51 protein-coding genes and 1 tRNA gene (1 of these 52 running past the window's edge) are annotated in these 57,671 nt (G+C 46.4%); 32 read left to right on the top strand and 20 right to left on the bottom strand.

All coding sequences use genetic code 11. The features are described 5' to 3' along the window. Together lpdA and K6T99_10165 are read left to right on the top strand one after the other, a co-directional pair. Window positions 1–523, top strand: the 3' end of a protein-coding gene (gene lpdA / locus K6T99_10170; GenBank protein MCL6520186.1) for a dihydrolipoyl dehydrogenase. The gene continues 1,043 nt to the left of window position 1, outside the view; only the last 523 of its 1,566 coding nucleotides appear in the window; its start codon lies off the left edge, out of view; the stop codon is at window positions 521–523. Between the two features lie 63 nt (window positions 524–586). Continuing rightward, window positions 587–1,660, top strand: coding sequence for a BMP family ABC transporter substrate-binding protein (locus tag K6T99_10165; GenBank protein ID MCL6520185.1), 1,074 nt, complete (start codon window positions 587–589; stop codon window positions 1,658–1,660). Here the strand turns inward: K6T99_10165 and selB are convergent. After that, window positions 1,614–3,518 carry a selenocysteine-specific translation elongation factor gene (selB, locus tag K6T99_10160; GenBank protein MCL6520184.1) on the bottom strand — a complete coding sequence of 635 codons (1,905 nt, stop codon included), beginning with the start codon at window positions 3,516–3,518 and terminating at the stop codon, window positions 1,614–1,616. The genes K6T99_10165 and selB overlap by 47 nt on opposite strands. A 138-nt stretch (window positions 3,519–3,656) precedes the next feature. Here selB and folK point away from each other — a divergent pair, with 138 nt between their 5' ends. The 6 genes from folK to panC all read left to right on the top strand — a co-directional run bounded on the left by folK (window position 3,657) and on the right by panC (window position 9,592). Beyond that, window positions 3,657–4,145 (top strand): 2-amino-4-hydroxy-6-hydroxymethyldihydropteridine diphosphokinase, encoded by a 489-nt coding sequence (gene folK, locus K6T99_10155; GenBank protein ID MCL6520183.1) that lies wholly within the window; start codon window positions 3,657–3,659, stop codon window positions 4,143–4,145. Then, the gene (locus K6T99_10150; GenBank protein MCL6520182.1) at window positions 4,145–5,371 is read left to right on the top strand and encodes a type II secretion system F family protein; all 1,227 of its coding nucleotides are present in this window, start codon (window positions 4,145–4,147) and stop codon (window positions 5,369–5,371) included. The genes folK and K6T99_10150 overlap by 1 nt, the downstream gene beginning before the upstream one ends. A 12-nt stretch (window positions 5,372–5,383) precedes the next feature. Continuing rightward, complete coding sequence (locus K6T99_10145; GenBank protein ID MCL6520181.1) at window positions 5,384–6,565, top strand: type II secretion system F family protein; 1,182 nt, start codon at window positions 5,384–5,386, stop codon at window positions 6,563–6,565. A 9-nt stretch (window positions 6,566–6,574) separates the two neighbouring features. Then, a complete protein-coding gene (locus K6T99_10140; protein ID MCL6520180.1) occupies window positions 6,575–7,696 on the top strand; it encodes a DnaJ domain-containing protein in 1,122 nt (373 codons plus the stop codon). Between the two features lie 111 nt (window positions 7,697–7,807). After that, window positions 7,808–8,659 carry a 3-methyl-2-oxobutanoate hydroxymethyltransferase gene (gene panB, locus K6T99_10135; protein MCL6520179.1) on the top strand — a complete coding sequence of 284 codons (852 nt, stop codon included), beginning with the start codon at window positions 7,808–7,810 and terminating at the stop codon, window positions 8,657–8,659. 84 nt (window positions 8,660–8,743) lie between these two features. Further along, complete coding sequence (panC, locus tag K6T99_10130) at window positions 8,744–9,592, top strand: pantoate--beta-alanine ligase (protein MCL6520178.1); 849 nt, start codon at window positions 8,744–8,746, stop codon at window positions 9,590–9,592. 84 nt (window positions 9,593–9,676) lie between these two features. On the opposite strand, the gene K6T99_10125 is transcribed toward panC, so the two are convergent. Continuing rightward, window positions 9,677–10,684: a Gfo/Idh/MocA family oxidoreductase gene (locus tag K6T99_10125; protein MCL6520177.1), complete on the bottom strand. Its 1,008-nt coding sequence runs from the start codon at window positions 10,682–10,684 to the stop codon at window positions 9,677–9,679. A gap of 720 nt (window positions 10,685–11,404) precedes the next feature. Here K6T99_10125 and K6T99_10120 point away from each other — a divergent pair. The 18 genes from K6T99_10120 to K6T99_10035 all read left to right on the top strand — a co-directional run bounded on the left by K6T99_10120 (window position 11,405) and on the right by K6T99_10035 (window position 31,205). Next, window positions 11,405–12,061 (top strand): hypothetical protein, encoded by a 657-nt coding sequence (locus tag K6T99_10120; protein MCL6520176.1) that lies wholly within the window; start codon window positions 11,405–11,407, stop codon window positions 12,059–12,061. Window positions 12,062–12,281: 220 nt separating this feature from the next. Further along, the gene (locus K6T99_10115; GenBank protein MCL6520175.1) at window positions 12,282–12,446 is read left to right on the top strand and encodes a hypothetical protein; all 165 of its coding nucleotides are present in this window, start codon (window positions 12,282–12,284) and stop codon (window positions 12,444–12,446) included. A 53-nt stretch (window positions 12,447–12,499) separates the two neighbouring features. Beyond that, window positions 12,500–15,325 carry an excinuclease ABC subunit UvrA gene (uvrA, locus tag K6T99_10110; protein MCL6520174.1) on the top strand — a complete coding sequence of 942 codons (2,826 nt, stop codon included), beginning with the start codon at window positions 12,500–12,502 and terminating at the stop codon, window positions 15,323–15,325. A 78-nt stretch (window positions 15,326–15,403) separates the two neighbouring features. Continuing rightward, a complete protein-coding gene (uvrC, locus tag K6T99_10105; protein ID MCL6520173.1) occupies window positions 15,404–17,221 on the top strand; it encodes an excinuclease ABC subunit UvrC in 1,818 nt (605 codons plus the stop codon). 3 nt (window positions 17,222–17,224) lie between these two features. Further along, the gene (locus K6T99_10100) at window positions 17,225–17,737 is read left to right on the top strand and encodes a methylated-DNA--[protein]-cysteine S-methyltransferase (GenBank protein ID MCL6520172.1); all 513 of its coding nucleotides are present in this window, start codon (window positions 17,225–17,227) and stop codon (window positions 17,735–17,737) included. A 45-nt stretch (window positions 17,738–17,782) separates the two neighbouring features. Continuing rightward, window positions 17,783–18,142, top strand: a complete 360-nt coding sequence (locus K6T99_10095) for a phage holin family protein (GenBank protein ID MCL6520171.1) — start codon at window positions 17,783–17,785, stop codon at window positions 18,140–18,142. A 6-nt stretch (window positions 18,143–18,148) separates the two neighbouring features. Beyond that, the gene (rapZ, locus tag K6T99_10090) at window positions 18,149–19,009 is read left to right on the top strand and encodes an RNase adapter RapZ (protein ID MCL6520170.1); all 861 of its coding nucleotides are present in this window, start codon (window positions 18,149–18,151) and stop codon (window positions 19,007–19,009) included. Between the two features lie 7 nt (window positions 19,010–19,016). Then, window positions 19,017–20,360: a YvcK family protein gene (locus tag K6T99_10085; protein MCL6520169.1), complete on the top strand. Its 1,344-nt coding sequence runs from the start codon at window positions 19,017–19,019 to the stop codon at window positions 20,358–20,360. Window positions 20,361–20,502: 142 nt separating this feature from the next. Continuing rightward, window positions 20,503–21,516 carry a type I glyceraldehyde-3-phosphate dehydrogenase gene (gene gap, locus K6T99_10080; GenBank protein ID MCL6520168.1) on the top strand — a complete coding sequence of 338 codons (1,014 nt, stop codon included), beginning with the start codon at window positions 20,503–20,505 and terminating at the stop codon, window positions 21,514–21,516. A 137-nt stretch (window positions 21,517–21,653) separates the two neighbouring features. Next, window positions 21,654–22,862, top strand: coding sequence for a phosphoglycerate kinase (locus K6T99_10075; GenBank protein MCL6520167.1), 1,209 nt, complete (start codon window positions 21,654–21,656; stop codon window positions 22,860–22,862). Between the two features lie 112 nt (window positions 22,863–22,974). Beyond that, on the top strand, window positions 22,975–23,772 hold the full coding sequence (gene tpiA / locus K6T99_10070) for a triose-phosphate isomerase (GenBank protein ID MCL6520166.1): 798 nt from the start codon (window positions 22,975–22,977) through the stop codon (window positions 23,770–23,772). 83 nt (window positions 23,773–23,855) lie between these two features. Further along, complete coding sequence (locus K6T99_10065) at window positions 23,856–24,650, top strand: DUF72 domain-containing protein (protein ID MCL6520165.1); 795 nt, start codon at window positions 23,856–23,858, stop codon at window positions 24,648–24,650. A 101-nt stretch (window positions 24,651–24,751) separates the two neighbouring features. Then, window positions 24,752–25,036 (top strand): co-chaperone GroES, encoded by a 285-nt coding sequence (groES, locus tag K6T99_10060; protein ID MCL6520164.1) that lies wholly within the window; start codon window positions 24,752–24,754, stop codon window positions 25,034–25,036. An 18-nt stretch (window positions 25,037–25,054) separates the two neighbouring features. Then, window positions 25,055–26,674, top strand: coding sequence for a chaperonin GroEL (groL, locus tag K6T99_10055; GenBank protein ID MCL6520163.1), 1,620 nt, complete (start codon window positions 25,055–25,057; stop codon window positions 26,672–26,674). Between the two features lie 266 nt (window positions 26,675–26,940). After that, on the top strand, window positions 26,941–28,485 hold the full coding sequence (gene guaA / locus K6T99_10050; protein ID MCL6520162.1) for a glutamine-hydrolyzing GMP synthase: 1,545 nt from the start codon (window positions 26,941–26,943) through the stop codon (window positions 28,483–28,485). Between the two features lie 7 nt (window positions 28,486–28,492). Then, on the top strand, window positions 28,493–29,047 hold the full coding sequence (gene hpt, locus K6T99_10045; GenBank protein ID MCL6520161.1) for a hypoxanthine phosphoribosyltransferase: 555 nt from the start codon (window positions 28,493–28,495) through the stop codon (window positions 29,045–29,047). Window positions 29,048–29,297: 250 nt separating this feature from the next. Continuing rightward, on the top strand, window positions 29,298–30,572 hold the full coding sequence (rho, locus tag K6T99_10040; protein MCL6520160.1) for a transcription termination factor Rho: 1,275 nt from the start codon (window positions 29,298–29,300) through the stop codon (window positions 30,570–30,572). Window positions 30,573–30,650: 78 nt separating this feature from the next. After that, window positions 30,651–31,205 carry a bifunctional nuclease family protein gene (locus K6T99_10035; GenBank protein MCL6520159.1) on the top strand — a complete coding sequence of 185 codons (555 nt, stop codon included), beginning with the start codon at window positions 30,651–30,653 and terminating at the stop codon, window positions 31,203–31,205. Window positions 31,206–31,318: 113 nt separating this feature from the next. On the opposite strand, the gene K6T99_10030 is transcribed toward K6T99_10035, so the two are convergent. The 8 genes from K6T99_10030 to K6T99_09995 all read right to left on the bottom strand — a co-directional run bounded on the left by K6T99_10030 (window position 31,319) and on the right by K6T99_09995 (window position 36,880). Further along, complete coding sequence (locus K6T99_10030; GenBank protein ID MCL6520158.1) at window positions 31,319–31,540, bottom strand: hypothetical protein; 222 nt, start codon at window positions 31,538–31,540, stop codon at window positions 31,319–31,321. A gap of 38 nt (window positions 31,541–31,578) precedes the next feature. Beyond that, window positions 31,579–31,989: a response regulator gene (locus K6T99_10025; protein ID MCL6520157.1), complete on the bottom strand. Its 411-nt coding sequence runs from the start codon at window positions 31,987–31,989 to the stop codon at window positions 31,579–31,581. Window positions 31,990–32,229: 240 nt separating this feature from the next. Then, window positions 32,230–32,616 (bottom strand): glycine cleavage system protein GcvH, encoded by a 387-nt coding sequence (gcvH, locus tag K6T99_10020; protein ID MCL6520156.1) that lies wholly within the window; start codon window positions 32,614–32,616, stop codon window positions 32,230–32,232. A 113-nt stretch (window positions 32,617–32,729) separates the two neighbouring features. Continuing rightward, window positions 32,730–33,602 (bottom strand): homocysteine S-methyltransferase family protein, encoded by an 873-nt coding sequence (locus tag K6T99_10015; protein ID MCL6520155.1) that lies wholly within the window; start codon window positions 33,600–33,602, stop codon window positions 32,730–32,732. A 9-nt stretch (window positions 33,603–33,611) separates the two neighbouring features. Continuing rightward, window positions 33,612–34,055 carry a CBS domain-containing protein gene (locus tag K6T99_10010; GenBank protein MCL6520154.1) on the bottom strand — a complete coding sequence of 148 codons (444 nt, stop codon included), beginning with the start codon at window positions 34,053–34,055 and terminating at the stop codon, window positions 33,612–33,614. After that, entirely contained in the window at window positions 33,958–35,136 is a 1,179-nt protein-coding gene (locus K6T99_10005; protein MCL6520153.1) for a glycosyltransferase, read from the bottom strand. The genes K6T99_10010 and K6T99_10005 overlap by 98 nt, the downstream gene beginning before the upstream one ends. Before the next feature lie 20 nt (window positions 35,137–35,156). Further along, window positions 35,157–36,461 (bottom strand): glycosyltransferase family 4 protein, encoded by a 1,305-nt coding sequence (locus K6T99_10000; protein ID MCL6520152.1) that lies wholly within the window; start codon window positions 36,459–36,461, stop codon window positions 35,157–35,159. A 68-nt stretch (window positions 36,462–36,529) separates the two neighbouring features. Next, entirely contained in the window at window positions 36,530–36,880 is a 351-nt protein-coding gene (locus tag K6T99_09995) for an STAS domain-containing protein (protein MCL6520151.1), read from the bottom strand. A 621-nt stretch (window positions 36,881–37,501) separates the two neighbouring features. Here K6T99_09995 and K6T99_09990 point away from each other — a divergent pair. Continuing rightward, window positions 37,502–38,272: an MTAP family purine nucleoside phosphorylase gene (locus K6T99_09990; protein ID MCL6520150.1), complete on the top strand. Its 771-nt coding sequence runs from the start codon at window positions 37,502–37,504 to the stop codon at window positions 38,270–38,272. 47 nt (window positions 38,273–38,319) lie between these two features. Here K6T99_09990 and K6T99_09985 read toward each other — a convergent pair whose 3' ends face one another. The 5 genes from K6T99_09985 to K6T99_09965 all read right to left on the bottom strand — a co-directional run bounded on the left by K6T99_09985 (window position 38,320) and on the right by K6T99_09965 (window position 42,548). Then, entirely contained in the window at window positions 38,320–39,378 is a 1,059-nt protein-coding gene (locus tag K6T99_09985) for a type IV pilus twitching motility protein PilT (protein MCL6520149.1), read from the bottom strand. A gap of 19 nt (window positions 39,379–39,397) precedes the next feature. Continuing rightward, window positions 39,398–40,087 (bottom strand): hypothetical protein, encoded by a 690-nt coding sequence (locus tag K6T99_09980; GenBank protein ID MCL6520148.1) that lies wholly within the window; start codon window positions 40,085–40,087, stop codon window positions 39,398–39,400. A gap of 137 nt (window positions 40,088–40,224) precedes the next feature. After that, a tRNA-Ala gene (locus tag K6T99_09975) sits at window positions 40,225–40,299 on the bottom strand. 78 nt (window positions 40,300–40,377) lie between these two features. After that, window positions 40,378–41,502 (bottom strand): glycosyltransferase family 9 protein, encoded by a 1,125-nt coding sequence (locus K6T99_09970; protein MCL6520147.1) that lies wholly within the window; start codon window positions 41,500–41,502, stop codon window positions 40,378–40,380. A gap of 236 nt (window positions 41,503–41,738) precedes the next feature. Beyond that, window positions 41,739–42,548, bottom strand: coding sequence for a PEP-CTERM sorting domain-containing protein (locus K6T99_09965; GenBank protein ID MCL6520146.1), 810 nt, complete (start codon window positions 42,546–42,548; stop codon window positions 41,739–41,741). Window positions 42,549–42,946: 398 nt separating this feature from the next. Between K6T99_09965 and K6T99_09960 the strand changes: the two genes are divergently transcribed. Beyond that, window positions 42,947–44,083, top strand: coding sequence for a Gfo/Idh/MocA family oxidoreductase (locus tag K6T99_09960; GenBank protein ID MCL6520145.1), 1,137 nt, complete (start codon window positions 42,947–42,949; stop codon window positions 44,081–44,083). A 142-nt stretch (window positions 44,084–44,225) separates the two neighbouring features. Here K6T99_09960 and K6T99_09955 read toward each other — a convergent pair whose 3' ends face one another. Both K6T99_09955 and K6T99_09950 read right to left on the bottom strand, forming a co-directional pair. Then, a complete protein-coding gene (locus tag K6T99_09955) occupies window positions 44,226–45,623 on the bottom strand; it encodes a hypothetical protein (GenBank protein MCL6520144.1) in 1,398 nt (465 codons plus the stop codon). 92 nt (window positions 45,624–45,715) lie between these two features. Beyond that, window positions 45,716–47,272, bottom strand: a complete 1,557-nt coding sequence (locus K6T99_09950) for an arylsulfatase (GenBank protein MCL6520143.1) — start codon at window positions 47,270–47,272, stop codon at window positions 45,716–45,718. A gap of 113 nt (window positions 47,273–47,385) precedes the next feature. On the opposite strand from K6T99_09950, the gene K6T99_09945 reads away from it, so the two are divergent. The 4 genes from K6T99_09945 to K6T99_09930 all read left to right on the top strand — a co-directional run bounded on the left by K6T99_09945 (window position 47,386) and on the right by K6T99_09930 (window position 53,885). Further along, window positions 47,386–48,324, top strand: a complete 939-nt coding sequence (locus tag K6T99_09945) for a sugar ABC transporter substrate-binding protein (GenBank protein ID MCL6520142.1) — start codon at window positions 47,386–47,388, stop codon at window positions 48,322–48,324. 42 nt (window positions 48,325–48,366) lie between these two features. After that, the gene (locus tag K6T99_09940) at window positions 48,367–49,326 is read left to right on the top strand and encodes an ABC transporter permease (GenBank protein MCL6520141.1); all 960 of its coding nucleotides are present in this window, start codon (window positions 48,367–48,369) and stop codon (window positions 49,324–49,326) included. Between the two features lie 203 nt (window positions 49,327–49,529). Beyond that, the gene (locus K6T99_09935; GenBank protein MCL6520140.1) at window positions 49,530–52,007 is read left to right on the top strand and encodes an extracellular solute-binding protein; all 2,478 of its coding nucleotides are present in this window, start codon (window positions 49,530–49,532) and stop codon (window positions 52,005–52,007) included. Then, window positions 52,008–53,885: a beta-galactosidase gene (locus K6T99_09930; GenBank protein ID MCL6520139.1), complete on the top strand. Its 1,878-nt coding sequence runs from the start codon at window positions 52,008–52,010 to the stop codon at window positions 53,883–53,885. A 7-nt stretch (window positions 53,886–53,892) separates the two neighbouring features. On the opposite strand, the gene K6T99_09925 is transcribed toward K6T99_09930, so the two are convergent. From K6T99_09925 to K6T99_09915, 3 genes are all read right to left on the bottom strand, one after another. Continuing rightward, complete coding sequence (locus K6T99_09925; GenBank protein ID MCL6520138.1) at window positions 53,893–55,269, bottom strand: GAF domain-containing protein; 1,377 nt, start codon at window positions 55,267–55,269, stop codon at window positions 53,893–53,895. 316 nt (window positions 55,270–55,585) lie between these two features. Continuing rightward, window positions 55,586–56,215 (bottom strand): hypothetical protein, encoded by a 630-nt coding sequence (locus K6T99_09920; GenBank protein MCL6520137.1) that lies wholly within the window; start codon window positions 56,213–56,215, stop codon window positions 55,586–55,588. A gap of 159 nt (window positions 56,216–56,374) precedes the next feature. Then, complete coding sequence (locus tag K6T99_09915; GenBank protein MCL6520136.1) at window positions 56,375–57,541, bottom strand: iron-containing alcohol dehydrogenase; 1,167 nt, start codon at window positions 57,539–57,541, stop codon at window positions 56,375–56,377. Window positions 57,542–57,671: the final 130 nt, after the last annotated feature.

Genomic DNA, 57,671 nt, shown 5'->3' with positions numbered 1-57,671 from the left:
GATTAAAGTGGATGAGCGCATGCAGACCAACATCCCGCGAATTTATGCGATTGGCGATGCAGTTGGTGGAATGATGCTTGCACATAAGGCGTCGGAAGAGGGCATCGTTGCCGCTGAGAACATAATGGGCAGGTCAAGCAAGATGAAATACAACACGGTGCCCTCCGCAGTCTACACCAATCCTGAAGTCGCAGGGGTAGGAATGACTGAAGACCAAGCCAAGCGCGCAGAGATTAACTACCGCGTTGGCAAGTTTTACTTCCGAGCGAACGGAAAAGCTTTGGGGCTAGGTGAAACAACTGGATTCGTCAAGTTTATCACGGATGCTAAATATGGTGAGGTTCTTGGTTGCCACATGATTGGCCCTCATGCAACCGATTTAATCCACGAAGTAGTAATCGGAATGGAAGCAGAGGCAACGATTGACGTAATCGGGCGCGCGGTTCATGCTCATCCAACCCTCTCGGAAGTTGTTAAAGAAGCCGCTTTAGATGCAGATGGCGAATCACTGCACAAAGGATAGTGAAGGTTTGCCCTCGATGCGAGTCGAATATTCTATTTGGATATTCGGCTTGCGGGGTGATATATGAGTCGTTGGACTATTTTCACTATACCTCTTCTAATTTTGCTCTTCTTCTTATTTTGTGTTTCCGGTTGTTCAAAACCCAAACAAGCTCCCTCGGAAGGCAAACTAAAGGCCGCAGTGGTTACTGATGTTGGCGGCATTGGCGATATGTCATTCAATGCAATGGCTTGGGAAGGTCTTCAAAGAGCTGGAAAAGATTTTGGAATAGAAATAAAGTTTCTGGAATCAAAGGAACAAGCTGATTATGCACCAAACCTTCGGAAGTTCGCAGAACAAGGGTATGACATAATCTTTGCAGTTGGATTCCTAATGGAGGATGCTCTTGCCCAAGTTGCGCCAAAATTCCCTAAAACTAAGTTCGCAATCATCGATGGAAATGCACCTAATACCTCAAATGCAGTAGCGCTCAAGTTTCGCGAAGAGGAAGGCTGTTTTCTGGCTGGGGCATTGGCAGGAATGGTTACGAAGACGGGAAAAATTGGGTTCGTGGGTGGAATGGAAGTACCGCTAATAAAGCGCTTTGAGTGTGGCTACAAAGCTGGCGCAATGGCTACGCACCCGGGCATAAAGGTCTTTACAGCTTACACGGGAAGGTGGGATGATCCCGCACGCGGCAAGGAGCTTGCACTTTCGCAGTTCGGTAGGGGTGCAGATATTGTTTTTCATGCTTCTGGGTCTTGTGGCCTTGGTGTAATTGAGGCAGCAAAGCTAAAGGGGCAGGGCTTTTTTGCAATTGGTGTAGATGCAGACCAGGATTATATTGCGCCAGGAAGAGTACTCACGAGCATGATGAAGCGCGTGGATAATGCTGTTTACTCAACTTGCAAGTCAGTTGTCATGCATACTTTTAAGCCAGGCGATCGTATCCTGGGGTTAAAAGAGGGTGGAGTCGGCCTGAGCCCAATGAAGTATACAAAACAAGTTCTTCCGCCTGGCACGATGGATATGATTGAGGAGCTCAAACAGGCGATTATTGAAGGCAAAATCAAGCCGCCAAAGACCGAGAAAGAATTGAAAGAATTCGAATCTACGCTTCCTTTAAAAGTATCCTCTCGTCGCCAAGGCGGCGCGTAATGCGCTTTTTGTCAAAGTATTCCATTAACGGAATAATATACTTCCGCGATGAGCCAAGGATATCACGCGCTTGGGCAACAGTCAGCTTGCCATTCTTCTCAAGGTATTCGCGAATAAGCTTTTCTGCTTGGCTAACAACCGACGGATGAAGGTAAAGCCCATCGGTAATCTTTATGACCTCACCCCGGTGTACGAGCAGTTCCATTATCTCCTTTGCTTCCACAATCGGCAGTCCAGTTCCTTGAAGAAGTTCATCGTCTGAGGGAGCGTTCAAACCTGTGCGCCGTAGTTCTGAAATAATGAATTCACAAGCCGCCTGCTGTTTGGAGTTGAGCTTTGGCGAATAGTCGGGCAGCGAGATTAGTGCCTCCGACATATTTATTTTCCCTTCGTTCATGAGTTTGGTGAGAAGAGCCGTAAATGTTTTGTTGTCAAGAAGTTTACATGCGGTTCTTCGGAGCTCTTCCTTTTGCATTCCTAGTTTAAGCGCGTGGCGAGAATGGTAATCAACAAGCGATTTGTAAATCTTATCGGCATATGAGGCAATGACCGAGGCATGAAATAGGCGTCCGCTTTCAAGCTCAATGACATGACCAGCGGCTTTCAGTTTTTCTAGCAGTTCCTGAATGTCTAGAGATGTAAGTTCAGAACTCTTAATTATTTCTGCAGGGGTTATTCCAGCGTCGGCACGCTTGAGAATTTGCTCAATCGTCGCAAATGGTGTACCGGAGCTGGTTTCTTCAAGCAGTGCAATAACTGACTCGTCAAAGCGTTTGTGCCTTCGTGCTGACGATTCAATGATAATTCCTCCGCCGATTGTAAGCATTGGTGAATAAGTGCGGATTACAAAGCGGTCATTTTTCATTGCTACTACAGGAGTCTCCGCTCTAAACTGGGCGAATGCTTCTTCGCCTGCCCCGACCTCATCGCGGTCAAGAAGAACAATCCTCCCAATTACTTCCGCCGTTCCAATATGAAACCTCACGCGCGCTCTATTTGCAAGCGGCTTTGGGATGTTCTTTAGGAGAGTCAGCTTTAGGTCAAGCAACTTGGAAGCCTTTAAAATCCCAGGGGTCGCGCAAACGTCGCCGCGCTCGATGTCCGGAAGTTCAACCCCAGCGAGATTCAGCGCAACCCTGCTTCCTGCTTCTGCCGCCTCCACTTTTTGTCCGTGAACCTGGATGCCGCGAATCCTTGTGTTAATTCCCTTTGGGAGAATTTCAGCGGCATCGCCTGTCCTAACCGTGCCCGATACAAGCGTCCCCGTGACGACCGTGCCGAACCCTGTTACTGTGAAAACGCGGTCAATAGGCACGCGAAACGGACCAAGGGAATCCCGTTGCGGCACACGACTGCAAACGTCCTCCAGCGCTGAAAGAAGTTCGGGGATTCCAACATTGGTCATCACAGAGACAGGTATAATCTGAGCGTCTTCGAGAAAAGTGTTCGCCAGCCGACTGCAGATGTCTTCCTTTACAATTTCGAGGAACTCAGGCTCGACAAGGTCAACCTTTGTGAGCGCAATTACGCCGTGCTTCACATCAAGAAGGCGGAGAATATCGAGGTGTTCCATGGTCTGCGGCATAACGGATTCATTTGCGGCGATTACCATGAGCGCAACGTCAACTCCGCCAGCGCCCGCAAGCATGTTCTTGATGAACCGCTCGTGCCCAGGAACGTCAACGATGCCAACTCGCAAGCCATTTGGGAGATTGAGCATCGCGAATCCAAGGTCAATCGTCATCCCGCGCTCTTTCTCTTCTTTGAGGCGGTCAGTGTCTATGCCCGTTAGCGCCTTGATGAGCGTGGTTTTTCCGTGGTCTACGTGTCCAGCTGTGCCGATGATTATCCTTTTCATTAATTATTTCGCAGATTCCGCCTGCTCTTTCTTTTTCGTGGACATCTAGACTTGCTGTTCGCTATAATACTTTTATCTGCCGCGAAAGTAGATATACTATATCATCTTGCTGTTGATTAGTCGAGAGGAGCGGAAATCTTGGCGACCGTTTTCCTTGGACTCGGGTCGAACCTTGGCGATAGAGAGGCCAACATCCGTATGGCTCTCAACAAACTCGAATCACAGCCTGAGGTGAAAGTTCGCGCCGTCTCCTCCTTTTACCTAACTGCACCCGTCGGCTTTCGAGACCAGCCAGACTTCGTGAATGCTGTCGCCGCCATTGAAACAGACCTGTCGCCAAAGGAACTGCTCGACGTCGTATTGAAAATTGAGCGGGAGATGGGGAGAGTACGCAATTTCAAATGGGGACCAAGAATAATAGACATCGATATTCTTTTATATAATAATGTCAGAGTGAACACGGACGAGCTTGTTATACCACACCCGCGCATGACTGAGCGGGCGTTCGTAATGGCGCCGCTTGCGGAAATTGCACCCGACCTTGCGTTGCCCGACGGACGCACTCCAAACGACGTCCTCAAGGAGTTGAAGAATCAAAGCGTGCGCAAGCTTTCGGAGGTCCGTTGATGCCGCTGTTTAGATATGAGGTTGCAGATAAGTCGGGGAAGATTCTAAGAGGTGTAATGAATGCCTCTTCCGAAGCAGAGGTCCGGCATCGTCTGAGCACTCAGGGCTTTCAAGTTAGGCTGATAGTCCAACCGCCAGGCCAGCAGGCGCAACCGCCTCAGCAGGTTCAAAGAGCTAGTTTGGCTTCTTTTCCTAGGCGGCGGACAACGGCGCCACCATCTGAGATGGCGGTTTTTTTTAGAGGTCTAGCTTCTTTTCTAGTTGCTGGCGTTAGCGTTCACGAAGCTCTTATTAGAATCGCTAATCAAACCCCGAAGAAAAGCGTTCGTTTCATTGCTCAGCGAATGGCGAGCCGCGTCCAATCCGGCGAAAAGCTTAGCCAAGCAATGGAAGGGTTTCCCAAGGCGTTCCCACCACATGTCATCGGCGTAGTAGCAGCCGGCGAACTTGGCGGCTTCCTGCCAATCGTAGTAGGCGACATTGCTAATGATTATGAGATTGCTAACAAAGCGGTAAACTTTTATTTCAAAATAGGTTGCTGGCTTGGCTGGTTAAATGCTTTTGGGTTGATTCTTTTTGCCCTGCTTCCCCCAATGATATTCTCCCCAGGGGTGACAAACGTATTCGAGGGAATCGCTAAGTGGTGGCATTTCACGTGGATGCGCATGCTCCCAATAATGCTGGTCATCATTCTCGGCTATTATGGTATATTGTTTATTCTCCGCCGCCCTGGCCTGAGACGTGTTAGACACTCCCTGCTTTTAATGGTGCCAATCGCCGGCCACGCAAGTAAGCTCCGCTCAATCGCTGGATTCACGCGGATACTTTGGCGTCTCCTGAAGGCAGGCATTCTCCCCATTACCGCATGGGAAGCGGCATCCGCGGCCGCCGAGAATGAAGTCATCGCATCTGATTTGCGCAAGCAGGTCAGCGTTCTTCGGTCTGGCATGAAGCTAAGCGAAGCCCTCGCCGCAACTGGTTACTTAACTGACAAACATCAGCGCATCTTGATAATGGGTGAACAAACTGGGCAAATTGTAGATATGCTCGAGAAAGTCGTTGTCCACTATGAGGAAGCGGCGGTGGCGGCCGCGAACGCGGTGAAATGGGCTGGCTTGCACGTTTGCATTCTTTTCAATCTAATTGTATTTGGGATCGTCTCGGCATGCGTTGTCAGCCAAACATATAGCAATATGTTTGACTGGGTGGATTGGCTGTTCAAATAATGAGGAAGAGCCATGACATTATTTAAGTACAAAGTCAAAGATAAAGCTGGCAAAACGATTGACGGCTTTATGGATGCGAACGACGAACGCGAAGCCTCGACTCGCCTGCGTGAAATGGGCTACTTTATACTCAATATCCAGAAAGAAAGCGAACCTAGGGCGGCAGGCTTGAGTCCCCTTGCGCTCTTTGTTCGATTGTTTGTTAATCCAATTTTCGCCAGTGCGTCTCCTATTCAGCTTGCTGTGTTTTATCGCCAATTCGCCGCAATGGTGAACTCTGGCATGACGATTGTCCAGGCGATTAGCATGCTTCAGAAACAAGGCGGGAGCTGGGTGTTAAGAAAAATTGCGCGCGAGGTCCTCCCGCTCATCCAATCTGGCGGCAAGCTTAGCGATTCTTTCTCACGCTATCCGTGGGTTTTTCCTGAGCTTCATATAAGCCTCCTGCGCGCCGCTGAAGAAAGCGGAAACCTCGACAAAATCCTCGAAAGAATCGCCGAATATATGGAGCGCGAGGTGAACGTTCGTCGAAAGCTCAGCATCGCTACTTTCTACCCGAAGATTCTTGTTGTTGCGCTTATCTTCATTCCCAACATTCTTATCCTCATTCTTGGAAGCCTTAGGGAATATATTAAATCGTGCCTGAACTTGCTTGTCCCGATTATCATCGTCTTGCTAGCCCTTTGGGTGGCTTCTAGAATCCTCACCCAAATTGTGTCCTTTAGGTACATGATTGATGTGCTTAAGCTCACCATTCCTAGGGTGGGGTCCGTTGTGAGAATGTTGGCTCTCGCAAGATTTTACCGCGCCCTCGCCGCGCTTTATGCCGCGGGCGTACCAGCGGCGCAAGCCGTCGAACATGCTTCGAAAGCCGCCGGAAATTATTATCTGACTTCCAAACTTAATAAGGCGGTTCCCAATCTAAGACAGGGCAGGACGCTCTTCGAATCGCTTGAGCGCACGTACGTTATACCTCCCACCGCGCTGGAAATGCTCAGGACCGGCGAGCAAAGCGGGAGGGTGGACTCGATGCTCGAGAAGGTGGCAGAATATGTGGAAAGCGACGCACAAGTTGCCGTCGTCCAGTTGACCGTTGTCGGCAGTGTGCTCTTGTTTCTAGGAGTTGCCGCTTATATTGGAAAAATTGTGGTCAATTTCTACTCAAGCTACTATTCAAATATACTCAAACACTAGCGATTTCTTATGCATGGCAAGCGAAATTACTACGAAATCCTAGGAGTGCCAAGGTCGGCGACGCCCGAACAAATCAAGCGCCGCTACCGTTACCTCGTCCGCCAGTACCATCCCGACGTTGCGAAAGACAAAGCGGCGGCGAAGGCCGCTTTCATCGAAATCACCGAAGCTTATCAAACGCTCAGCAATCCGGATAGGCGCATTATCTACGACGCACAGCTCGATGCCGAAATGATGCGCGTGCCTCCCCGCAGAGAGCCGCCGCCCCCTCACGGGGCTCAACAGCACGGCAAAACTTATGCCGAATCCTCGGATATTACTCGGCTCTTCATGGAAGCAGAACGTGCATTCGCTACCGCCCAGTTTCGCACCGCCGCCAACATTTGCAGGCAAATTATCTCAATTGACAGGCGGCACATCCGAGCTCACCTCATGTTGGCAAACATTTACCGCATGCAGGGACGCATTGATGAGGCTATCGCAATGTATACCATGGTCCTCCAACTCGATCCCCGAAATGCGGAAGCCGAGGCGCTCTTGAGGAAACTTGCCCGCACTAGGAAGCCCGGCGTTAGCGGCGTTAAGTCAATCGAACAGCAAGTCGCCTTCAGAATAGGGCTGAATCTAATCGGCGTTTCGATTGCTGGCATCTTATTCATCCTGCTGTCTATCTCCGCCGAACCCCCACTGCAAGTGCTGGCGCAGTATCTGCCTTTTATTGGCAAGTGGAACACCATGCTTATCGCGGTCTTGCTGATTAATGGAGTGATATTTGGCTTTCTTCTCGCCCTAAATGACTGGGTTGGCCGCATTGACGACGAATTGGTATTCCAATCCATCTACGTTGGCGGAAGCCGCCCGATGAATTATCCGATTGGGCTCCTTTTGGTTCTTATTAACTTCTTCAATTTCTACCTTGCGGCATTTATTTATATTTTGTTTGGCTCCTTTCAAGAAAGCATTTCGAAGAGTGTTGCGCGGGCTTTCGCCGCCACTTTTATTTTGGTGGCGATTGCGGCTATAATGTATTCAGTTGGCAGAAGCCAGGTCTTGATGTTTGGAGGCAACCTGGCGTTTCCTGCCATCTTGATTGGCTGGGGAATTGGGGACACATTCCGTCCCGGCTGGTAGGAGCCGCCAGGTGAGCATGCGGAATGCCTTAAGCCGCTAGCGAAGCCGATTGAAGAATAGGCGCAAGCCTTCGGAAAGCGCACGATGAAACTGCGATAACAAGGAGTAAAAATGAACGGGTCCACGGTAACTACGCAAACCTTAATAAAAATGAAGCGCGCGGGGGAGAAAATTACATGCCTCACCGCGTACGATTTCTCCATGGCAAAGCTAATGGATGCCGCAGGGGTGGATGTAATTCTCGTCGGGGATTCCTTGGGTCAAGTCGTGTTGGGCTACGAGACAACGCTCCCTGTAACTATGGATGACATGCTCCACCACGTCAAAGCAGTCGTCCGAGGAGTTAGACGTGCGATGGTTGTCGCTGATATGCCGTTTATGAGCTTCCAACTGGGCCCGGACGAAGCTCTTCGGAATGCGGCCCGATTTGCAAAAGAGGCGGGCGCCATCACACCGCCCTTGGAGGCTGGCAGACCCGCTACCGAGGCTCTTACTCTTGCCGTGAAGCTCGAAGGCGGTGGGCAGAACGTGATTGATGCCGTTAAGAAAATTGTTGACGCGGGGATTCCCGTGATGGGACACCTTGGCATGCTTCCGATGTCGGCCGCTGTATTCGGCGGTCCGCGGGTGCACGGCCGTACAGAAGAGGAGGCAGAGAAGATTATGAGGGACGCCATTGCTCTACAAGACGCCGGCGTTTTTGCAATTGTCTTGGAAAAGGTGCCCCGCGAGCTGGCAAAGCAAATAACAGAGGCGCTTTCGGTTCCCACTATTGGCATCGGCGCGGGTCCGCACTGCGACGGCCAAGTGCTGGTCTCCTACGATATGCTCGGCTTGTACGGCGTCAAGTTTAAGCATGTCAAGGAATATGTCCACCTTTTCGAAACCGTTATGAATGCATTCAAAACGTACATCGAGGAAGTGAAGTCGGGTAAATTCCCAGGCCCTGAGCACAGCTCGTAGGCAGAAAGAATGCACCCGCCTGCGGAGTGGCTGGGGCGCTTGCCGAATCATCAGCGCCGCAGGTCGGAAAAGTTTAAAGATAAAATGTTGATTCTGCACACAATCAACGAAGCAAGAGAATACATTTCGAACGCCCGTCGTGAAGGGAAGAAAATAGGCCTAGTGCCCACCATGGGCTACTTCCACGAGGGCCATCTTTCCCTCATGCGGCGCGCAAGGGTGGAAAACGATGTCGTAGTTGTTAGCCTCTTTGTCAACCCCGCCCAGTTCGGCCCGAACGAGGATTTCGCACGATACCCCCGCGATGTCGACCGCGACGCCCGCCTGGCTGAAGAGGTGGGGGTTGATGTAATCTTCAACCCATCTGTTGAGGAGATGTACCCCGAAGGTTATGCCACTTTTGTAAACGTGGAAGGCATTACCGAAACTTTGGAGGGCGAGTTCCGCCCAGGCCACTTTAGAGGAGTCGCAACCGTCGTGCTCAAGCTCTTTAACATCCTACCTGCCGACCGTGCTTACTTCGGGCTGAAAGACTATCAACAGCTTCTTGTCGTTAAGAAAATGGTGAACGACCTCAATCTACCCATTGAGATTGTTCCCATGCCAATCATCCGCGAAGAAGACGGCCTTGCGATGTCTTCTAGGAACACGTACCTAAATAATGAGGAGCGCCGCGCCGCCGTTGTCCTCTACAAGGCTCTCCAATACGCAAATGAGCTTGTCAAATACGGGCTCACAGACGGAAAGCGGCTTGAGCACGAGGTTGAAGAATACATCCGCAAAGAACCTCTTGCGCGCATAGACTATGTTGCCGTCCGCGACCCCGACAACCTCGCGCCCGTGGTGGAAATCTCAAAGCCTGTTGTCCTCCTCCTCGCAGTCCGCATCGGAAGTACAAGGCTCATCGACAACGCAGTGCTCCCCATGGATTAGCTTGTTTGGTTTGCCCAGAAGTTCAGAGTGCTTTTCTAATTGCTTCGGCAAGCTTCGCTCATCGTTTGGCGGTCTGCGAACTGCCTACTCATACGGTACAGGCTCAGCCTTCCCGCTTTTTGCCGATTTCTCCGCAGTTTCAATGACGGCGATAACGCGGCGAGAAGATTCGGGCGTTACCTCCAGCGGCGCGCCGTCGAGAAGATGAGCGGCAAGATTCGGGTAATACTCGTGCCAAGTGCTTTCTTTGTACTTCACCTCTGTGTCAATCGGGATGCCCTCAATCTCCGTCGAAAGCCTAAGCGTTCCTTTCCATTCGTCAATAATTGCACCTTTTGTGCCGAGAATGCGAAACTTTGGCTTCGGAAGCCGCGCGATGTTGGAGACCTGCAAATCCGCCATCGCCCCGTTCCTAAACCTGATAATCGCCTGCGTCTGGTCTTCGTTAGTTACATCATGCCAAACGCGCTTGTGGAAAAAGCCAGTAACATTCTCTATTTTTTCGGGGATGAGGTTGAGTATCCAGTCCACAAAGTGCGCACCCCAGTCGTACAGGCATCCACCCGAAATCTCCTTGTCGCTTCTCCACCAAGACCCGGGTTTACTGTAGCCGCCAATAAAAGCCTCGATGTGGAAGACTTCTCCAATTAAGCCCTTTTCGATGATTTCCTTAATCATCATGAAGTCGCCGTCGTGCCTCCTGTTGTGAAACGTTGTGAGCGTTACACCAGCTTTTTTAGCGGCTTCTATCATTTTGGTTGCCTCTTCTACAGTGAGGCACATGGGCTTTTCCAAAACGACGTGCTTTCCTGCCTCGATTGCCTTTAGCCCTAGAACGGCATGGGTGTTGTGCGGGGTAACGATGACGACAAGCTCGGCGTCGCTCTTCTTGAGCATATCGTCGATGTCGGTGTAAGTTTGGATGTTGGGAAAGTCTCTCTTTGCCGCTTCCATCCTTTCAGGGTTGATGTCGCAGGCGGCAACGGTTATCATCCGCCCCGTATCGTTCATCCACTGTGCATGAGCTTTTCCCATGTTGAATGCGCCGCCGTATCCCACGACTGCACACTTAATCTTGCGTTCGCCTACCATGTGGTTCTCCTTTGCTTCAAGCATTGTGAATTAGGCATGTTCGAACAGCCTTTGGATAACTTATTGCGCAGGTCATCTTAATCCTTCATTCAGTTTGCGAAAATTGTACGCCAGATTGCTATTTAGTCCCTTTGTCTTGCAAACTTCTTGGCAAGCTGGGCAATCTGACAATTCAGAAAAGATAAGAGGTTTATTAATAAAATATTATTTGTTTACTAAAGATTCAGCAGTTTTTAACTGATAATTCGATTAAATCATCAGCTGTCGTACTTTTAGATGGGGACAGCGGTTGAACAGAGAAAGCGCTAGAAGTTGCTCCTGCTTTTTGGGGAAAGAATTGGGACTCTCTCCAGCGTCATCCAACTGCAGTACAAGCCTGATGTACCATCGTGCAAGATTGTAAAAGACTTGTGCAAAAGAATTGTACGGCAGTACAAAAGTGTTGTACCGAAGTACAAAAATGTTGTACCGCGGTACAAAAGTGTTGTACCGAAGTACAAAAGTGTTGTACCGAAGTACAAAAATGTTGTACAAAAGTACAAAAAGATTGCACAAAAGTACAAAAGATTTGTACTAAGGTGGGAAGAGGTTGGAGGGAGGTAGAATTACGCAAGAAATGCTGGCAAGCAATTTCAACCCGCATTGAAATATATCTGCGAAGCCGCCAAACTTTCTGGAGGGGGCACTTGATGATTAAACAAATCTGAGGAGGAAAATAGAATGGCAGATTATGTACCGAGAAATGACTCGCAGTACGTTGCATGGCTTGCGAACTTCCTGGCGGTGCTTCAGGAGCATTTGGCAGACTTCGGGTTGCAAATGAGCGACTTCACGCCGCTTGATGAAGCGAAGATAATATTTGACGGTGCTCTCTCGACGCACGTAACACGGCAGGCGGCCGCTAGGCAAGCCACAGAGGCGAAGAAAGCGGTAAGGAAGAATAGTATTGAAATACTGCGCCCTCTTGTAAGAAGAATAAACAACCATCCGGCGATGACGAACGAAATAAGGGCGGCGCTTGGGCTTCCTGTTAAGGATGATGCGCGAACGAATGCAATGCCGGGCGAGGAAGTTCCAGATATTTACCTCGAAGCGGTTCCGGGGAAGATTATGGTTCACTTTGGCACTGCCCCGGCAAATGAGAAGTACAACGGCAAGCCATCGTGGGCTAGGGGATGCAATATCTATAGGAAAAAGAATGGTGAGGAAGAGTACACACTCATCGCCTTTGAGACCGCTTCGCCCTACATTGACATAATCAATGGGCCCGCGGCTGATTATACTTACGTCGTGCAGTACCGCGGCACAAGGGCGTCGGACGTTGGTAATGTGTCCACGCCGGCGACAATCGCGGCTGGCGGCCTTTTGGTTGCGTAGTCTTTGGCGGTTGTCAGGCTGTCAAACAAGGGTAGAGCGAAGGGCGGGGACGTTCCCCCGCCTTTTGCTTTGCTGTGCCAATTAACGAACCTTTTTCGCCTGCTTGACCTGCGGGTTGGGGGATGCGAACATCGGGCGGGAGGACTGCACCGCTTTGGTGGCGGCAGGATTGGGCGAGTAGGCAGGCGGGCGAACTTCGAAAGGCGGGCCGGCGTTTTAAGTGTCAGAGAATGTAAAGCAAATCGCAAGAAACCTAGACACTTTCGCAGGTTCACAAGAGGTTTTGGCAAGCGGCAGGGGTGCGCGGTGTAAGCCGCCAATTCTCTGCGAAGATGGAATCGAAAGGGTCGCCAGCGGGCGGAAAAGGCACGTCGCATTGACCTGAGCCTGCATTTTTGGTAGAATGAATGTTCGCACAAAACTACGGGAAAGCGAGAAATGGCGACCGACAGCATAATCATCCGCGGCGCAAGAGAACACAATCTGAAAAATATTGATGTTGAGATTCCGCGGGATAGGTTTGTCGTTATCACGGGCGTATCCGGGTCGGGCAAGTCTTCCCTTGCCTTCGACACGATTTACGCTGAGGGCCAAAGGCGTTACGTCGAGTCGTTGAGCGCTTACGCTCGGCAGTTCCTCGGTCAAGCGGATAAGCCCGACGTTGATTACATTGAGGGACTTTCTCCAGCGGTCTCCATCGACCAAAAATCGACGACGAAAAATCCTCGTTCGACTGTTGGGACGGTTACAGAGATATACGACTACCTTAGGCTTCTTTTTGCAAGGATTGGGAAGCCGCACTGTCCGAAATGCGGCAGGGAGATCGCCCAACAAACGGTTGAGCAAATGGCGGACGCGATTATGGCTCTTCCTGAAGGCGCTAGGATACAAGTTCTAGCGCCCGTGGTTCGCGGCCGCAAGGGCGAGTACAGACATGTATTCGAGGACATCCGAAAGGAAGGCTATGTGCGCGTTCGTGTGGACGGGAAGACCTACGAAGTAACCGATGACATCGAACTTGACAGGTATAAGCAACATTGGATAGACGTCGTCGTCGACCGTCTCATTGTTAAGCCGGGGATTGAAAAGCGGTTGGCAGATTCTGTTGAGGCCGCGCTTAAGATGGGGCAGGGCACGGTTGGCATTGACGTCATTGACGGCGAGGAGATGCTTTTCTCCGAACATTTTGCCTGCACCGAGTGCGGGATTAGCCTTGGGGAGATTGCCCCAAGGAACTTCTCGTTCAACAGTCCCTACGGCGCTTGCCCCGACTGCCACGGGTTGGGAACGCATACGGAGCTTGACCCAAACCTTATCATACCGGACAAAAATCTTTCTATCGAGGAGGGCGCTATTGCACCGCTCCGCAGGGCAGTTAGCGAGTATTACCCGGCTTTGCTCTCTGGGTTGGCTGAGGCTCTAGGCTTCTCCACGCGGACTCCCATAAGGGAGCTCACCGATGAACAAGTCAACGCAATTCTTTACGGCACTGAGCACCCCGTTTGTGTGACGTTCAGAAACCGTTATGGGCGGATAAGGCGCTTTGAAACGACGTACGAAGGGATTGTAAACATCCTGGACCGACGTTACAAAGAGACGACGTCGCAGATTGTGCGCGAGGAGACCGAGAGATACATGTCTACGCGGAAGTGTCCTTCGTGCAACGGACTGCGTCTTAAGCCGGAAAGCCTTGCGGTAACAATCAACGGAATGAACATATCGGAGGTGAGCGCACTTACTGTTGAGGAAGCCTATCGCTATTTCGACGAGATAAAACTTAGCGAGCGGGAATACGTAATCGCGCGGCAGGTCATAAAGGAGATTAAGACTAGGCTGGGTTTTCTCATTAACGTCGGGCTCAACTACCTCACGCTCGACCGTCCCGCCGCCACGTTGGCGGGTGGAGAGGCGCAGAGGATTCGTCTAGCGACGCAGATTGGCTCTGGACTGATGGGCGTCATTTATATACTCGATGAGCCGAGCATTGGACTGCATCAGCGCGACAATAGAAAGCTGATAGACACGCTTATCAAGCTGAGGGACCTCGGCAACACAATCATCGTGGTTGAACACGACGAGGAGACCATCCGCAGTGCGGACCACATAATTGACATAGGGCCTGGCGCAGGCGAGCGAGGCGGGTGGATTGTCGTTTCTGGCACGCCGGAAGACGTTATCAAGCATAAGGACTCAATTACAGGGCAGTACCTCAGCGGCGTCAAGAGGATTCCCGTTCCTAGAAAGCGGAGGAAGCCGAGCGGTGAGTTCATTGAAATCAAAGGTGCACGGCAGCACAATCTTAAGAATATTAACGTAAGATTTCCCCTGGGGACTTTCATTTGCGTCACTGGCGTGTCCGGGTCTGGTAAGAGCACGCTCCTTCAAGAAACGCTCTACCCGCGGCTTATGTATCAGTTGCACGGCTCTCACGGCTCTTGGGGCGAGCATGATGAGATTACGGGAATTGAACACATTGACAAGATAATTGATATAGACCAGTCTCCTATTGGTAGAACGCCGCGCTCAAACCCTGCAACTTACACCGGAGCGTTTGATTTAATCCGCGACCTTTTTGCAAGCACTCCGGACGCGCGTGTTAGGGGCTACAAACCGGGCCGCTTTAGCTTCAACGTAAAAGGCGGGAGGTGTGAGGCGTGTCGGGGCGATGGCATCATCAAAATAGAGATGCACTTTCTTCCTGATGTGTATGTGCCGTGCGAAGTATGCAAGGGGAAGCGGTATAATAGGGAGACGCTGGAGGTAAGATACAAGGGGAAGAACATTGCCGACGTTTTGGACATGACTGTCAGCACTGCGCTCGAGTTCTTCAAGAACATCCCCTCGATTACACGGCGGTTGCAGACAATCCACGACGTTGGGTTGGACTATATAAAGCTTGGGCAACCAGCGACAACGCTTTCTGGCGGAGAGGCACAGCGGGTGAAACTTGCCGCAGAGCTCTCTAAAAGAAGCACAGGGCGGACGCTCTACATACTAGACGAGCCGACGACTGGCCTTCACTTTGCGGACATCCAAAAACTACTTGATGTATTGAATCGCTTGGTAGATGCTGGGAATACTGTAATCGTAATCGAGCACAACCTCGATGTAATCAAGAGTGCGGACTACATCATTGACCTTGGACCTGAGGGCGGCGAGAACGGCGGGCAGGTGATTGCATGCGGAACACCGGAGGAAGTTTCGAGAGTCGAGGCTTCATACACCGGACAGTTCTTGAAACGTGTGCTGAACGTCTCGCAGTAGGGAAGAAGAAAGCCATTCGTTTTTGTTAACTTTGCTAAAAGACTCCCTAAGTTCCCTTTTGAAGGCAGTTAGAGTAAGATGAACGCAGACCTAGAGAAGAAATTAGCCCACGTGCCGGCGAAGCCCGGGGCTTATATGATGAAAGACGAGCGTGGAGAGGTCATCTACGTTGGAAAAGCCGCTTCGCTTCGTGCGCGCGTCCGCTCATATTTTCAAAAAGGGCAGATGCATCCTGCGAAGGTGTCAGCAATGATTGCGAAGGTTGCCGACGTTGATTGGCTGGTTACCGACAGCGAAGTTGAGGCGCTGATGCTCGAATGCAACCTAATCAAACAGCATCGGCCGCGCTACAACGTGCGCCTGCGGGATGACAAGCATTATCCATACCTGTGCGTAACTTTGAGCGAACCTTTTCCCCGCGTAGTCATAACTCGCCGGTCGAAGCAGGACGGAAACAAGTATTTTGGGCCTTACACGAACTCGGAAGCAGTGCGGGACACCCAGCGCCTAATACGGAAGGTCTTCAAGATACGAAGCTGCAACAAAAAGCTTAGTGGTTCTGAGCAAGACAGGCCGTGTTTGAACTACCATCTTGAGCAGTGCCTTTCTCCTTGTTCGGGGAAGATTGGCGCTGAGGAATATGCCATCCTGGTACGGGACACCTGCCTATTTCTCGAGGGGCGGCACGAATCGCTGGTGAAGCGGATGGTCGCGGAAATGGAGCTGGCGGCTGAGAATCTTGAGTTTGAGAGAGCGGCTCGTCTGCGGGACCAAATCGAAGCTATTAACAAGGTAGTTGAAAGGCAGAAGATAATCAGCACTGCGCATGCGGAGCAAGACGTTATCTCTCTGGCGACCAAGAATGGAACTGCATGCGTCCAAGTTTTCTTTATTAGGTCTGGGCGTCTCATTGGGCAGGAAACGTTTTTCATGGAGGGGATAACCGATGAGACGGCTGAGCATGCGCTGGAGGAGTTCGTCAAGCAGTACTACGGCAGGGGCGCAAGCGTTCCACCGGAGATACTCATTTCGCACGAGCTTCCGGACAGAGAAGTAATTGAGGAGTGGCTGAAGATTAAGCGGGGCGGGGCGGTTCGTCTGACTTACCCGCGGCGTGGTGAGAAGAAGAAAATTGTGGAGATGGCGGCGGTCAATGCGGCGCTTGCCGCGGAACGGGAAGCAGAGCTCTCGGCCGAGGATGAATCGCGCAAGATGGAAATGGTGGGGGCGTTGATGGAAGTATTGGAGCTACCCAAGCTTCCGCGTCGCATTGAGGCATACGATATATCAAATATCCAAGGGATGCAAGCAGTTGGGTCAATGGTTGTCTTCGAGGACGGAATGCCTGCGAAGTCGGACTACCGCCGTTTCAAGATTAGAACAATCGACCAACCGGATGACTACGGGATGATGCGCGAAGTTCTCCGGCGAAGATTTGCGAAGAAAGAGGAAGAAAGATTCGCCAATTTGCCGGACCTTCTGTTGATTGATGGTGGTAGAGGCCAGCTGAACACCGCTCTAGAGGTGCTTTCGGAGGCGGGGCTGACGATTCCAGTTGTTGGGCTGGCGAAGCAGTTTGAGGAAATCTACGTCCCCGAAAGACCTGAGCCGATGCTTCTTCCACCCGATTCGAAGGCACTGCATCTTTTGCAGCAAATCCGCGATGAGGCTCACAGGTTTGCGCTCGCATATCACCAAAAGCTTCGCGAGAAGAAGGCAAAGAAATCACTGCTTGACGACATTCCAGGGATTGGGCCGAAGCGTCGGAGGGCGCTCATAAAACAGTTTGGTTCGGTTGTGGCTATAAAGCAAGCTAGCATCGAGGACCTTCTCAAGGTGCCTGGCATAACCAAACCGATTGCAGAGGAAATACACGAACGGTTAAAGAATAGTTAAGAAATGACCAAAAAGATATACAGATTGATACACACCTGTTTTGGCTGGGTTGGATTACTTGGAGATGCCGACGGTCGCATTTGCAGGCTTTCGCTCCCGGTAGTTACTAGGGATGAGGCTTATTGCAGGCTAATTAAAGGAACGAGTGAGCTTGCTATCGAATCAGATAGTGATTTAGATTCAATTGCTGAGCAAATCATTCGTTATTTTAAGGGGGAGACTGTTAACTTCAATTGTGAGGTAGATTTAAGCGGGCAGAATGAATTTGACCGCCTTGTTTGGGATGCCACGTCGGAGATTGGGTATGGAGATGTTCGATCTTACGCTTGGGTTGCTGAAAGGATTGGAAGAGTGGGGGCGTATCGCGCGGTCGGTCAATCGCTTGCCAAAAACCCAATCCCGCTTATAATCCCATGTCACCGCGTGATAAAATCAAATGGCGAGCTGGGCGGATTTAGTGGTGGCATTGACATGAAGGCAAGACTGCTTGAATTAGAACGTGCGGCAGTTGTGTAGAGTTTTGGCAATTTTTTGTTTTGAATAGGGTAGGGGTACGGCTAGATGAAAGGCTTAGCGATTAGGTGGCTAATTAGCGTGTTGGCTTTGTATGCAACTGCGTTTTTGGCTCAAAAGGTTGGATTGGAAATTCGACTTACTGGCGCATTTTCAGCTTTGCTTGCGGTGGTAATTCTTGGGATTATAAATGCACTAATCAGGCCCATTGTAGTAATCCTCACGCTTCCGTTGAATTGCCTAACGCTTGGGATATTTACATTTCTTATCAACGGCTTGATGTTTTGGCTTGCCGGCCAGCTTGTTCCCGGTTTTGTAGTGAAGGGGCCGCTTGCGGCATTATTCGGCTCGATTGTAATGGGAATAATCAGCGGCTTGGCAAATAATCTAATTGGACATAGGAAGTAGGGGAATATGCAGCTTGTTATTGTAACAGGGATGTCTGGCGCAGGAAAGACGCTTGCGATTAGGGCGTTTGAGGACATGGGTTATTTCTGCGTTGATAACCTTCCTCCAAACCTCTTGCCGAACTTGCGCGAGTTTTGCAGAAACAGCGAATGCGCCGACGAAAGAATTGCTGTTGTGGTAGATGTTCGCTCGGGGGAACTCCTTTCCGACCTTGCGCGGGCGCTGCCAATCCTTTTCGATGGGTTCAAGAAAGCTAGAATCCTCTTCCTCGATGCCAGCGAGGAGGTGCTCGTACAGCGGTTTAAGGAAACGCGCCGCAAACATCCCTTGTTTGACAGGTGCCATGGCATTCTAGAGAGCATAGCATTGGAACGAAAGATGCTTGTAGACTTGAAAGAGCTAGCCGACAAAGTGATAGACACCTCAGAGCTTGACCCGGCGCGCTTAAAAACTGAAATAGTGACTTATTTTGGAGACGACAGCTCGGACGCTGGACTAATTATAACGGTTACTTCCTTTGGGTTTAAATGGGGTCTTCCACTTGATGCAGACCTCGTTTTCGATGTTCGGTTCCTCATAAATCCCCATTATGTGCCTGAAATGCGCCCGTTCGACGGCCGCGACCAGCCAGTTGAAGAATATGTTACCAATGACCCATTGACAAAAGAGTTTATGCAGCGGCTTCTTGGTTTAATTGATTTTTCATTGCCGCAATATGAAAATGAAGGAAAAGCATATTTGAATATAGCAATTGGATGCACCGGGGGCAGACACAGGTCTGTCGTTATAGCCAATAAGCTAGCTGCCTTTTTGAAGGGTAAAAACTACAAAGTAATTGTCAAGCACAGGGATGTAGCAAAGGAGTAGCGTTGTAATGCCATGGAAGAGAAGGTTAAAAAGCGCGCTTAAATGGCTTTATCCTGGCATGCGTGTAAAGCGCTGGTTATTCCTGACACCCATCGGCGTGTTCTTAGTAATAATCGGAGTTACCCTCATTACAAATACTCAGGTAGTTGATTACCTTAACAATGTTGCAAATTGGGTCTATCAGACGAGCAGTGAGTTTTTACCAAAGCCATTAAACCTCAGCGAACCAAGAGTCTATATCCCTCTTTCTATTCTCTTCATTTTAGTTGGGTTATCGTTGATATTCGTAAGCTTCCGGCAGGTAATTGCATCCATCGCCAGCGTGATAAGTCCGCAGGATAAGGACCGTCTAGCCGATGTAATTTACAAGCGCCGCCATCTCGCTCAGGGACATAGGATGGTCGTAATCGGCGGGGGAACAGGCCTTTCTGCCCTCCTAAGGGGTTTAAAGGAACACACGAGTAATATCGTGGCGATTGTTACGGTAACCGATGACGGCGGTAGCTCGGGCAGACTTCAGCGACAGTTTGGAATGTTGCCTCCTGGTGATATTAGGAACTGTCTTGTCGCCTTGGCAGACGCAGAACCGCTAATGACCGAACTATTCCAGCATCGGTTTGATGAGGTAGGCGATGGGTTGGCAGGCCATTCTTTTGGCAACCTGCTAATAGCCGCCATGACTAACATTACTGGTGATTTTGAGAGAGCAATAAAGGAAACAAGCAATATTCTCGCAATCCGCGGGCGCGTATTACCATCTACTCTGCAAAACGTAGTTCTTCGGGCGGAGATGGAGGATGGTTCTATTTTAGAAGGCGAAACTAACATCACAAAATCACCTCTGGCAATAAAACGTATATCACTTTTTCCGGAAGATGTTATGCCGCTTGATGAAACTTTGGAAGCAATCAGGCTTGCTAATGCTATTGTTGTTGGTCCGGGAAGCCTCTACACTAGTGTGATTCCAAACCTTCTAGTAAAAGGTATGGTAGAGGCAATAATGGATTCTGACGCTGTGAAGATTTACGTATGCAATGTGATGACGCAACCTGGTGAGACCAATGGCTATCGTGCTTCTGACCACGTAAAGGCAATTTTTGAACATACGGGAAAGCGCATCTTCAATTATGTCCTCGTGAACAAAGAAGTTCCCTCTATCCGTCTACTAGAGAAGTATCAGCGCGAAGGTGCTGAGCTGGTTTCGCCCGATGTAGATGCAATCCGTGAAATGGGGTATAAACCTGTAACGGGGAATTACATCAGTGAAACCGAAGTAGTACGGCATGACCCCCAAAAGCTTGCTCAGGCTATTATTAGGCTGGTGTTTGAAAAATCATTCCTGCCTAGATAGCTGAAAGCTTGACACACATACAACCCTTGGCTAAAATACAATGGTTTTCATTCGACAGCCGAATGAAAAACCATTAGAGTGCTTTCTGGTCTGGTAAACAAACTTTCCTAGGCTAGAAAATAAAATCAAAGGAGGTTATCAGGTGGCTGTAAAAGTTGGTATCAATGGTTTTGGACGCATTGGTAGACTCACCTTGCGGGCGATTCTTGAGAAATACCCCGATGAAATTGAGGTAGTCGCCCTGAATGACATTGTGGATGCCAAGACGAACGCACACCTATTCAAGTATGACTCCAGCTATGGAATCTTCTGCGGCGATGTTGTTGCCGAAGAAAAAGACATCGTTGTAAATGGCAAGAAGATTTTCGTTTATGCTGAGAAGGACCCTGCCGCCATTCCATGGGGCGATCACGGTGTTGAGGTCGTCGTTGAGTCCACGGGTATTTTCACCGATGCAGAAAAAGCGAAAGCTCACCTGCGAGATTCTGTCAAGAAGGTCATCATTACCGCTCCTGCGAAGAACGAAGATATTACTGTCGTTCTAGGCGTAAATGAGGACATGTATGACCCAGCAAAGCACACAATTATCTCAAATGCCTCATGCACAACCAACTGTCTCGCTCCGGTAGCGAAGGTACTGCAGGATAGCTTTGGCATCGTGAAGGGATTCATGACGACAGCTCATGCCTACACGAATGACCAGAGAATTCTTGACCAGGCTCACAAAGACCTAAGACGAGCAAGGGCTGGCGCATTGAGCATAATCCCGACAACCACAGGAGCTGCGAAAGCCATTTCGCTTGTAATTCCTGAGCTTAAAGGCAAAATGCATGGTATAGCCCTTCGAGTGCCGACCCCGACAGTTTCGCTTGTTGACCTCGTTGTAGAGCTTGAGAAAGAAGCAACAGAAGATGCAATCAACGATGCACTGAGAGCAGCTGCGAACGGCAAGATGAAGGGCTACCTTGGTGTCTGCGACGAACCGCTAGTCTCGGTTGACTTTAAAGGCAATTCACTTTCCTCAATCGTTGACAGTCCTTCAACCATGGTTCTCGGCGGCAATATGGCGAAAGTTCTTGCATGGTATGACAACGAATGGGGTTACTCCTGCCGCGTTGCCGACCTGATTGACTACCTAGTAAAGAAGGGAATGTAGTTCCTATTAACTGGTGATTCTGCTAAGGACGGTCGGGGTCGTCGGGTGAAAGTTTTTAAATAATTACCTAACGATCCCGACGCCTGATAAAGAAACACTGAAAATCTTATTCGTCGTTTTATAGGGAGGAGTTTTCCATGAACAAAAAAAATGTTGAGGATATTGATGTCAGCAATAAACGAGTACTAGTCAGAGTTGACTTCAACGTTCCCCTCGATGAAAATCGCAACATCACCGACGACCACAGAATAGTAGCTGCATTACCCACTATAAAATACCTAATCGACCACAATGCGAAAATAATCCTTGTAACGCACCTTGGACGTCCGAAAGGGCCAAGCGATAAGTTGCGGTTGGATCCAGTTGCGAAAAGACTCAGTGAACTTCTTGGAAAACCGGTCAAAAAGCTTAATAATGCCATAGGCCCAGAGGTCGAGGCTGCCGTAAGCGAGATGAAGCCCGGGGATGTCATCCTTTTGGAAAACATTCGTTTTTATGAAGAGGAAGAAAAAAACGACCCCGAATTTGCAAAAAAGCTTGCTTCACTAGCAGAGATCTATGTAAATGATGCGTTTGGCACTGCCCACCGTGCCCATGCTTCTACTGAGGGTGTTGCGCACTACCTTCCTGCTGTTGCAGGCTTCCTAATGAAAAAAGAAATAGAGTATCTAGGTAAAGCGCTTTCCAATCCAGATAGGCCTTTTGTTGCAGTGCTTGGTGGTGTAAAGGTTTCTGACAAAATCACCGTAATTGAAAATCTCCTCAACAAGGTTGATGCACTTTTAATTGGCGGCGCAATGATCTATACATTCCTGGTTGCGCAGGGGTATAAGGTTGGAAACTCAATGGTTGATAAACCAGGAATCGAGCTTGCAAAGAATGCAATGGAAAAGGCAAAAGCCCTTGGTGTAGACCTTGAATTGCCAGTAGACGTGGTTGCAGTCGAACTTCCGGCAGATTTCGATATACCCTCAGGCGTCCCCGCAGATGTTGACATCAAAATTGTACCTGCAACAGCCATCCCAGAAGGATACCGTGGCCTAGATATTGGTCCGAAAACAGTAGAACTGTTTTCACAGAAAATCAAGTCTGCGCGCACCGTGGTATGGAATGGTCCAATGGGGGTATTTGAAGACCCACGCTTTGCAAATGGTACATTAGGGATTGCCAAGGCCATGGCAGAATCAACAGCAACAACAATAGTAGGCGGCGGAGATTCCGCTGCCGCAGTAGAGCAGATGGGACTTGCGGATAAAATGAGCCATGTTTCAACTGGTGGTGGGGCATCGCTAGAATTCCTTGAAGGCAAAGAACTCCCTGGTGTTGCAGCATTAAACGATAAATAGGGCTTTTCCTAATACAATGCATTCCAAATAATCACATTGCACACTGTATGCCCCCAAAACGCTGTTTCGGGGGCATACAAATTCAGAATAACTCAAGAGGAAGGAAATAAAAATGAGGTTACCCCTAATTGCTGGCAATTGGAAAATGAACAAGACAGTTGGTGAGGCAGTTGATTTTGTCGAACGCCTTCGTACCGAAGTTGCCGGCGTCAAAAATGCCGAGATAATTGTCTGCCCGCCATTTACTGCAATCTATGAAGTCGCACGAACGCTAATGGGTTCGAATGTAGGTGTTGGGGCGCAAAACGTTTTCTGGAAGACAGAAGGGGCGTATACAGGTCAAATATCGCCCAAAATGCTCGCTGATGCAGGGTGCACGTATGTCATCATAGGCCATTCAGAGACACGAGGACGCTTCGGCAAGGTAGACGCTGATATGCCCCCTAATTTGCTCAAATATTTCGCTGAGACGGACGAAAGCGTAAATCTCAAGCTTCATGCGGCTTTTAGCGGAGGGCTTGTGCCGATTGTCTGCGTTGGTGAAACAATCGACGAACGAAAAGCTGGCAAGACTGATGATGTTATTCGAATTCAAGTTGAGAAAGGGTTAAATGGATTGACGCCGAAGCAGGCAGCAGGTATGGTTATCGCATATGAGCCAGTGTGGGCTATTGGCACAGGTGAAGTATGCGATGCCGCAGAGGCTAATCGAGTATGCGGCATGATTCGAGGATTAGTACGTTCGATGTTTGGCAATGAAGCTGCTGATGGTATTAGGATACAGTACGGTGGAAGCGTAAAACCTGATAATGCCGAAGAACTCCTTAGCCAGCCGGAGATAGATGGTGCGCTTGTCGGAGGTGCAAGCTTAAAAGTTTCCGATTTCATTGCAATTATCCGATCTGTCTAGCACCAAGTTTAGAACTTCCTGATGAAAAGCAGAATGTAAGCATCGAGGTCAAGCTTAATAAAGCGGTGGTACAATTGTAAATCATGGGAGAAATTCGCATTGGCACATCTGGGTTCAGCTATGATGATTGGAAGGGGCCTTTCTACCCACAAGGTATTTCCAAGTCAGAAATGCTTGCTTATTATGCAAGCAAGTTTCCCACTGTTGAAGTAAATTCGACCTTTTATGCGATTCCTTCTGCTAATACTTTCAAGCGAATGGTAGAGAAAACTCCTACCGATTTCGACTTCGTTGTTAAGGCTTACAAAGAGCTGACGCATAGCCCGGAAGTAAATTTGGATTTTTTTAGGCAATTTAAAATGGCAATTTCGCCACTAAACGAATCGGGGAAGTTGGGGTGTATCCTTGCACAATATCCTTGGAGCTTTCGGAAAAATATTGAAAATATGGATAGAGTGCGCAAACTTAGACATGAGTTTGGTGAACTGCCCGTAGCTGTTGAGTTTCGGAATTCCTCATGGATTTCAAAAGAAACCTTTGAACTGCTAAGGGAGCATAACATTGGATTTTGTTGTGTAGATGAGCCCAGATTGCACGGCCTAATGCCAGATGTAGTAGTAGCAACTTCAGCAATCGGCTATGTGCGTTTTCACGGACGGAACGCTGAAAAGTGGTGGACTCATGAGGAAGCGTGGCAACGTTATGATTATTTGTACACAAATGAGGAGTTGTCAGAATGGGTTCCGAAAATTCGCAAGCTGGCCGAATCTTGCGACCGAACATACTTATTTTTTAACAATCATCATGCCGGTAATGCAGCTAAAAATGCCCAGATGATAGCATCATTACTTGGCGTTTCTTTGCATCCAAATGATTAGGGGTTGCATGTCGAAGTGAGTTTATAGTATGATAATGGGCGTTAGCACTCTCACCCGTAGAGTGCTAAAACTATGTTAAGTTGAACGGAGGTGGATATAACATGTTGAAGCCACTTGCTGATCGAATCGTTGTGAAGCCAACAAAGGGTGAAGAAATGACAAAGGGAGGTATTGTACTTCCTGACACCGCTAAGGAACGCCCACAGGAGGGTGAGGTAATTGCCGTAGGTCCAGGGAAGACCATGGAAAATGGCAAAGTTGTTCCTATGGAAGTCAAGGCAGGAGACAAGGTTATCTATTCCAAATATGGCGGCACAGAAATAAAAATTGGCTCTGAGGAGTATGTTGTCCTCCGACAAGATGATGTTCTCGCCATAGTCCAGTAAGGAAGGAGGTTGCCCAATATGGCTAAAGAGCTCAAATATGATGAGGAAGCACGACAATCGCTCGAGCGGGGAGTTAATATTCTGGCCGATGCAGTAAAAGTTACCCTTGGCCCGCGAGGTAGAAATGTCGTCATCCAAAAGAAATTTGGTTCTCCCACGGTAATAAATGATGGCGTTACAATCGCAAAGGAGATAGAAGTCGAGGACCGCTTTGAGAACATGGGTGCTCAGCTTATTCGTGAAGTTGCCTCAAAGACCAACGACGTTGCGGGCGACGGAACAACCACAGCGACTGTGCTTGCGCAAGCCATGGTTCGCGAGGGAATGAAGAACGTAACGGCTGGTTCCAACCCCATGCTTATCAAAAAAGGCATTGAGAAAGCGGTTAATGCTGCTGTTGAAGAAATTAAAAAAATCAGCAAGCCAATTGAAAGCCGTGAAGAAATTGCCGAAGTAGCAGCTATTTCGGCAAATGAGGCCGCTATAGGCGAGCTAATCGCCGACGCAATGGAAAAGGTGGGTAAAGATGGCGTAATAACCGTCGAGGAATCCAAGAGTATGGCTACGAACCTCCAATTTGTCGAGGGAATGCAATTCGACAAGGGGTATATATCCCCGTACATGGTAACGGATCCGGAGAGAATGGAAGCCGTTCTAGAGGAGCCATACATTTTGCTGTATGAAAAGAAAATCTCAGCTGTTGCTGACATTATCCCAATCTTGGAGAAAGTTGTGCGAACCGGCAGACCACTGCTAATAATCGCCGAAGATGTTGAGGGAGAAGCACTTGCAACCTTGGTAGTCAACAAAATTAGAGGTACCCTTAATGCAGTGGCTGTTAAGGCACCTGGCTTTGGCGACCGACGCAAAGCGATGATGGAAGACATCGCAATTCTTACCGACGGGAAATTCATAACAGAAGACCTTGGCTTGAAGCTGGAAAACGTAGACCTACCAATGCTTGGTCGCGCAAAGAAGGTTGTCGTTGACAAGGAAAATACGACTATAATCGAAGGGAAAGGTTCACAGGCTGCGATTCAGGGGCGGATTGCCCAAATTAAGCGCCAAATAGAGGAAACTGAATCTGATTATGACCGCGAGAAGCTTCAGGAGCGCTTAGCAAAACTTGCTGGTGGAGTTGCGGTCATCGAAGTTGGTGCGGCTACCGAGACCGAACTTAAAGAACGCAAGCATAGAATAGAAGATGCTCTCTCTGCTACTAGAGCTGCAGTAGAGGAAGGGATTGTGCCGGGCGGCGGCGTTACATTGATTAATATAATTCCTGCACTAGAAAATATTTCTGGCACGCCTGAAGAAATAACCGGCATCAATATAGTGAAGAAGGCGCTTGAAGAGCCTGCGAAGCTAATTGCTGAAAATGCAGGTTTGGAAGGTTCGGTAGTGGTAGAAAAGTTGAAAGCCTCAGAAAAAGGAATTGGGCTAAATGCGGTGACTGGTCAATATGTGGACATGTTGAAAGCAGGAATTGTAGACCCTGCTAAGGTAACGCGAACTGCGTTAGAGAATGCGGCTAGCATTGCTTCGATGCTGCTGACTACCGAAGCGCTTGTAGCCGAGATTCCAGAGAAAGAAAAAGCGCCGGCTGCACCTGGCGGCATGGGCGGCGGAATGTACTAGTTGAAAAAGTCATTTACACTCATTCCCAAAAGATAAAGGCAGTGGGAATGCATTTCACAAATAGGAGTGCGATGGTTTGAATTTCAAACCATCGCACTCCTAAAAAGCTGGGGTTGCCTTGACATCATTAATGACAATTTAGTAGAATGAACACGTTAATTTTGCCGCTCTATGGAAGTAGATAATAGCTTATAATGTGCCCCAGTAGTTTTGTAGCCCAGTGATTAAACAACAGTCAAACAACATTCCCCAGGGGTTCCTCTAGAATGGAGATTGGTACCTCAGTTGAACGAATTGGAGTTCTTGACTTCGGTGCGCAGTACAGCCAGCTGATAGCCCGAAGAGTGCGGGAGTGCCATGTTTATGCTGAAATACTGCCGCACGACATCTCGCCTGGGCACATAAAGGCAATGGGTTTATCTGGAATAATACTTTCAGGTGGTCCCTCAAGCGTTTATGACGCTGGCGTTCCCACTTGTGATAAAACTATATTTGAGCTCGGTATCCCGGTTTTAGGTATTTGTTATGGCATGCAGCTAATGGCACATTTGTTAGGCGGACGGGTAATAGGAAGCGCAAAGCGAGAATACGGTAAAACTGAGCTTGAAATTTTAAGCTCAGGGGATTTGTTTAAAGGTCTAAAGGGTAAGGTTACAACTTGGATGAGCCATGGAGATAGCGTCGAGGATGTTCCGCCTGGCTTCTTGTGCATAGCGCGAACTGAAAATACGCCAATAGCCGCCATGGCTGCCCCTGAAAGAAAGCTTTATGGCGTGCAATTTCATCCCGAGGTTGCCCACACACCTAAAGGCAAGCAGATTATATCCAATTTCTTGTATGATGTGTGTGGTTGCAAGGGCCTTTGGACAATGGGCTCATTTATAGAGCAGTCGGTTGAAGAAATTCGAAAGCAGGTTGGTAGTGAAAAAGTAATATGTGCTCTAAGCGGCGGTGTGGATTCATCTGCAGTTGCAGTGCTTGTCCACAAAGCAGTTGGAGATCAACTAACCTGTGTCTTTGTCAATCATGGTATGCTTCGCAAAGGCGAAGCAGAGATGGTTCGATCGACTTTTGAGGAACATTTTAACATTAAGTTGGTTTACATTGAGGCTGAAGAGAGATTTTTAAATAAGCTTAGGGGAATAGTAAATCCTGAACAAAAACGAAATATTATCGGTAGCGAGTTCGTCCGAGTGTTTGAAGAAGAAGCCTCGAAACTTGGGGATATTCGATTTCTAGCGCAAGGGACTATTTATCCTGACGTAATCGAAAGCGGGACTAAATCTGCCGCCAAAATTAAAACACACCATAATGTTGCGGGTCTTCCTGATGATATTAAATTCGAATTAATTGAGCCGATTCGTTATTTGTTCAAGGATGAAGTTCGGGATGTTTGCAAAGAGCTCGGTTTGCCGGATGAAATAACATGGCGGCAACCGTTTCCTGGTCCAGGATTGGGTGTTCGTGTGGTAGGCGAAGTAACAAAGGAACGTCTTCATATACTAAGGGAAGCGGACGCCATTGTGCTCGAAGAAATTCAAAAGGCGGGGCTTTATCGAGAGCTTTGGCAATCCTTTGCCGTACTTCTGCCAGTTCAGTCTGTTGGCGTTATGGGTGACCAGCGCACTTATGCATATCCGGTCGTCGTCCGAGCTGTAACTAGTGATGATGCAATGACGGCTGACTGGGCTAAACTCCCGACAGAAGTTCTCGAGCGAATCAGCAGGCGCATAGTCAATGAGGTCAAGGGAGTAAACCGTGTGCTCTACGACATCAGCTCAAAACCTCCTTCAACAATCGAATGGGAGTAGGAGATTGATTGCTGAGGAAATTGCTGAGATTTTAATTTCCAAAGAGCAAATAGAAGCCCGGGTTGCAGAACTGGGGCGCAAGATTTCTGAGGACTACCTTGGCAAGGAATTAGTATTAGTTGGTATTCTAAAAGGCGCTGTTGTTTTCTTAGCTGACCTTATGAGGCAGATTTCAATCCCTTTATTAGTTGATTTTGTTGCCATATCTAGTTATGGACCATCTACGCGCTCGTCGGGCGTGGTAAAAATTCTCAAGGACCTGGATGAAAGCGTCGAAAATAAACATGTGTTAATAGTGGAGGACATCATTGATACTGGTTTGACGCTTAAGCTAAGTTACTTGAAAGACAACCTTGAGCGGCGAAAAGCAGCCAGCGTAAAGATATGCACGCTTCTTGATAAACCAGCTCGAAGGCAAGTGGATATCGAACCAGATTACAAGGGCTTTACCATTCCAGATAAGTTTGTTGTGGGCTACGGCCTAGATTTTGGCGGACTTTACAGAAATCTTCCCTTCATAGGAGTGCTGAAGGAGGAAATTTTTAAACAGAGGCAGGTTTAAAACGTAATTATTAGATTTGATTGCCTATTTTTGTAGACAAAAGTGCGTATACATGGTATAATTACTAGTGAATGTGAATGTTTCCCCGGTGTCTGGAATGTTGTAATAGATTTGCCTTACTCTCCGGCACCTGGTAATGCTCCATCGGAATCTCAGTTTTCTTTTTGCGCTTTCTTTCTTTTCTCCGTCTCTTGTAAAAGCGGCGGGGTTGCATTTTTAAATAATTGAGCCTAACAGGAGTTATACCCTCATGGAACTACTAGAACTTGCGGACCTCGAAAGTAAAAGTTTAGAAGAGATCCAAGAAATTGCAAAGGACCTCGGGATTGAGGAAACCGATCTGCGGAAGCAGGACCTAATGTTCAAAATTTTGCAGGCGCAGACTGAACAAAGCGGACTCATTTTCGCTCAGGGCACGCTGGAAATCCTCCCGGACGGATGGGGTTTTTTACGAAGAAATCCCAACTTTACACCAGGTCCAGAGGATATCTACGTCTCCCAGACGCAGATAAAGCGATTTGCGTTGAAGACCGGCGACGTGGTGTTGGGGCAAGTTAGGCCGCCCAAGGAGAGCGAAAAATATTATGGGCTCCTTAGAGTTGAAGCTGTTAATGGGCTCGACCCTGAGGTGGCACGCCGCCGGGTGAATTTCGATGACCTTACTCCGCTTTATCCAAACGAGCGAATTGTTCTCGAAACAGACTCCAAGAATATCTCAGCAAGGTTTATTGATTTAATAGCGCCGATAGGAAAGGGGCAGCGCGGTCTCATTGTGTCGCCTCCAAAGGCTGGTAAAACTACGCTCCTAAAAACAATTGCAAATAGTATAACAACCAACCATCCCGAAATTCATTTAATCGTTTTACTAATAGACGAACGGCCGGAAGAGGTTACAGACATCCGACGTTCAGTTAAAGGGGATGTAGTCAGCTCGACATTCGATGAAATGCCCGAGAATCATATGCGAGTTGCTGATATGGTCCTTGAGCAGGCAAAGCGGCTTGTTGAGTCAGGCAAGGATGTGGTTGTGCTTTTGGACAGCCTAACAAGGTTTGCAAGAGCATCTAACCTAACTGTTACGCCTAGCGGTCGAACGCTGTCCGGCGGGCTGGACCCATCGGCGCTTTATAGACCAAAAAGATTCTTTGGCGCCGCGCGAAACATCGAGGAAGGAGGAAGCCTCACAGTCCTTGCAACAGCCCTTGTCGAAACTGGAAGCCGTATGGATGACGTGATCTTTGAGGAATTCAAGGGTACAGGCAACATGGAATTGGTGCTAGACAGAGCGCTTGCTGAACGGCGTATTTATCCTGCTATAGATGTAAAGCGTTCTGGAACACGCCATGATGAGCTTCTTTATGACGAGGAGACCCTCAAGCGTGTATGGCAGTTGCACAGATTGCTTGCGGCGTTGGACAGCGTTGAGGCAACGGAGTTGCTTATAGATCGCCTTGCGCATACAAAGAATAATGCTGAATTTTTGAAAATTGTGGATAAAACAATGAAGAGTACAGAATTGGATTAGTTACTTGCAAACAAGGGTAACAAAAGCCATAATTGTAATAACAGGACGAAATAGGACAGAGCAGGGGAGGATAGTATCGTGAGGGAAGAGGACGAGCAGCCTGAGGAGGAGTTCAAAGACCTCGATGATTTGCTGAGCGGGAAGATGTTTCAGCATGGAGACTTCGATGGCCTGTTTGAAGGCGAGCCTCCACCTGAAATTGAAAACAAGCAGCCGCGAACGCTAGACGAAAAGGAAGTTAAGGTCGTTGGCGTTTACGAGCATATCGAGCAGGGAATGCCGCCTGCTGCATTTGTCCTACTGAGGGATAACAGTGGTCGGCAGGTGCTTATTTATATTGGCAGATTCGAAGCCTATGCGATCTCAGTTGCGTTAGAAGGAGCAACCCTAGACCGTCCGATGACTCACGACTTGATGAAAAATATACTTGATCGGTTGGGCGGAAAAGTTGACAGAATTACTATAGATGACCTTTGGCAAGATACATATTATGCCAAAATTACTGTTTCCACGAATGGTAATTTCATAGATATAGATGCAAGGCCAAGCGATGCAATTGCTCTAGCGCTGAGAGCAAAGGCGCCAATTTACATGGCAGAATCAGTTCTCCAGCAGGCGACAAGGGAAGACTAAAAGGTGGAAAATAAAAAGTTAACATAAGATAACTTATCGGACGTTTATTTTCTCACTTTTAACCCCCAATTTAAGCGCTCTAGGAAATGTCTATTTGGAAATAAATATTCTGGCTAGTTTTGTATTGGAGTGGCTTCTTTTAAGCTTTTAAGACCAGCTTCAATTTCCTTAATTTTACTGTGGCAAGCCTCAATAATTTCTTGGGCAGTACGAAGACTAACACCAACGTTTGTTTCCTTTTTATTGATAGAATAAATGTAAAGCCCAGCAACGACTCCGCCGATTATTCCGGCAGCAACGCCCAATACAACTGGCCATGTCTTTTTGTCGTCCACCCTCGTGCCCTCCGCACTGTGTAAATCTGCCATATTAATTAGGTGATCTCATATCTCTTTTCGCCGTAGTCTTCATCCTCCATGGACTTAAAAATTCGCTTAACAAATGATATAAGCTCCATGGGATTGAAAGGCTTAGTTAGATAGCAATCAACACCAGACTGCCATCCCCTGAAGACGTCGGCATCTTGCGCTTTTGCTGTCAACATGATTACGGGGATATCACGAGTGCTGGGGTTGCGGCGTAGATTCTGTAGCACCTCAAACCCATCCATATAGGGCATCATTACGTCTAGGATTACAAGGTCGGGTCTTTCTTCTTCAACTTTTTGAAGGGCTTCCTTGCCATCAGATGCAGTGACAACCTCATAACCTTGACGCTCAAGGTTAACTTGTACTAATCTTACTATGTGTTTTTCATCATCGACAGCCAAAATTTTGCGTGGCATAAAGGCAGCCTCCTCTCAGACTATCTCAAATAGTATAGCGTACATTTAATATCATTGTCAACGTTTGCCTTTTTGGAATATTTACCCAACAGTTAATAAAGTTGAAATATGTATTATATCGGGGTTAGGCGATATATCATCAGCCCCTTTTCTATAATCGGAAGCTTGAGAGCGTAGTTTGAGTAGTATTTGCATGTTAGATTGGCAATTTTCTCCCCTATAAATTTTTCCAATGGCCGTTCAGTGGTTTTTTATGAACTCCTCATAATCATCGGCACTCATTAGTGTATTAGCCTCTTCTGGATTAGACATCTCGATAGTAAACATCCAACCACTGTGGTATGGACTTTCGTTGATTTTCTCTGGTGCCTCGGAAAGTTCATTGTTCACTTCAACTATTTTTCCATTTACGGGCGCAAGAATTTCGTAAAATGCATCTAGTGATTCGACAGTTCCAATTACTGCGTCCTTTTTTGCAAGGGCGCCGATTTGCGGTAATTCAACAAACAGGATTTCGCCTAGTTCTGATTGTGCATGGTCTGTGATGCCGACGGTAGCTAGGTTGCCCTTACCTTTTATCTTAACCCATTCGTGAGTTTTCGTATATTTTAGGTCTTTAGGTTGCACTTTACCTCCCACATCTTCACAAGCTGATTTTTACTTAAAATTGGTTTACCCAAAATTACAATAGACCTGGAAATCTTTTCCAGGTCTATCATTACTTTCAAAATGAAAGTAAATTATATGCGGCCCAGAGCTGTTGCCATTGCTCGAATATGCTCCGGTGTGCTTCCACAGCATGCTCCTATTATATTGACCCCAATATTTGCTGCCTCCGCCGCAAACAATGCCATTTCTTCGGGGGTGCTGTCGTAGACTGTAACACCATCAGCTATTCGTGGCACTCCCGCATTTGGTTGGGCGACTACGATAGAATCCGTTGCCGCTCGTATTTGTTTGATAACGTCAAGTGTCTCCTTTGGCCCGACACCGCAATTTGCTCCTACCCCAGATGCTCCCATAGCTGTTAGAACATGGGCCGCTTCTTCTGGTGATACGCCCATCATTGTTCGTCCATTTGTATCAAAGGGCATCGTGCATAAACATGGCAAGCCTGTTTGAAGCGACCCTTTAAGTGCCGCCTTGAGTTCGGTCAAATCAGCAAATGTTTCCATTAGGATTATGTCAGCTCCTGCTTCTGCCATAGCCATTGCTTGCTCAGCAAAAACCTCGATTGCTTCTTCTTCGATTAGATCTCCTAGGGGTTCAAGAAATTTCCCCGTTGGACCAATGGAACCAGCCACAAACACTCTGTCGTTTGCTGCTTCTCGCGCTGCTTGGATGCCAAATTTATTCAGTTCGCAGACTCGATCCTGTAGCCCAAAGAGCGCAAGCTTTAATCGGTTTGCACCAAATGTGTTAGTTGATATCATTTCCGAGCCGGCCTGGATATATGCCGCGTGAATTGAACGTATGACATCAAAATGCTCAACATTCCAGAGTTCTGGACAGCTTCCAGGTGGTAGCCCCTTATTTTGGAGCATGGTTCCCATTGCTCCATCGCCAAGTATCGGTTGCTTTCTTGCTTGCTCAATTAATTCTTTTCCACGCATTCTTGTCCCCTAGATTTTGCCCTGCATTATGGCGTTTATTACATTAATCCTAGCTACGATGCCTACAACTTGCTTTCCTCTAACAATAGGAATGTTCTTAATATGTTTAAGGAGTATCATCGCTGCGGCATCAAGGACATCATCATCTTCTTTTAATGTAACTACTTTTCTAGTCATAATGCTACTTGCGGGTTTATCACGAATAGTTGCTGCTCGCGTTTCCATAACGTCGATATCGACAATTGCGGGTTCAGAACTCAGCAAGTCTTCATAGGTAGGCATCATGGCCTTTATAATATCATGTTCTGAAATTATTCCAACCAGTTCATCAGCTGAGTTTACTATAGGAATACTGCTAATCCTTGCACTGCTCAGCAAGGCTACTACTTCTGCGAGCGGAGCGTTTTCGCTTACTGTTATCGCTGGCGTCGTCATAATTTCTTTTATTTTCATTCTGTTCAAAACCTCCATGCGAGGGGTTTTTAGAAGCACTTTCTATTTCTTGCTCAAGATTGTGGATTGCAAGTTGAGCAAGTAAAAATGAAATGCAGGCTTCGGCGCCTTGATTTAAATTTAATCCCCATGGAGTTACTGCATCATAGCAACCTTTGTTCACAGGGTCATATACCCAAACTCCTGATCTATTCTTACCAAAAAACCAATCGTAAGAAGTATACGCCAATTCTAGGTATTCCTTTTGGCGAAGCTGTTTATAGGCTTCTGCAAATAAACACGCTGTATATCCCGCATCAATGCTTTGCTGGTCATACCAAGCCCTTTCACGTCCTTTTAGATACCAGCCGTTGTTGCCAATGATTTCAAGTCGTCCGTTTACAATCAGCGTATCGGTAAGGAATCCCAAGGTCTTCATAGCCACATTTTTATGAGATTTCTTGCCGGTAATCTCCGCCGCGACTAACATCGCATGAACTAAAATTGCGTTGCCATAAGTTAAATATGGTTCGAACCAGTGCCACTCCTTATCATGGTATGTTGCATACCCGGCAACAAGTGAGTCTGCCAGCGCTGTGATTTTGTCGGCAATTCCATTTGTATCTTCGTTTTGCTGAAGAAAATTATACATGCCAAGAATTGCATATGCTCTAGCACGAGGACTTTCGAGGTCACCGACTCGTCCCAAGCTATCGATTAGCAGTTTTTTGGCAACTATGCTTACATTTTCTGGGAGCTTGCTTGATGCTGCACAGCCACAGCCCCAAATAGCTCGCCCATAACAGTCTTCGGTTCCATGTTCATCAAGGAAGTTACGCTGGAAACTCATGTCGTTTCTGAAGTAACCTTCGGAGGTGTGCGCGTAGTGGATAAAGCTTAAATATCTAGTGGCAAGTGCAAGATCGCTAGGATCTCCTGTCAAGTCATAATGCTTAGCGGCGACAATCAAAGCTCTAGCATTATCGTCTGTAGTGTAGCCAAGCTTTAAGTTGGGCACGCTGTGGACAGCGTGTTGATATATTCCTGTGCAATCCGTAAGAGCTTTTAGATAGTCCAGGCTTATTGGAGGGTATTTACTCAATGAATCACTTCCTTTTAGATCTAAGCCTCTGAATGGCTTTCAATTGTTTGGTGTGCCTTTGTATGCTGAAGTATGGTATGGAACAAGTCAAGATAGTCGATGGCTACGTTAAACCAAGCAGCTCGTCGTCCATAACGGTATGCTTTAGATTCCATGTTTTCACGTAAAGTTGGGTTTGAAAGAATTTCGTTCACTGCTTTGGCGATTTCCTCAGAGTTTTTCATTGGCACCAATTTTCCCCTGCCGTCAGCAAGTACTTCTTCTGCATATAGATATGGTGTAGACACGATTGCTTTGCCACACCCGAGAGCATATGCAAGTGTACCGCTTACTATCTGGTCGCGGTTGATATATGGAGTAACGTATACGTCTGTTGCACAAAGGTAGTTTACTAATTCTTCCAGCGTAAGGTATCTATTATTGAAGCGTACATGTTTTTCAAGATTGAGGTCCGCCACAATCTGCAAAAGCTCGTTACGATAAGTTTCACCTTCATAATTGCGAACCCCTGGATGAGTTTCACCTAAAATCAGATACAAGGCATCGGGGTTTTTTTCAAGAATCATTGGCATTGCTTTGATTGCCCATTCTATTCCTTTGCCGCGGTTAATTAGCCCAAATGTAGATATTATGGGTCGGTTTGCAATCCCAAGGAGTTTTTTCACCGCAGCGGGATTTACGCGGTGAACGTTAGGTACTCCATGAGGAATAATCACGATTTTCTCGGCTGGGATTCCATAATTATTTATAAGCATTTCTTTGCCAGTTTTTACCATTACAACTACAGCTTGGGATAAGCGTGCAATTTCTTGAACAATGCGTTTTTGATTTGGGCTAGGATTGAAAAGTACTGTATGAAGAGTTGTCACGATTGGGATTTTTACTCGTTCCATGAGCGACAGAATGTATTCGCCGTCGGGACCGCCAAAGATACCGTATTCATGTTCTACATTAAGAATTTTTGCGCTCGAATTGTTAAGGAAATTGGCAGCCTGAATATAGGAGTCAAGATCTTGCTTCATAACCCGATATTTGACTATTTTCGGATATTGCTCAATGGTTCCACCAACCGCTAACACAATTGGTTCTGAAAACGGTGTGTATTTGGATATTGCGACAACTAAATCTCGGGTAAATGTTGCTATGCCACACTCTGTTGGCGGATAGGTTGCTATATAGGCAATATTGATATTATTGAGCACCCTTCGCAAGAATTTGAACATCCGAAGGTCATCAGGTCTCCATTTACCTTCGCGAAGTGTCTCACTCTGCCAACCGACAAGCGAGGTATCTTGCGAAGAGTCTTTTGCCATCCTTGTATTCATGTATTTCTCCCATCACCCTTTTTTTTCGAATTTTGTGGATAAAAGAATACACTGCCAGTGGTCTCTTGTTAGCTGGTAAGCTGGCGTATGGCATCTGCCTCATTATCATAGAGGTCAAGAACCTTTGTCAAACCGGTAATGCTTAGTACTTTCTTGACCTGGGTATTTGCTCCGATAAGTGCCATGCCTCCGTTTCTTTCGCCCGTTCGCCTAAGACCACCTATTAAGGTGCCTAGCCCTGCACTATCTATATATTGCACACCTTCCATGCTAATTAATATTCGAAATTCACCATTTTCAATCAGGTCGACAATTGCGTTTCGAAGTTTAATGCAAGTATATGAGTCTACATCACCTTTAAGGTCAATTACAGGAACATTGCCAGCTCTTCTGATTTTAATATCGAGATCCGTCTCCATAGTCATCCCTCCTTATTTGAATGAACCTCGCTTAGCTAAAGTTTAGTTTGAGGTCGAAAGTGCATGGTTTCCCAGCAAGAGCTGGGTCTGGTTCCAACCTGATGTTTTTGTTTTCATCGCGGGCGATGAAAACAATTAAGTCATTGCCTATTCTGAGGGCAATTGTGTAGGTGTTGCAAATGATTAATTTTTAACATTCCATCTGAAGGTTTTGTCCGCCGACTATCTTTAATTTTAACGTTAGTAAAAAATTTACCTTCAAAAATAAACGGGTTACTAGCTTTCTTGTAATGGCATGTTTCTTTTGCCACCCAAGTCAGCCGTTGGGCAAATATACTTGCATTATTAGTGAACCTTCAGCTGTTGGTATTATACCCAATATTCCCTCGAATGCTAACCATATATGTGTTGAAGATGGCAAGGGATTAAGAACCTTGCCTCAACTTCACTAATGCGAAAGGTTTCTTGCCTGCTGTGCCAAATAAGGGGGAAAGCAAATTTTGTGCCTAGATTTTGTTGAGATTGTTCGTAGTTTGCTTTAGAATGCCAATAGATTAATCCTATGTAAATTTACCTTTTAGTCTTTTCCATGTCAAGCTTTTCAACCCTTAGGAGGTTAAGATGAAGCTCGCTCTGATAGCAGGCACAGGGACGGGAGACCTATTTCAATTAGGAACATGGGAGGAAATCCAAACTCCCTATGGTTCTGCATGCATAACCCATGCAAACATTGGTGGTCGCGAGGTTATAGTACTCAGAAGGCATGGGCTTGGTATGGATAGGCCGCCGCACTTAGTAAACTATCATGCTAATTTATGGGCTTTAAAGGAGGTTGGTGTATCAAGAATTATTGCAACAGCCGCTGTTGGATCTCTTCGATTAGATATTGGACCTGGAAGCCTTGCATTGCTAGAAGATTTTATAGACTTTATGAAGGGGCATCCGATTACACGTTATGACAAGCCCGGAATGATTGTGCATGTCGATTTCTCAATGCCGTATTGTACTGAACTTATGTCTTTCCTTCGGCAAGCTGCTCTTTGCCTTGGATTGGGGAATTTGCCAGGAGTTACTTATGTTGGGATGAGTGGACCCAGATATGAGACTCCAGCGGAGGTTCGAATGCTTGGCAAACTTGGTGGCGACGTTGTAGGCATGACGGCAGTTCCTGAAACAATTCTTGCGAGGGAATTTGGCATGTGTTACTCATGCCTTGCAATCGTTGCGAATTATGGCGCAGGATTGTCGGATGTGATTCTTTCACATGAAGATGTTGTCAAAATGGTAAAGGCCCGCTCTACGGAGATACGAAGCCTTTTGGAGCGGGCAATTATGATGATACCCGATGATTCTAAATGCGGCTGCCCTACCCTAGCGAAGCCATTTGAATAATCATCGTTCTATTAAAATTGTTCGAAATTAATTATTAAAAGCAAATTCTATGGACGCCTAATCATTTGCTTAAGCTCAGTTAGGTTGCCAGCATTAAGTATGGCTTCCTCTTCGGTAATCAACCCAGCCTTGTAGTATTTTACCAGACATTGATTCATCGTCTGCATACCCCAGAATCCTCCCTCGCTGATTGCAGCGTAGAGTTGCCCTGAGCGTCCCTCTTCGATAAGCTTGTTTATTGTTGGTGTTGATATCATGATTTCTACTGCGGCGATTCGCCCCGAACCATCTGCTTTGGGCAATAGCTTTTGTGAAATTATGCCTCGAAGTGAGTTGGCCATGCGCATACAAATCTGCGGTTTGTCATGCGGAGGGAACATATTTATAGTTCGGTCGAGTGTTTCTGCTGCGCTGGTTGTGTGCACCGTCGAGAAAACCAAATGTCCAGTTTCGGACGCTGCCAATGCTACGTTCATAGTCTCAACGTCGCGCATCTCTCCTATAAGGATGACATCTGGGCTCTGGCGCACAACGTACTTCAACGCATCAGTAAACGAATCCGTGTCTATCCCTACTTCGCGCTGACTTATAATGGCCTTTTTGTCTTCATGAACAAACTCAATTGGGTCTTCGATGGTAACGATATTACATGTGCGAGTGTTGTTTATTAAATCTATCATTGCTGCCAGCGTGGTGGATTTGCCCGAACCTGTTGGGCCAGTGACAAGCACCAGTCCCTGGCGGTGCATTGTAAGGTCCTTTATAACCGATGGTATCCCCAATTCGTCAAGAGTGTAGATTTCTAAGGGGATGATTCGGAGCACCATTGCGATGCTTCCTCGCTGCTGATATATGTTTGCTCTAAATCGGGCAACATTTTCCATTGTGAAAGCTAAATCTAGTTCGTGTCTATGTTCAAATCGCCCGATTTGGTCGTGGGTCATAATGCTATAAGCAAGCTGCCGAACGTCATCTGCTGTCAGTTTTGGATAATCAGTCGGTGTTACTTGCCCGTTTACGCGAAGTGTAGGTGGGGCATTTTCTTTCAAGAATAGGTCTGATGCTTTCTTATCTGCTGCCAGTTTTAAAAGTTCAACTAGATCCATATGTTTTGGCTCATCTCCTTTATCTGCCGGAGCGACTCGAATAAACTAGTCGTCCGACGAGCTTATATGTTAATGCTCCAGCTACTAGCGCAAGAATAATAATCAGTATGGCTGCAAGAGTACGAGACTTGTGCTCAACAGGTCTTTCTGTTTTGGGTGCGGATGGTGTTTCAGGCTGTAGAAATGGCAGCCCAAGCGTTTCAAAGTTCGAATCCTTAATTGTAATCAAGTATCTATAAGTATTAGTGCCACGTTGAAGCGAGATTTTGACGTATTTATTTTCAAACTGCCTCAATCCTTGAAATATGAAGTTTGGTGGTGTTGCATACACAAGCTCGATATGGTTTAAATCCTTGAAAGCCTTCACAAACGGCTCGACCGGAAGTCCCCCTAAATCAAGTTTGACTGCTTGTGGTGTAACAAACTCAACTGACGTCATTGGGTTGCTTCCACTTTTTAAGAGGCTGTTGTTAGTTATACGGAGATCCAGTGCCTGCCAGCCGGTTTCTGCTGTCACACGATTCAAATGTGTCATTGCTTGGGTCTTCGACACGACCTTTGGATAAGTAAAAGACACAAAATCCATGTTAGTGCCTGTAAGTTGAATGAACACAAGTACGTCAGGCTCGAAAAGTTTGGGGGTGGTCTTTGCTTTTGCTGGAAGAGTTAAGAGAATGGCAAGGATTAAAGGGAGAAGTTTAACAATCATTTTCCAGTGGATTTTAAGAGGGCAAGCCCGTCCGTAGAAAGTCGGAGAGCTTTGTAAGGTGTAAGACATGCTCCCTTTCTTTGTTATTGTTATCAATGCTTCCTGCCTATTGTAGTTAAGGTCTGTATAAAATTAAATGGTGGAGCTGATGGGAGTCGAACCCACGACCTCTTCCATGCCAAGGAAGCGCTCTCCCTCTGAGCTACAGCCCCACGTTAAATTCAAAAATATTATACTACGACCAGTAAGTAATTGCAACTGATTTTTCGTCCCACGTTTGTTTGAAGCGGCTACTTTGCATGTTCTTTTGTATCAATTTCGGATAATAAGCTAGAAACAACCTTGTAAACTTCTTCCACCGTGATTGTTTTCATGCATGTGTTATCTCGGCATGGCGAAAAACGATGGTTGTAGACATTTACGCAAGGGCTACACGCAAGGTCTGATGTTATAACGTAAGCTCGGTTGCCAAGCGGCCTGTAAAGCCTAGGGGTTTCTGGCCCGAATAAGCAAACTGAGTTGATATTAGTTAGAGATGCGAAGTGAACTGGCCCGCTGTCGTTGGTTACAAGTATATCGGATATGGTGTAAAGCACCAACAGTTCGCGAAGCGTTGTCTTGCCTGCCATATTGATTATCCGGTCCGAGCCAATTTCGCGGGAAACTTCAAGCGCGGTGTCTTTTTCGGATGGTGAGCCGGTAATTACGAGGGTAACTCTCGGATGGTCTGCAAGTATTCGCTTTCCAAGACCAACAAAGTATTCTTTCGGCCAGCGTCTTATCGGTATCAAATCGCTGGCGTTTGGATTGAGCAAAACAATTGGTCGTTCTACGTTTCGTCCAGCTATCTGACTCAAAGTTTCTCGCATTCTTATTTTTTCTTTTTCGCTAGGATTGAATGAAGGAGGCGACAGGTCGATATCTGCAAGCTTGCATTTTACCATCGGTATTTCAGATGAATCTCGCAGGAGGGATTCTACTAGTGTATAATATGTTACAGCTGTGTGGAGATAAGGGTTGTATTGTATTCGATGTGTCATTAAGTTGCCACGATAGGGTATTTCGCTAGTGAAGCGGTGCATCCCGACGCGGCGACAAGCCCCAGTTAGGTAGCTAAGAATTGCTGGTGCGCGTGTGAAAAACTCCATGTCGATGGTGGCGTCGATTTTTTCTCGCCTAATTTGGCAAAGAGTTCGCAGAATATCGGATAAAAACGTAGAGATGCTGTCTGTGCGCACAGTGTAGATATTCTCGGAGGGAATGACATCAAGGAAATCCAGTACTGGCCGATTTTCCTCAAACACCCAAAAGTAAATATTCTCTCGTCCCACAAGCTCAATTGCCCTCTTGATGGCAGGATATGCGAGGACAGTAGCCCCTTGCTCAATAAATTTGATAAATAAGATTTTCCTCAACGGGCGCGATTTCTTTGTTAATGGGCTTGTGGCTGTGCGGAAAAGGGTTAGCAATCCGCATAAAGGTTGTCCAACCCATTTGTCTATTATGCGGATGGTTTGAGGCTTCATACCAGAAGTATATCTAATGTTCGATTAGCCCGTCAAATCTTTATGATCTGTGGCAGATGCAAAAGGGCCTGGTAGATTTAGAATCTTCCAGGCTTTTTCTTAGCACCTATTTAATAAGATGTTAGTTAACTTGAGCGTTTTCTTTTTATTACCTGGAGGCCGAAGAGAGAAGCTGCTCCAATACTCAAAACTAGTACCGAGCTAGGCTCGGGTACTACTGTGAGTTCAAATGCCATGTCTCGCCCGCCGCAGGGGATAAACCAGTCTTCAGCCGTGCCACTGATTTCTGTTTGAACGGCATAATTACCATAGTGGCCAGCAGCTTCATGCCAACCCCACTGCTTGCCAGCGGGGAGTTCAGCCCAAATCGCCAACCAATAGGTCGTATCTTTTGATTGGTTGAAAGTGGGGGGCGATGGAGACTGTGTAAGTGGATTGTATCCATCTTCGAGAAATACACTGTACTTATATACGTTTTCGAAAACTCCATTACCTTTGTCTATACTGAAGGCAAAAGTTTCGTTCCACCCACCTGTGTATTCACCAATCCATAGAGGATAGTTTAAATTGCCAGGATGCGCAAACCCGAGTGTATTGTTCGGGTCATTTGCTGGAACATTGGAGAAAATTGCAATTGTGAACTTGGTGATTCCGCCGGGAGGTGCGCTTGGTCGCCAATCAGAATATGAAATAGGCCCTGTAGTGGGAGGAACCCAATACGACCCCCACCAGTGAATGTCTGTTATTGGAAGGCCATCGCTACATGTCCAATCATCAGCCATTAAAAATCCCACACCATTTAGTATATGAGATGCATAATCGAAACTAATGTCACGATTGGGATTCTGGACGTATTTGACTGGGTCAGCATTTGCTGAGTAACAAATTAGAATTAGAAGAGCCAAACTAACTGCGAACTGAAACCTACGCCCCATTAGTATTACCTCCTCTGCCAATCATAATCGCCTACCTATTGGAATCGGTTAGTGCAAGATTGAACATTGCTTACCGAAAACTTTTCTGTTTTAGTGATAGCACTTTAGGTGCTGAACGAATGGTATTTTTCTAGTAATGTTACCTGCAAGAATCATGCCAAAAATGTATATGTGCGCTTTTTGATAGCTTTATAAAGCTAATTTCTTTAGCAGTAACCTAGCTTGACAATTGAGGACAAGCAAGGTACTATTTTTTCAGATTTCAGAAAGGTTATGCTTGCCAGGAACACCCTTTTAATATGGTCGCAGATTGATGCGAATAAATTGCGGCTATGGATATAGCAAGGAATCCAAAAGCTAAAGTAGAACGTGGGATGGGATATTAAGGAATGTTGGATATGGACACGCTAGGTGTAGGAATAATCGGATTTGGTTTTATTGGCAAAGCGCATGCATATGGTTATTTAAACATGCCTTTGTTTTATGACCCCGTGCCTGTGCGCACTAAGCTCGTTGGTGTCGCTACCTCGCGGTCTGAAACGGCGCAAAAAGCTAAGGAGATAGGTGGTTTTGAATTTGCCACATCAGACTGGCGTGAGCTTATTAAGCGAGAGGATATTCATATCATAAACATTTGCACGCCAAACAGCCAGCATACAGACCAGCTTCTTGCGGCAATGGCTGCGGGGAAGCATATATATTGTGACAAGCCACTTGTAGTCGGGAAGGATGCCATAGAAAAGATTGAGAAAGCGCTTTGTGAATACAAAGGAATTGGGCAAATGACGTTTAATTACCGCTTTCTTCCTGCTACAATTCGGGCGAAACATCTCATTGAGGAAGGTTTTCTAGGTAATGTTATCGGCTTCAGAGCTGCATACCTACATTCAGGCCAGGTTGATCCAAACATACCAATGCGTTGGAAGCAGTTAAAATCTGAGGGTGCTGGAGTGCTCCAAGACCTAGGATCCCATGTGGTTGATTTAATGGATTGGTATATTGGTCCATTTGAAAAAGTTCTTGCCGAATTGCGCATTTTATACCCTACTCGTCCCAACCAGAACGGCCAGATTGTCCAAGTGGAGGCGGATGATCAGGTTGTGATGCTTGTTCGACTGCCAAACGGTACTGTCGGAACGCTTGAGGCATCTAAAATTGCCACAGGAACAGAAGACGAGTTCCGGTTCGAAATACATGGTGATAAAGGTGCAATTCGGTTCAACCTGATGGATTTGAATTGGTTGGAAGCATATGACCTTCGTGACGTTGATGCTCCGCTAGGTGGTTCGCGAGGTTGGAAGAAAATATCTTGCGTTCAAAAGTATGATAAGCCTGCAGTATTCCCATCGGGCAAAGCGAGCATCGGTTGGTTGAGGGGTCACATGCACTGCTTATACAATTTCCTCTTGGCAGTTGCGGAAGGGAAACCAGCCGAACCGTCGCTTAAAAGAGGGCTTTATGTCCAGAAGTTGCTGGCTGCTGCCGAAGAATCAGCATTAACGCACAGTTGGGTAGACTTTCCTAAGCCTTTTTAAAGCAAGCCATTTTCATTGAGGAACCAGACTCGATTTGGAATAGGTTGCATAATAGTAGCCCGTGAGAACCGGGAACCTTGCAAACCTCACGAACTGCTGTACATATTGCTGGCGTAGTTCCGATACTTCCTAAAAAAGAACCTCATTCCAATAGTGCAGTGCGCCAGCCCATTAATTCCCCGAAGCGTATTAGGTTGTCGATGTCTGCATCATAAACTAGTGCAGAGTGATGGGTTCCGCCAAGGTAGCTGAAATCCGTCAGAAAATCGACAAGCGGCATTTTCGGGCGCATCCAGCCTCTTACCAAATCAGTCATTCTATCTTCGCCTTCAATTTGCAGCATGGCAACCGGAGCAAGAATCAACGTAAAGTTCTCATCAGCACCCGGTGCTAAGTTAACCAATACTGCTTCCCCTTTTCTGAATCGTCCGACTGCCAATACTGGGCTTTCTGCATCCACCCATGGCATCTCTTTTTTAACCAAAGCAGGCTTGCTGTCCGCAAGTTGAAAGTTCATTTCACCCATATGGCTTATAAGAACACAGTTGTTTTCCCAGTCAGGGCAGAACATCTCGGCAAAGGTCGTTGCAGGGTATTGTGATGCGAGAGCTCCAACAAGAGCGGCAGTGAGAATATCGCCCTCCCCTGCATATCCCATACCCCTTGCCATGGCTTTGCTAGCTTCAAGAAAAGGTGCAGTTGGAAACCCAGTAGACCGGTTAATCTCTCTATAATTAAAAGTAAATGCGCTGAGTTGCTCTTTTTCCATCCAGTAGCGTACTGCCAAGCATGCCCGAATTGTAGTTCTGTGTGCCTGATGGTCAACTGTTTTGAGTAAAAAAGTTGAGTGGTCAGCTCTTATTTCATCCTCTACTTTGGGGTCATTTTCTGACGGAAGGAGCGTCGCAAGGGCGACAAAAGTGGTTTCGACGGTTTTGATGCCAATGCTGCTCCTCAGCAAGTCAGGTGATATCAAAAAATCTGCCATTCCCTCAAAAGGTCTTCCTATAAGCCCTACATTTGCGGTTCGAATTGCGGTTGTGAGTAAAGCTGCCCGTGCCCATAATGCCACGCGGTCGAGGACGTCGGACTTTTCCCAATGGCCAGCTTCGATATAAAAGCTTTTTCCACGTCGGATTAGTAGATTGCATAAGTCTTGAACGCCATGAATTCCGTGGTTGTACATGAGTTCTTCAGTATTTTGGCTGGGACCAAAGGAATAAGCAGGTGTCGTATCTAGGATAATAATTGGCAATTTTGTTCTGACTAGCACATCTGCCGCCTCGAGAGATGGGGAGTAGGCTAGGTGTAAGGTAACGATAGCATCCACTCCAGCTTGTAAAAATTTATCCATAGTATGTTCGAACTCTGTTCTAACACGACAAACGGCGCTTTTTATTACTTCAAGACCCCGTTCTTCCAGCGAATTGGCTATTGTTTGATAAAAAGCGTCAATCTTCGGTTTCACGTGCGGTAGAACCTTGTCATAAAGCTCAAAGTAAAGGGGTAGAAGACCAATTTTAGGTTTGGAAGTGCTCACTTTTGGTATCCCTCACTTTACAAGCAAGCTGTTGGAATACATTAACTTTTCAATTGTTTTCTAACCAAAGCATTATCTTCGCATTTGCGAACTTATTGGTGTTGTGGGCTACAGCGCCTGTGCCAATCTAGCCAAATCTTTTCAAGCTCTCTAACCTTATCTGGATATTTTTCGGCGAGGTTGTTTGTTTCCGAACGGTCTTCAAGCATATCATAAAGTTCCCAAGCTTCGTTTCCAGGCTCAATAGGAATGTTGATATGTACTCGAGGCGGACCTTGTGTGACTAGCTTCCATTGGCCGAATCTCACTGCCCGACAGCCTTTAAATTCCCAACAGATGGGAGGACGGTCCCATTTCTTTGAGGATGCGGTCTTGCTGAACATTGAAGTAAGGCTAATGCCTTCCATTGGCAAGACGCGCTGACCATTCCATTTATTTGGATACTTGGCGCCAGCAATTTCAGCAAGTGTTGGCATAAGGTCCATTACATGTCCAAGTTCGTGGCAAACTGTTCCGCCTGCGATTAAGCGCGGCCATGAGATTATTAAAGGCGTTGAGATGCCGCCTTCATGGTGGAATACCTTGAATCGCCTAAAAGGCGTATTGCTTGCGTTTGCCCATGGCGCATCTACGGTGGAGTATGAGTTTACGGGACCAGTCGGAATGTCTGGCGTGCGATTAATATGTTCAGCACAGCCGCCATTATCTGAGAGGAATATTATCATTGTATCCTCCAGTTTCCCAAGTGCTTTGATTTTGTCAACGATTCTTCCGATGCCGCGGTCCATGCATTCTATCATGCCGGCGTATACTGCCATTTTAAGGTCCCATGTGTCTTTATCATTAACGTCTTCCCATGAAGGCGCAAGCGGGTCACGCGGAGATAAGCGGCATTTGGTGTCGAGAATGCCCATTTCAATAAGGCGTTCATACCGCTGGCTGCGAATTACATCCCAACCGAGCATGTATTTGCCATGATACTTCTCGATGTCTTCAGGTTTTGCTTGTATTGGAAAGTGGGGGGCGGTATATGCAACATAGAGGAAAAAGGGTTTATCTTCATGACCGTATCGGTCGAGAAATGCCAAAGCATTCTCGGTGAAAGCATCGGTCGCGTAAAAATCAGGATCGTCAGGGGTAAATGGATGGATTATCTTTTCATCAATTCCCCAAGGGCGCATGTCGCCTGGAGATTTATGCGCTGGCTCGGGTTCGTATGGGCGTTTTAAGCCAGGGTTGAAGTAGTTGCTGCTTCCACTGAGGAGACCGAAATACCTATCAAAACCGCGCGATGTTGGTAGCTCGCAAGATGAGTTGCCGTTATGCCACTTGCCAGACATAAGAGTCCGATACCCAGCGCTTCTCAATACTTCTGCAATAGTCACGTTTCCAGATGCTTTAAGTTTTGCCTTTTCGGTAGAGCCTACCTGTTGAGGGTAAAGGCCGGTGAGAATAGATGCGCGAGTTGGCATACATACCGCGTTATTATAAAATTGAGCGAACTTGATACCATTTTCGGCTAGCCGATTTATGTTAGGGGTGGAAATTTCACCGCCATAGCAGCCAACATCGGAAAACCCCATATCATCTGCTAAGATTAAAACAATGTTAGGCTTTCTGCTTGTTAGGTTTTTCGATTTTTCAACCATAAGCGCCACCAATTTTCTTTTCGCTATGTTATCAATAATACCTTCGAAGCTGAAGGTTATTTTGATTATTATGGTGTAAAGGTCATTAGAAGATATTACTTTTGGAGGCAGATATGGTATTAAGAAAGATTGCCATATTCTTGGTTATTTGTATTTTAGTTGTCGGTGTCACTGGTTGCGGCAAAAAGCAAGCTGAAAAGCCGAGAATTGCATTGATAATGAAGTCACTCGCCAATGAATTTTTTAAAACGATGGCAGAGGGTGCGGAAAAGCATAATAAAGAGCATGCGTCCGAGTATGAACTAATTGTAAACGGAATCAAGGACGAATTAGATGTAAATAAGCAAGTTGAGCTTGTTGAGCAGATGATTGCTCAAGGTGTTGACGCGATTGTAATTGCGCCTGCTGATTCGAAAGCCTTGGTTTCGGTATGCAAAAGAGCTGCTGATGCAGGCATTGTTGTCGTGAATATAGACAATCGGTTTGATAGCTCTGCTCTCAAAGAAGCAGGGCTCAAGGCGCCTTTTGTTGGTCCGGACAACCGCAAAGGTGCGCGAGCGGTTGGTGAGGTGGCAGCTAAGTTATTGAAGCCTGGCGATAAGGTTGCGATCTTAGAGGGAGCGCCGAACGCATATAATGGCGAGCAGCGAAAATTAGGGTTCCAAGATGCCATGAAAGCAGCTAGAATCCAGATTGTTACTTCCCAAACGGCGTATTGGGAAACCGACAAAGCGAACGCACTTGCACGCAGTATTATTACTGCACATCCAGATATCAAGGCACTCCTCTGTGCGAATGACAGTATGGCTATTGGTGCGGTAAAAGCCGTCGAAGAGGCGGGAAAGTCTGGAAAGATTTTAGTGGTGGGCTATGATAATATCAGCGCGGCACAAGAGCTCCTTAAGGAAGGTAAGTTGCTTGCCACGGCTGACCAGCATGCTGGTCAACTTGCCGTTTATGGCATTGAATATGCTCTAGAAATGCTTCGAGGCAAGACTGCGCCAAAAGATAAAGAAACTCCGGTAGATTTAATAACTAAAGTAGAAAATTAGCACTGCAAAAACTTCAGAGCATTAATCGCTGCCAGAGAAAATATGAAAAAGGCAACTTCGTCAACCTTTAAGTGGCTGAAAGATATAGTAGGTTTAGGTACCATCTTAGTCGCTCTTGTGGTCTACTTCAGCATTAGAAGTCCAAACTTCTTGACGGCCACGAACTTTACTGCAATTGCTAATCAAATACCTGCTGCGTTATTGGTTGCTGTTGGAATGACATTTGTATTAATTACCGCGGGGATTGATCTCTCGGTTGGCTCGCTTGTGGGGCTTTCTGGTGCGGTACTGGGACTCAGCATTGACCGCATTGGTTTACCTCTTCCGATAGCAATTCTAGCTTGTATTGCCACGGGACTATTTTGCGGGATGATCAATGGTCTTGTAATTGTAAGGTGGGTTTTACCACCCTTCATTGTTACCTTGGGAATGCTTGAAGTTGCCCGTGGCGCAACTTTCCTTCTTACCGAAACTCGCACAATTTATTTGGGTTCTAAGATTAGCAAAATCGCAGGGTTTGGGATTGCGAATATTTCTGTGCTGTTTATTATTGCAATTGTTGCGGTCGTCTTAGGCCAATTGGTTTTGTCGCGATGTACTTTTGGGAGGTACTTAATTGCCATTGGCTCAAATGAGCAAACGGCATATTTATCGGGAATTAATACGTCAAGGATAAAAGTCTCAGTGTATGCGCTTTCAGGCTTCCTTTGCGCAATGGCTGCAGTGGTGAACACCGCCCGCATGGCTTCGGCAAATCCCAATGCTGGCACAGGTTTCGAATTAGAAGCAATAGCGGCAGTAGTAATCGGCGGAACTAGCCTAATGGGGGGCCGTGGTTCGGTAATAAACTCTATGTTGGGTGTTTTATTTATGGCAATACTGAGTAGCGGACTTTCACAGATTGGCACAGAAGAAGCAACGAAGCGAATGATTACAGGCTTTGTGATAGTATTGGCTGTTATCCTTGATTACTACCGATCTAGAATTACTTCAAAAGGTTAGAGGAAATGGAAAAAGAGTTTATATTTCTTGCCTAACAACTAGCCTCCATTAAAGAACTTAGTTCATATTTTGAGAAAGCCCTACTACCACTCATGTATATGTTTATTTTGCATTTGAGTTGACATCACATGTAAGCTTTGTTATACTTCCTGTGTAGCTTGTTCTTCTTAGGACATCTTCGTAATATCACCACGGAGGTCTGCTTGTTCAAGATCCAAAAGCATATACTGCGCTTACTGCTTGCTTGTGTGTTAATTTCCTGCGGCTCAGGGCTCATTTTTGCCGATACCGTTACTAACAAGTCCGCTAAGGAAGAAATTGTTGAGCTTCGCTTATGGGGTGGAGATTGGGGTATTCCTCCTAAAGACGCTACCGACCCTTGGCGGCGTGCAAATCGCGCAGTTTTTGAGCGCTTTCAGGAATTGCACCCGAACATAAAAATCATTAGCGCAAGCGGCTTGCAGGTACAAGGAAGGGCAGCAGAGAGTGGCTTACTCATGGCAATGGCAGGCGGTACTGCCCCTGACGTTTTCTATGTAAACTTCCGGAAGCTTCACAATTTTATAAACCAAGGGTTTCTCTATCCCCTCAATGAGTACATCGAAAAGGACCCTGAAATATTAAAAAAGATTCACCCAGAAATCCGAAAAGTCATCACTGTAGATGGCAAGGTATATTCGATTCCATGGTTTCAATGCGTACAAGCCTTATATTATCGTAAAGACCTTTACAAAGCTGCCGGCCTCGATCCAAACAAGCCTCCCAAAACTTGGGACGAATTCTATGAGTATTGCAAGAAGCTAACTATCCCTGAAAAGGGTCAATGGGGTTTTGCGTTCTCATCAGGGCCAAGTAGTACGGCTTTCCATTGGATTAATTTTCTCTGGCAAGCTGGCGGCGATATTGTTGCTCAAGATGAAAAAGGCGAGTGGCATTGCGTCTTTAATTCCCCGGCTGGTGTGAAAGCGCTTAATTTTTATAAAAAGCTAATGATTGGAAAATGGAAGCGCAATGGCCGTGAAATGATTGGAGTTGCAACTAGGACCGCCACCTACGCACAGGATATTGAACAAGGGAAAATAGCTCAGTGGTTTGCATATTCCACGGATCTTGTAACTAACCGCTCGAACATCAATCCGAGCCTGATAGGAATTGCGCCGCTCCCAGCGGGCCCGGCAGGGCATGCGAATGAAATCAACGCCGGTATGTGGGGAATCAATGCTACAATTAGAGACAAGCGTGTTCGAGATGCTGCTTGGGAGTACATCAAGTTCATGGGCAGCGAAGAGGCCGACAGGGTGAGGACAAAGGCGTACGTAGAGTCAGGGTTGGGAAAAATGGTTAACCCCGTTATGCTCGAGAAGTATGGCTATGTCGAATATCTCCGTGGAATTCCAAAGAGTTGGATCGAAGCTAACAGGGAAGCTTTTAAATATGGTCGGCCCGAGCCTCATGGCAAAAATTGCGAGATGATTTATATTGAGCTAGATTATCCCCTGCAGGAAGCTGTCCTTCGTCCTGACAAAGACCCTAAACAAATTTTGGATGAAGCCGCTCGCAATATTGACCGCAAAATGCTTGGCTATGTAGACCCTGGGGTTCAAGAAAGAAGGAGAAAGACGGCTCGTGTTATATTTGCGACACTCCTAGTACTCATTTGCTCAGTTGGTGCTACGCAGGTTAGGAAGTTGGCAAAGGCACATGCTGATGAAACTGCAGACACGAGGGTCGTGCGCGGTAGCAAGATGGTTCATGTAGTCGCTTGGCTTTTTATGCTTCCGGCAGTGCTTTCAATACTCGTCTGGGCATACTACCCGCTTGTTCGTGGAATGATTATGGCATTCCAGGATTACCGAATTATTGGCAACAGTAGATGGGTTGGTTTAGACAATTTTATTGAGGTGTTTACAACAGAAACTTTCTGGCGGGGTATCTTAAACAGTTTATTATATGCCGGAATGAATCTAAGCCTTGGCTTCTGCGTACCAATTTTCCTAGCATTAATGCTTCATGAAGTTCCGCGTGGCAAGATGCTTTTTAGAACTCTCTACTACCTACCTGCGGTGACAAGTGGTCTGGTGATTATGTTTCTTTGGATGTGGTTCTATGACCCCACGCCTCAAGGACTGTTCAACACACTTTTAGGATTCTACAATCAAGCTGCAGAAGCTCTTGCGAATACATTAAGAATTAACCCTGAAATCCTCAAATTTAATTTGCCTCTTAAGTGGCTGGGTGACCCAAAACTGGCTATGCTTTGCGTCATACTCCCAGGCATATGGGCGGGTGCTGGGCCTGGAAGTATTATTTATCTAGCTGCAATGAAGAGCATTCCTGATGAAATGTACGAGGCAGCGGATATTGACGGAGCTGGCGTATGGAGCAAGATATGGCGCATAACGTTGCCAACCCTAAAGCCTCTTATAATCATCAATTTCGTCGGAGCATTCATAGGTTCGTTTAAGGCAATGGAAAACATCTTTGTCATGACAGGTGGTGGCCCCCTAAATGCAACTCACACTATCGGCCTTGAAATTTGGTATAACGCATTTATGTATCTAAGATTCGGATATGCTACGGCTGCCGCCTGGATGATGGGAAGTATGCTGATAGCCTTCACAATGTATCAGCTACGCATATTGAGAAACGTACGCTTTTCCGCAGCAGGGAGGGAAGAATAGATGTCGATTATCCCAACTGTTGGCAGACGTTCGTGGTCAATGCGCTTGCTCATCGCGGGATTATATATTGTCCTAACTTTGGGGGCAATAACGATGGTCTATCCCTTCCTCATTATGTTGGCAACTTCCACAAAAAGCGGTGTTGATGTTAACAACTACAGCGTAATACCTAAATACTGGTATGACGATTCGATTCTTTTCGCCAAATTTGCCGAGATAAAGTATGCTGCCGATATGGATGCAATTAATGGCTACTACCGTACCGACTTTGCGAAAATGGAGGACATTGCTCCACCTCAGAAAACACCTCTCACAACAAATCAAATGAGAATGGTAAAGGACTGGGAGGATTTTAGTCGGACAATTCCGCTTAAATATATGCAAGCTAATTATGGTGTCATAAGTAATGCTCCAAGCCGTTTGCTGAACGAATATCGGGCTTGGCTTCGAAGGCGATTTAATAACGACATTAATGCTCTCAACAAGCTTTATCGCGAGGAAAATGAAAGCTTCGAGACCGTTTTTACGCCTTTTGAGCGCACGGAAAGCCGTGAGTGGCAGCCAGAGAAGACCCCAAAAATGCAAGAGTGGCTGGAGTTCAAAGCATCATTGCCATCGGAATTTCGGCGGATAATTTGCATTGACCCATTGTTTTGGACATTCTTAAAGGAGAACAAATACGATGGCGATATAGCCAAACTAAACAAAGCCTACGGTACTAATTACAAATCATTTATGGAAGTACACTTTTCCCCTACCCTTCCCGCTGATCCCAGGCAAAGAGCCGACTGGGAAGAGTTCGCACGAACTATGCTCCCGTTCCGTTATATGGTTCTAAACTCAAAGGCATTGCCGGCTTATCGGAAGTTTCTTCAAAACCGTTATGGGGGAAATATCGAAGAGGTAAATAGGATCTATGGTACAAGTTACTCATCGTTTGACCAGATTGTCTTACCAAAGGAGGCACCAGCTGAGGGAACACCGCTCGTTGACTGGATGGATTTTATTTCGAAAGTTGTTCCAGTCACCGCAATAAAAGCTGTAAACTCAGAAAACCTATACAGACAATATCTTTTCAGAAAATACGGTAGCCTTGATGCAATCAATAAAGCCTATGGAACAAAGTATGCTTCTCTTTTAGACCTATCTCCCCCCCAGCACCTTGCCGACTGGCATTATGTACTTGCACACCATAGGGAATTAAGAAAGCATTTTATAATTCGCAATTATGCAATGGTTTTGAACTACATACTTCTTCATGGCAGGGCAGTATTCAACACCTTTGTCTTTTGTCTCGCTGCTATTTTAACCCATTTAATTGTTAACCCACTGTGCGCTTATTCTCTTTCGCGGTATAACCTTCGCTATTCGTACAAGGTGTTGCTCTTTTTGTTGGCCACAATGGCATTTCCTGCGGAAGTAACATTGATTCCAAATTTCTTGCTCCTAAAGAAGCTCCATATGCTTAACACTTTTTGGGCGCTGATTCTTCCGGGAATGGCTGGTGGGTTTTCGATTTTCCTACTTAAAGGTTTCTTTGATAGCCTCCCGAAGGAACTTTATGAAGCGGGAATAATCGATGGAGCATCCGAAGCGCGGATGTTTTGGCAAATCACAATTCCGCTATCTAAGCCTATTTTTGCAGTAATTGCACTCAGTTCGTTTACGGCGGCGTATGGCGCGTTTATGTTTGCGTTCCTGGTTTGCCAAAACCCAAAAATGTGGACGATGATGGTTTGGCTGTATGAGCTTCAGATTACGGCCCCGAAGTATATAACGATGGCTGCATTGACAATAGCGGCCATACCAACACTAACAGTGTTCGTCTTTGCACAAAATGTTATCATGAGAGGTATCATTCTACCGAGCTTTAAGTGATGACTTTTCAAGCGACTTTGGGAAGTTCTTGAAGTGGTTCTTGTATTGCAGGTAGTTTTACAATAAATGTTGCACCTTGCTTGACGCGTGTCTCAACTTCGATTTTGCCGCCATATTTCTCAGCAAGGCTTTTGCTTACAGAGAGGCCAAGTCCAGTACCCTCAAACTCAGGCTTTGTCGTAAAGAAGGGGTCGAATATTTTACTGAGGTGCTCGGGTTTTATCCCTGGGCCGGTGTCGGCAAACTTTGCAACGACAAAGCCTGCATCATCCTGCGAAGTCTCTACAATCAACTTGCCTCCTGTTTCTTTCATTGCCTGAACAGCGTTAATAGCAATATTCATGTAAATCTGCTGAATTTCGCTTGCATCAGCATATATCATTGGGAGACCTTCAGTGAGTCGTTTTACTATGGTAATGCCACCTTGGGTCTGCACAAGCTCTAACGTGCGTTCTATCAGTTCATTTATATTAACAGGATTTAGCATGCCAGGATGGCTAGTGCGTGAAAACCCAAGTAAATTTCGCACCAGATTTGCTATTCGCTGTGTTTCGGATTTTATTATTTCAAGGTCTTTTGCAGTAGGATTATCAGGATCCATGTCAACTAAAAGCATCTCAGCACGACCAAGAATTACCAATAATGGATTGTTTATTTCGTGTGCCATACCGGCAACTAGTTGACCTATGGACGCAAGTTTCTCATTTTGAATTAGACCTGCCTGGGCGCGCTTTAAATCCCTTAATGCTGAGCGCAGACAAACCACTTGCTCGCGAAGCTTTCTATATAAATGCATCTTCTCAATTGCCAATCCAGCACGATCAGTTAATTCACAAATTGCTTGAATGTCATTTTGATTAAAGGGTTCATCTGTCTTTCCACGCACAATTGAGAGGACACCAAGCGTTTTCCCGCCAACAACAATTGGTGCAATCATTGTGGGTGCGACACCCCGCGTGCCAAGTAACGCCGAAATTTCAGGTTCGTCTGATTCAGAGTTGACCAATACCGGCTTACTATTTTTTGCAACCCACTCTGCAAGGCTGCGTTTTATATGTGATAAATCTGTGGAAGTTCCGTTGACGGATACTGTTCTTGCGGACATATAATCAAGTAAGCCCAATTCTTGGTCCATTAAGAGAATTGAGGCAGTCTCTGCCCTTGTTATCTCTAGTGCCATGCTTAGGAGCATATCCAAGCCTTCTTGCATATCCAGATTGCCAACTAGTCGGTCTGAGATCTCTTTAAGTTTTAATAATTCTCTATTTCGCTGTTCTATTATATGGTTTTTCTCAGCCAGTTCCTTGGTGAGCTGGAGACTTGTCTTTCTCGCCCTACTTGAAGAGTCGAAGAAATAAATACAAAGCAGGAGGATTGCAGACACCAGGCCAATCCGCAAAATGCGGTTTTCTATAAAGAAATTGGAGTATCTGATGTATCTTGTGTGTTGCAGAATGGCTGATGAGATATCCATCAACACCATACACAAAGTTAAAACACTTATAACTATTATCGCAAGCAACCAAAGTTGGGCTTGTTTGTGATGGGCAGCGTGCTGTTTCTTTAATAGTTTTTCTAAGCTTTCTTTTGATGCGTCCAATTTTGAACCTTTTAAGCGTTTATCAAGTTAATTATTGGCATGATATAGGGAATTGTTAATACTAAATATTAAAGTAAAGGTGAATCGTGGTGTTCTTGTTCTAAAACGAAGCGAGGAAATCTTTCAAATTGCCAAAGAGGTAGTTGTATGCAGAATCCATCTTTTCTTCGATACTTTCTAACGAATCGAAAGGTTCGGGATGTTGAACATCTATTTCGATGTAAAGTTGAGAGGTATCATTGAAAAACGGCTCAATTCGTAAGTCGTGGATTCCGTCTTGATGTAGCACAATTCTCAACCCCGCGCCTTTGCGGCCTGGCCCTAGCAAAGCCCACTGGTCAGGTCTTATCGCTAGTAGATGAGCTTCGGTGAATTGGGGAGCAGCCTCCGGTTTGGAAAGCGGAAGCAGTGCAGTAAGTTTAATTCCGAAGGTTAAATATTTCTGTATATTCAGCCGCTCGCTGACTATTTGGAATATGTCAAGACATTTCTCTTTGCTTGCTTGAAAGTGGACAACTGCTTCGTTCACCTGAATTCTAGTTGTTTGAATGAAACAGTCGCCAGTCGGATTAGCCATGCGAACGCCGTCTGGCAGATGTGTTAAATTTTGATATTGATATCTTTCTGTGATGACGGTATACAAGCGATTGAGGTCCACCATTTGGATTTGAAGCGGTGGGTAAAGAATCCCGGCAGTCAATCGCTGGCATGTCATAAGTTCAAGATTCATGGCAACTCCTTGTGCCTTGAAGCCGTGATGTCTGGCTATGAGATTTTATCATCGAAACCCTGACCGGTCAAGTTTGCCTTTATCCCAGTTTGCTTTTTAAGGAATAGGAGTGTTGTTCTGTTATAACAAGAAACATCATTCGAGAAGACACAGTTTCGTTTAATTCGGAGATAGATTAGGACTTGAAATGATTTCTAGAATTTCCTCAACACTTTCTGCTGTCACTTGGCGCGGATTACTCTTCGCCGAGCCTGATGCAAGGGTTTGCGAGATTATTTGGGGCCAGTAATGGCGATCGAGTATGACTTTTGTTAGCTGTTTTTCAATATACATTTCTGAATTCAAGTGTTCCAAATGATTGATTAAAGCCTCGGCGGCTTTGTTGTCGTCAGTATTGTTTGAAATTCTAGCAGCACGAGCAAGGTTGGCGTATTTTGTTGTTGATGTTTCTAGGTTAAAACGCATTACAAATGGAAGTAGGAGGGCACATATTAGACCATGCGCGAGGCCTGTTATGACGCCTATCGGATGTGCTAATCCATGGACAAGACCAAGCCTGGCGTTGGCAAATGCAATGCCTCCCATGAGACTGCCCAACGCGACTTCTGTCCTTGCTTCAACATCCATTCCATTGTGGTAGGCTTTGGGTAGGTTGGTTAATAAACGAACGGCAGCACTTTTTGCTAGGGCATCGGTTATTGGATTTGCGCCTTTTGATACATAAGCTTCGATTGCTTGTGAAAGAGCATCCATTCCTGAATATGCCGTAGATTCTTTGGATAAAGATAACGTCAATTCTGGATCAACGATTGCAGCATCTGGAAACATCAAGGGGGTTCGTATGCTTGCTTTGATTCTTTCGGTTTCATCTATCAATACCGAATTTGGAGTAACCTCTGAACCACTCCCGGCGGTGGTTGGTATCGCTATGAATGGTGCCCCCTTTTGTTCTACCCAGCGTCCATAAAAGTATTCGTAAATCGTTCCCGGCTGGCGACCAATGACAGCTACTGTTTTTGCCACATCGAGAGCACTTCCACCACCGATGCCTATTACTATATCCGATGTGCTCTGTCTGAAAGAATCTAGTGCCAGTTGGGCGTTAGAAATTGTGGGCTCTGGCGGAACTTGCTCAAAAATGTTTACCTTTATTTTTGATTCTTCCAGAAGTTTTAAGACTTTGTCGAGCCAACCTGTTCGCCGCAGGAACGTTTTACCGGTAATAAGAAATGCATTTTTACCTAGAGACGCAGCTTCTGTGCCTATGTCTCGAATACAACCGGCGCCAAAGATTATTTTCTTTGCGGTCTGAAAGGTTAAGTTCATTCTAAGTTCTACCTCCGATTTGCATGCTCTCTTTTCGATTATAACTAATATTCGCCTTTCTGTTGCTTATTATTTTACGAAAAATAGCAAATATTCTGTGAATTTCTCAGTTTTTTGGGTAAAAGTAAGT

Source organism: Armatimonadota bacterium (assembly GCA_023511795.1).
Classification (GTDB): Bacteria; Armatimonadota; UBA5829; order DTJY01; family DTJY01; genus JAIMAU01.
Note: the sequence above shows the minus strand (reverse complement) of the source record. Positions and strands in the feature narration are given on the sequence as shown.

Coding starts and splice junctions, on each gene's coding strand:
- K6T99_10165 (MCL6520185.1), top strand. CDS start 587: ATGAGTCGTTGGACTATTTTCACTATACCTCTTCTAATTTTGCTCTTC.
- selB (MCL6520184.1), bottom strand. CDS start 3,518: ATGAAAAGGATAATCATCGGCACAGCTGGACACGTAGACCACGGAAAA.
- K6T99_10150 (MCL6520182.1), top strand. CDS start 4,145: ATGCCGCTGTTTAGATATGAGGTTGCAGATAAGTCGGGGAAGATTCTA.
- K6T99_10145 (MCL6520181.1), top strand. CDS start 5,384: ATGACATTATTTAAGTACAAAGTCAAAGATAAAGCTGGCAAAACGATT.
- K6T99_10140 (MCL6520180.1), top strand. CDS start 6,575: ATGCATGGCAAGCGAAATTACTACGAAATCCTAGGAGTGCCAAGGTCG.
- panB (MCL6520179.1), top strand. CDS start 7,808: ATGAACGGGTCCACGGTAACTACGCAAACCTTAATAAAAATGAAGCGC.
- panC (MCL6520178.1), top strand. CDS start 8,744: ATGTTGATTCTGCACACAATCAACGAAGCAAGAGAATACATTTCGAAC.
- K6T99_10125 (MCL6520177.1), bottom strand. CDS start 10,684: ATGGTAGGCGAACGCAAGATTAAGTGTGCAGTCGTGGGATACGGCGGC.
- K6T99_10120 (MCL6520176.1), top strand. CDS start 11,405: ATGGCAGATTATGTACCGAGAAATGACTCGCAGTACGTTGCATGGCTT.
- uvrA (MCL6520174.1), top strand. CDS start 12,500: ATGGCGACCGACAGCATAATCATCCGCGGCGCAAGAGAACACAATCTG.
- uvrC (MCL6520173.1), top strand. CDS start 15,404: ATGAACGCAGACCTAGAGAAGAAATTAGCCCACGTGCCGGCGAAGCCC.
- K6T99_10100 (MCL6520172.1), top strand. CDS start 17,225: ATGACCAAAAAGATATACAGATTGATACACACCTGTTTTGGCTGGGTT.
- K6T99_10095 (MCL6520171.1), top strand. CDS start 17,783: ATGAAAGGCTTAGCGATTAGGTGGCTAATTAGCGTGTTGGCTTTGTAT.
- rapZ (MCL6520170.1), top strand. CDS start 18,149: ATGCAGCTTGTTATTGTAACAGGGATGTCTGGCGCAGGAAAGACGCTT.
- K6T99_10085 (MCL6520169.1), top strand. CDS start 19,017: ATGCCATGGAAGAGAAGGTTAAAAAGCGCGCTTAAATGGCTTTATCCT.
- K6T99_10075 (MCL6520167.1), top strand. CDS start 21,654: ATGAACAAAAAAAATGTTGAGGATATTGATGTCAGCAATAAACGAGTA.
- tpiA (MCL6520166.1), top strand. CDS start 22,975: ATGAGGTTACCCCTAATTGCTGGCAATTGGAAAATGAACAAGACAGTT.
- K6T99_10065 (MCL6520165.1), top strand. CDS start 23,856: ATGGGAGAAATTCGCATTGGCACATCTGGGTTCAGCTATGATGATTGG.
- groES (MCL6520164.1), top strand. CDS start 24,752: ATGTTGAAGCCACTTGCTGATCGAATCGTTGTGAAGCCAACAAAGGGT.
- groL (MCL6520163.1), top strand. CDS start 25,055: ATGGCTAAAGAGCTCAAATATGATGAGGAAGCACGACAATCGCTCGAG.
- guaA (MCL6520162.1), top strand. CDS start 26,941: ATGGAGATTGGTACCTCAGTTGAACGAATTGGAGTTCTTGACTTCGGT.
- rho (MCL6520160.1), top strand. CDS start 29,298: ATGGAACTACTAGAACTTGCGGACCTCGAAAGTAAAAGTTTAGAAGAG.
- K6T99_10025 (MCL6520157.1), bottom strand. CDS start 31,989: ATGCCACGCAAAATTTTGGCTGTCGATGATGAAAAACACATAGTAAGA.
- K6T99_10015 (MCL6520155.1), bottom strand. CDS start 33,602: ATGCGTGGAAAAGAATTAATTGAGCAAGCAAGAAAGCAACCGATACTT.
- K6T99_10010 (MCL6520154.1), bottom strand. CDS start 34,055: ATGAAAATAAAAGAAATTATGACGACGCCAGCGATAACAGTAAGCGAA.
- K6T99_10000 (MCL6520152.1), bottom strand. CDS start 36,461: ATGAATACAAGGATGGCAAAAGACTCTTCGCAAGATACCTCGCTTGTC.
- K6T99_09995 (MCL6520151.1), bottom strand. CDS start 36,880: ATGGAGACGGATCTCGATATTAAAATCAGAAGAGCTGGCAATGTTCCT.
- K6T99_09990 (MCL6520150.1), top strand. CDS start 37,502: ATGAAGCTCGCTCTGATAGCAGGCACAGGGACGGGAGACCTATTTCAA.
- K6T99_09985 (MCL6520149.1), bottom strand. CDS start 39,378: ATGGATCTAGTTGAACTTTTAAAACTGGCAGCAGATAAGAAAGCATCA.
- K6T99_09980 (MCL6520148.1), bottom strand. CDS start 40,087: ATGATTGTTAAACTTCTCCCTTTAATCCTTGCCATTCTCTTAACTCTT.
- K6T99_09965 (MCL6520146.1), bottom strand. CDS start 42,548: ATGGGGCGTAGGTTTCAGTTCGCAGTTAGTTTGGCTCTTCTAATTCTA.
- K6T99_09960 (MCL6520145.1), top strand. CDS start 42,947: ATGGACACGCTAGGTGTAGGAATAATCGGATTTGGTTTTATTGGCAAA.
- K6T99_09950 (MCL6520143.1), bottom strand. CDS start 47,272: ATGGTTGAAAAATCGAAAAACCTAACAAGCAGAAAGCCTAACATTGTT.
- K6T99_09945 (MCL6520142.1), top strand. CDS start 47,386: ATGGTATTAAGAAAGATTGCCATATTCTTGGTTATTTGTATTTTAGTT.
- K6T99_09940 (MCL6520141.1), top strand. CDS start 48,367: ATGAAAAAGGCAACTTCGTCAACCTTTAAGTGGCTGAAAGATATAGTA.
- K6T99_09930 (MCL6520139.1), top strand. CDS start 52,008: ATGTCGATTATCCCAACTGTTGGCAGACGTTCGTGGTCAATGCGCTTG.
- K6T99_09920 (MCL6520137.1), bottom strand. CDS start 56,215: ATGAATCTTGAACTTATGACATGCCAGCGATTGACTGCCGGGATTCTT.
- K6T99_09915 (MCL6520136.1), bottom strand. CDS start 57,541: ATGAACTTAACCTTTCAGACCGCAAAGAAAATAATCTTTGGCGCCGGT.